The 54,633-nt window shown below is 70.6% G+C and carries 60 protein-coding genes (2 of these 60 cut by a window edge); 27 read left to right on the top strand and 33 right to left on the bottom strand.

The window, feature by feature from the left end; genetic code table 11:
• The 3 genes from MKK53_RS22695 to MKK53_RS22685 form a co-directional block, all read right to left on the bottom strand.
• On the bottom strand, positions 1-1,454 hold the 5' portion of the coding sequence (locus MKK53_RS22695; RefSeq protein WP_243931048.1) for an NAD(P)/FAD-dependent oxidoreductase. Its footprint begins 49 nt before the window's first position; 1,454 of the gene's 1,503 nt are visible here — the first part of the coding sequence; its start codon is at positions 1,452-1,454; its stop codon lies beyond the left edge, outside the window.
• Positions 1,455-1,535: 81 nt separating this feature from the next.
• Positions 1,536-2,567 carry an NAD-dependent epimerase/dehydratase family protein gene (locus tag MKK53_RS22690; protein ID WP_243931046.1) on the bottom strand — a complete coding sequence of 344 codons (1,032 nt, stop codon included), beginning with the start codon at positions 2,565-2,567 and terminating at the stop codon, positions 1,536-1,538.
• 32 nt (positions 2,568-2,599) lie between these two features.
• Positions 2,600-3,796, bottom strand: coding sequence for a glycosyltransferase family 87 protein (locus tag MKK53_RS22685; protein ID WP_243931044.1), 1,197 nt, complete (start codon positions 3,794-3,796; stop codon positions 2,600-2,602).
• A gap of 111 nt (positions 3,797-3,907) precedes the next feature.
• Between MKK53_RS22685 and MKK53_RS22680 the strand changes: the two genes are divergently transcribed.
• Positions 3,908-5,668: a hypothetical protein gene (locus MKK53_RS22680; protein WP_243931042.1), complete on the top strand. Its 1,761-nt coding sequence runs from the start codon at positions 3,908-3,910 to the stop codon at positions 5,666-5,668.
• Between the two features lie 36 nt (positions 5,669-5,704).
• Here the strand turns inward: MKK53_RS22680 and glp are convergent, their stop codons facing one another.
• From glp to MKK53_RS22645, 7 genes are all read right to left on the bottom strand, one after another.
• A complete protein-coding gene (glp, locus tag MKK53_RS22675) occupies positions 5,705-6,934 on the bottom strand; it encodes a gephyrin-like molybdotransferase Glp (protein WP_243931040.1) in 1,230 nt (409 codons plus the stop codon).
• 10 nt (positions 6,935-6,944) lie between these two features.
• Complete coding sequence (gene moaC, locus MKK53_RS22670; protein ID WP_243931038.1) at positions 6,945-7,430, bottom strand: cyclic pyranopterin monophosphate synthase MoaC; 486 nt, start codon at positions 7,428-7,430, stop codon at positions 6,945-6,947.
• Positions 7,427-8,290, bottom strand: a complete 864-nt coding sequence (gene trpC, locus MKK53_RS22665; protein ID WP_243931036.1) for an indole-3-glycerol phosphate synthase TrpC — start codon at positions 8,288-8,290, stop codon at positions 7,427-7,429. The genes moaC and trpC overlap by 4 nt, the downstream gene beginning before the upstream one ends.
• Positions 8,287-9,324, bottom strand: a complete 1,038-nt coding sequence (trpD, locus tag MKK53_RS22660) for an anthranilate phosphoribosyltransferase (protein ID WP_243931033.1) — start codon at positions 9,322-9,324, stop codon at positions 8,287-8,289. The genes trpC and trpD overlap by 4 nt, the downstream gene beginning before the upstream one ends.
• Before the next feature lie 32 nt (positions 9,325-9,356).
• Positions 9,357-9,971, bottom strand: coding sequence for an anthranilate synthase component II (locus tag MKK53_RS22655; protein ID WP_243931031.1), 615 nt, complete (start codon positions 9,969-9,971; stop codon positions 9,357-9,359).
• Between the two features lie 188 nt (positions 9,972-10,159).
• The gene (trpE, locus tag MKK53_RS22650; protein ID WP_243931029.1) at positions 10,160-11,680 is read right to left on the bottom strand and encodes an anthranilate synthase component I; all 1,521 of its coding nucleotides are present in this window, start codon (positions 11,678-11,680) and stop codon (positions 10,160-10,162) included.
• Positions 11,680-13,581, bottom strand: coding sequence for a peptidylprolyl isomerase (locus MKK53_RS22645; protein ID WP_243931027.1), 1,902 nt, complete (start codon positions 13,579-13,581; stop codon positions 11,680-11,682). The genes trpE and MKK53_RS22645 overlap by 1 nt, the downstream gene beginning before the upstream one ends.
• Before the next feature lie 217 nt (positions 13,582-13,798).
• Here MKK53_RS22645 and tpiA point away from each other — a divergent pair, with 217 nt between their 5' ends.
• The 6 genes from tpiA to MKK53_RS22615 all read left to right on the top strand — a co-directional run bounded on the left by tpiA (position 13,799) and on the right by MKK53_RS22615 (position 20,333).
• Positions 13,799-14,560 (top strand): triose-phosphate isomerase, encoded by a 762-nt coding sequence (gene tpiA, locus MKK53_RS22640; RefSeq protein ID WP_243931025.1) that lies wholly within the window; start codon positions 13,799-13,801, stop codon positions 14,558-14,560.
• Between the two features lie 187 nt (positions 14,561-14,747).
• Positions 14,748-15,665, top strand: coding sequence for a polyphosphate kinase 2 (ppk2, locus tag MKK53_RS22635; protein WP_243931023.1), 918 nt, complete (start codon positions 14,748-14,750; stop codon positions 15,663-15,665).
• Positions 15,666-15,808: 143 nt separating this feature from the next.
• Positions 15,809-16,222 (top strand): preprotein translocase subunit SecG, encoded by a 414-nt coding sequence (secG, locus tag MKK53_RS22630; protein WP_243931021.1) that lies wholly within the window; start codon positions 15,809-15,811, stop codon positions 16,220-16,222.
• A gap of 166 nt (positions 16,223-16,388) precedes the next feature.
• On the top strand, positions 16,389-18,017 hold the full coding sequence (locus MKK53_RS22625) for a CTP synthase (protein WP_243931019.1): 1,629 nt from the start codon (positions 16,389-16,391) through the stop codon (positions 18,015-18,017).
• Between the two features lie 301 nt (positions 18,018-18,318).
• Complete coding sequence (locus MKK53_RS22620; RefSeq protein WP_243931017.1) at positions 18,319-18,771, top strand: DNA polymerase III subunit chi; 453 nt, start codon at positions 18,319-18,321, stop codon at positions 18,769-18,771.
• Positions 18,772-18,779: 8 nt separating this feature from the next.
• On the top strand, positions 18,780-20,333 hold the full coding sequence (locus tag MKK53_RS22615) for a S10 family peptidase (protein ID WP_243931015.1): 1,554 nt from the start codon (positions 18,780-18,782) through the stop codon (positions 20,331-20,333).
• 117 nt (positions 20,334-20,450) lie between these two features.
• Here MKK53_RS22615 and MKK53_RS22610 read toward each other — a convergent pair whose 3' ends face one another.
• The 8 genes from MKK53_RS22610 to hemA all read right to left on the bottom strand — a co-directional run bounded on the left by MKK53_RS22610 (position 20,451) and on the right by hemA (position 27,272).
• Positions 20,451-20,828, bottom strand: coding sequence for a DUF423 domain-containing protein (locus MKK53_RS22610; RefSeq protein ID WP_409564419.1), 378 nt, complete (start codon positions 20,826-20,828; stop codon positions 20,451-20,453).
• Entirely contained in the window at positions 20,828-21,484 is a 657-nt protein-coding gene (gene yihA, locus MKK53_RS22605; protein WP_243931014.1) for a ribosome biogenesis GTP-binding protein YihA/YsxC, read from the bottom strand. Before yihA ends, MKK53_RS22610 begins: the two co-directional genes overlap by 1 nt.
• Before the next feature lie 7 nt (positions 21,485-21,491).
• Positions 21,492-23,357, bottom strand: coding sequence for a membrane protein insertase YidC (gene yidC / locus MKK53_RS22600; RefSeq protein WP_243931013.1), 1,866 nt, complete (start codon positions 23,355-23,357; stop codon positions 21,492-21,494).
• The gene (gene rnpA, locus MKK53_RS22595) at positions 23,347-23,817 is read right to left on the bottom strand and encodes a ribonuclease P protein component (protein ID WP_243931012.1); all 471 of its coding nucleotides are present in this window, start codon (positions 23,815-23,817) and stop codon (positions 23,347-23,349) included. The genes yidC and rnpA overlap by 11 nt, the downstream gene beginning before the upstream one ends.
• Before the next feature lie 77 nt (positions 23,818-23,894).
• Positions 23,895-24,029 carry a 50S ribosomal protein L34 gene (rpmH, locus tag MKK53_RS22590; RefSeq protein WP_238205808.1) on the bottom strand — a complete coding sequence of 45 codons (135 nt, stop codon included), beginning with the start codon at positions 24,027-24,029 and terminating at the stop codon, positions 23,895-23,897.
• Between the two features lie 183 nt (positions 24,030-24,212).
• Entirely contained in the window at positions 24,213-24,758 is a 546-nt protein-coding gene (locus MKK53_RS22585; RefSeq protein ID WP_243931011.1) for an adenine phosphoribosyltransferase, read from the bottom strand.
• 80 nt (positions 24,759-24,838) lie between these two features.
• Complete coding sequence (locus MKK53_RS22580; protein WP_243931010.1) at positions 24,839-25,639, bottom strand: inositol monophosphatase family protein; 801 nt, start codon at positions 25,637-25,639, stop codon at positions 24,839-24,841.
• 337 nt (positions 25,640-25,976) lie between these two features.
• Entirely contained in the window at positions 25,977-27,272 is a 1,296-nt protein-coding gene (hemA, locus tag MKK53_RS22575) for a 5-aminolevulinate synthase (RefSeq protein ID WP_243931009.1), read from the bottom strand.
• 152 nt (positions 27,273-27,424) lie between these two features.
• On the opposite strand from hemA, the gene MKK53_RS22570 reads away from it, so the two are divergent.
• The 4 genes from MKK53_RS22570 to MKK53_RS22555 all read left to right on the top strand — a co-directional run bounded on the left by MKK53_RS22570 (position 27,425) and on the right by MKK53_RS22555 (position 29,714).
• Positions 27,425-27,604: a hypothetical protein gene (locus MKK53_RS22570; RefSeq protein WP_243931008.1), complete on the top strand. Its 180-nt coding sequence runs from the start codon at positions 27,425-27,427 to the stop codon at positions 27,602-27,604.
• Between the two features lie 81 nt (positions 27,605-27,685).
• Complete coding sequence (murA, locus tag MKK53_RS22565) at positions 27,686-28,975, top strand: UDP-N-acetylglucosamine 1-carboxyvinyltransferase (protein ID WP_243931007.1); 1,290 nt, start codon at positions 27,686-27,688, stop codon at positions 28,973-28,975.
• 22 nt (positions 28,976-28,997) lie between these two features.
• Positions 28,998-29,327, top strand: coding sequence for a type II toxin-antitoxin system HigB family toxin (locus MKK53_RS25495; RefSeq protein WP_313901579.1), 330 nt, complete (start codon positions 28,998-29,000; stop codon positions 29,325-29,327).
• A gap of 9 nt (positions 29,328-29,336) precedes the next feature.
• A complete protein-coding gene (locus tag MKK53_RS22555; RefSeq protein WP_243931005.1) occupies positions 29,337-29,714 on the top strand; it encodes a type II toxin-antitoxin system HigA family antitoxin in 378 nt (125 codons plus the stop codon).
• A 44-nt stretch (positions 29,715-29,758) separates the two neighbouring features.
• Here MKK53_RS22555 and MKK53_RS22550 read toward each other — a convergent pair whose 3' ends face one another.
• Positions 29,759-30,061, bottom strand: coding sequence for a hypothetical protein (locus tag MKK53_RS22550; protein WP_409564398.1), 303 nt, complete (start codon positions 30,059-30,061; stop codon positions 29,759-29,761).
• Between the two features lie 188 nt (positions 30,062-30,249).
• Between MKK53_RS22550 and MKK53_RS22545 the strand changes: the two genes are divergently transcribed.
• Genes MKK53_RS22545 through MKK53_RS22530 form a run of 4 tightly spaced genes read left to right on the top strand, consistent with a single transcriptional unit; the run spans position 30,250 to position 33,016 of the window.
• The gene (locus tag MKK53_RS22545) at positions 30,250-30,693 is read left to right on the top strand and encodes a DUF2948 family protein (protein WP_243931003.1); all 444 of its coding nucleotides are present in this window, start codon (positions 30,250-30,252) and stop codon (positions 30,691-30,693) included.
• Between the two features lie 17 nt (positions 30,694-30,710).
• Complete coding sequence (gene hisD / locus MKK53_RS22540; RefSeq protein ID WP_243931002.1) at positions 30,711-32,006, top strand: histidinol dehydrogenase; 1,296 nt, start codon at positions 30,711-30,713, stop codon at positions 32,004-32,006.
• Between the two features lie 10 nt (positions 32,007-32,016).
• A complete protein-coding gene (locus tag MKK53_RS22535; RefSeq protein ID WP_243931001.1) occupies positions 32,017-32,511 on the top strand; it encodes a UPF0262 family protein in 495 nt (164 codons plus the stop codon).
• Positions 32,512-32,545: 34 nt separating this feature from the next.
• Complete coding sequence (locus tag MKK53_RS22530; protein ID WP_243931000.1) at positions 32,546-33,016, top strand: low molecular weight phosphatase family protein; 471 nt, start codon at positions 32,546-32,548, stop codon at positions 33,014-33,016.
• 6 nt (positions 33,017-33,022) lie between these two features.
• Here MKK53_RS22530 and MKK53_RS22525 read toward each other — a convergent pair whose 3' ends face one another.
• The 3 genes from MKK53_RS22525 to MKK53_RS22515 all read right to left on the bottom strand — a co-directional run bounded on the left by MKK53_RS22525 (position 33,023) and on the right by MKK53_RS22515 (position 35,179).
• Positions 33,023-33,349, bottom strand: a complete 327-nt coding sequence (locus MKK53_RS22525) for a hypothetical protein (protein ID WP_243930999.1) — start codon at positions 33,347-33,349, stop codon at positions 33,023-33,025.
• 95 nt (positions 33,350-33,444) lie between these two features.
• On the bottom strand, positions 33,445-34,062 hold the full coding sequence (locus MKK53_RS22520) for a YceI family protein (RefSeq protein ID WP_279599216.1): 618 nt from the start codon (positions 34,060-34,062) through the stop codon (positions 33,445-33,447).
• A gap of 91 nt (positions 34,063-34,153) precedes the next feature.
• On the bottom strand, positions 34,154-35,179 hold the full coding sequence (locus MKK53_RS22515) for a polyprenyl synthetase family protein (protein WP_243931826.1): 1,026 nt from the start codon (positions 35,177-35,179) through the stop codon (positions 34,154-34,156).
• Positions 35,180-35,535: 356 nt separating this feature from the next.
• On the opposite strand from MKK53_RS22515, the gene MKK53_RS22510 reads away from it, so the two are divergent.
• The 5 genes from MKK53_RS22510 (at position 35,536) to MKK53_RS22490 (ending at position 38,119) form a co-directional block, all read left to right on the top strand.
• Positions 35,536-35,760 (top strand): DUF2007 domain-containing protein, encoded by a 225-nt coding sequence (locus tag MKK53_RS22510; protein ID WP_243930997.1) that lies wholly within the window; start codon positions 35,536-35,538, stop codon positions 35,758-35,760.
• Positions 35,757-36,485 (top strand): tRNA1(Val) (adenine(37)-N6)-methyltransferase, encoded by a 729-nt coding sequence (locus MKK53_RS22505; protein ID WP_243930996.1) that lies wholly within the window; start codon positions 35,757-35,759, stop codon positions 36,483-36,485. Before MKK53_RS22510 ends, MKK53_RS22505 begins: the two co-directional genes overlap by 4 nt.
• A 78-nt stretch (positions 36,486-36,563) precedes the next feature.
• Positions 36,564-37,364 carry a heme ABC transporter permease gene (locus MKK53_RS22500; RefSeq protein ID WP_243931824.1) on the top strand — a complete coding sequence of 267 codons (801 nt, stop codon included), beginning with the start codon at positions 36,564-36,566 and terminating at the stop codon, positions 37,362-37,364.
• Between the two features lie 9 nt (positions 37,365-37,373).
• A complete protein-coding gene (gene ccmD / locus MKK53_RS22495; RefSeq protein ID WP_243930995.1) occupies positions 37,374-37,517 on the top strand; it encodes a heme exporter protein CcmD in 144 nt (47 codons plus the stop codon).
• Positions 37,514-38,119 (top strand): DsbE family thiol:disulfide interchange protein, encoded by a 606-nt coding sequence (locus tag MKK53_RS22490; RefSeq protein ID WP_243930994.1) that lies wholly within the window; start codon positions 37,514-37,516, stop codon positions 38,117-38,119. The genes ccmD and MKK53_RS22490 overlap by 4 nt, the downstream gene beginning before the upstream one ends.
• A 4-nt stretch (positions 38,120-38,123) precedes the next feature.
• Here MKK53_RS22490 and MKK53_RS22485 read toward each other — a convergent pair whose 3' ends face one another.
• Positions 38,124-38,732, bottom strand: a complete 609-nt coding sequence (locus tag MKK53_RS22485; protein ID WP_243930993.1) for a septation protein A — start codon at positions 38,730-38,732, stop codon at positions 38,124-38,126.
• Positions 38,733-38,761: 29 nt separating this feature from the next.
• The gene (gene ftsY, locus MKK53_RS22480; protein WP_243930992.1) at positions 38,762-40,087 is read right to left on the bottom strand and encodes a signal recognition particle-docking protein FtsY; all 1,326 of its coding nucleotides are present in this window, start codon (positions 40,085-40,087) and stop codon (positions 38,762-38,764) included.
• A gap of 44 nt (positions 40,088-40,131) precedes the next feature.
• On the opposite strand from ftsY, the gene MKK53_RS22475 reads away from it, so the two are divergent.
• Positions 40,132-40,815, top strand: a complete 684-nt coding sequence (locus tag MKK53_RS22475; RefSeq protein ID WP_243930991.1) for an RluA family pseudouridine synthase — start codon at positions 40,132-40,134, stop codon at positions 40,813-40,815.
• A gap of 325 nt (positions 40,816-41,140) precedes the next feature.
• Here the strand turns inward: MKK53_RS22475 and mtaB are convergent, their stop codons facing one another.
• Together mtaB and dapF are read right to left on the bottom strand one after the other, a co-directional pair.
• Positions 41,141-42,379, bottom strand: a complete 1,239-nt coding sequence (mtaB, locus tag MKK53_RS22470; protein ID WP_243930990.1) for a tRNA (N(6)-L-threonylcarbamoyladenosine(37)-C(2))-methylthiotransferase MtaB — start codon at positions 42,377-42,379, stop codon at positions 41,141-41,143.
• Positions 42,379-43,266 carry a diaminopimelate epimerase gene (dapF, locus tag MKK53_RS22465; protein ID WP_243930989.1) on the bottom strand — a complete coding sequence of 296 codons (888 nt, stop codon included), beginning with the start codon at positions 43,264-43,266 and terminating at the stop codon, positions 42,379-42,381. The genes mtaB and dapF overlap by 1 nt, the downstream gene beginning before the upstream one ends.
• 195 nt (positions 43,267-43,461) lie before the next feature.
• Here dapF and MKK53_RS22460 point away from each other — a divergent pair, with 195 nt between their 5' ends.
• From MKK53_RS22460 to tam, 5 genes are all read left to right on the top strand, one after another.
• Positions 43,462-44,223 carry a GyrI-like domain-containing protein gene (locus MKK53_RS22460; protein WP_243930988.1) on the top strand — a complete coding sequence of 254 codons (762 nt, stop codon included), beginning with the start codon at positions 43,462-43,464 and terminating at the stop codon, positions 44,221-44,223.
• Between the two features lie 113 nt (positions 44,224-44,336).
• On the top strand, positions 44,337-45,089 hold the full coding sequence (nth, locus tag MKK53_RS22455) for an endonuclease III domain-containing protein (protein WP_243930987.1): 753 nt from the start codon (positions 44,337-44,339) through the stop codon (positions 45,087-45,089).
• A gap of 602 nt (positions 45,090-45,691) precedes the next feature.
• Positions 45,692-46,741 carry a tryptophan--tRNA ligase gene (gene trpS / locus MKK53_RS22450; RefSeq protein WP_243930986.1) on the top strand — a complete coding sequence of 350 codons (1,050 nt, stop codon included), beginning with the start codon at positions 45,692-45,694 and terminating at the stop codon, positions 46,739-46,741.
• Positions 46,738-47,442, top strand: coding sequence for a haloacid dehalogenase type II (locus tag MKK53_RS22445; RefSeq protein ID WP_243930985.1), 705 nt, complete (start codon positions 46,738-46,740; stop codon positions 47,440-47,442). The genes trpS and MKK53_RS22445 overlap by 4 nt, the downstream gene beginning before the upstream one ends.
• A 20-nt stretch (positions 47,443-47,462) precedes the next feature.
• Entirely contained in the window at positions 47,463-48,245 is a 783-nt protein-coding gene (gene tam, locus MKK53_RS22440) for a trans-aconitate 2-methyltransferase (protein ID WP_243930984.1), read from the top strand.
• Positions 48,246-48,365: 120 nt separating this feature from the next.
• On the opposite strand, the gene MKK53_RS22435 is transcribed toward tam, so the two are convergent.
• The 6 genes from MKK53_RS22435 to ilvN all read right to left on the bottom strand — a co-directional run bounded on the left by MKK53_RS22435 (position 48,366) and on the right by ilvN (position 52,169).
• Positions 48,366-49,019 carry a pyridoxamine 5'-phosphate oxidase family protein gene (locus MKK53_RS22435; RefSeq protein WP_243930983.1) on the bottom strand — a complete coding sequence of 218 codons (654 nt, stop codon included), beginning with the start codon at positions 49,017-49,019 and terminating at the stop codon, positions 48,366-48,368.
• 109 nt (positions 49,020-49,128) lie between these two features.
• Entirely contained in the window at positions 49,129-50,148 is a 1,020-nt protein-coding gene (ilvC, locus tag MKK53_RS22430) for a ketol-acid reductoisomerase (protein ID WP_243930982.1), read from the bottom strand.
• Positions 50,149-50,280: 132 nt separating this feature from the next.
• Complete coding sequence (locus tag MKK53_RS22425) at positions 50,281-50,925, bottom strand: glutathione S-transferase family protein (RefSeq protein ID WP_243930981.1); 645 nt, start codon at positions 50,923-50,925, stop codon at positions 50,281-50,283.
• Positions 50,922-51,296: a type II toxin-antitoxin system PemK/MazF family toxin gene (locus MKK53_RS22420; protein ID WP_243930980.1), complete on the bottom strand. Its 375-nt coding sequence runs from the start codon at positions 51,294-51,296 to the stop codon at positions 50,922-50,924. The genes MKK53_RS22425 and MKK53_RS22420 overlap by 4 nt, the downstream gene beginning before the upstream one ends.
• Positions 51,280-51,573, bottom strand: a complete 294-nt coding sequence (locus MKK53_RS22415) for a MazF family transcriptional regulator (protein ID WP_243930979.1) — start codon at positions 51,571-51,573, stop codon at positions 51,280-51,282. The genes MKK53_RS22420 and MKK53_RS22415 overlap by 17 nt, the downstream gene beginning before the upstream one ends.
• 53 nt (positions 51,574-51,626) lie before the next feature.
• Positions 51,627-52,169 (bottom strand): acetolactate synthase small subunit, encoded by a 543-nt coding sequence (gene ilvN, locus MKK53_RS22410; RefSeq protein ID WP_243930978.1) that lies wholly within the window; start codon positions 52,167-52,169, stop codon positions 51,627-51,629.
• A 110-nt stretch (positions 52,170-52,279) separates the two neighbouring features.
• On the opposite strand from ilvN, the gene MKK53_RS22405 reads away from it, so the two are divergent.
• Positions 52,280-53,215 carry a class I SAM-dependent methyltransferase gene (locus MKK53_RS22405; protein ID WP_243930977.1) on the top strand — a complete coding sequence of 312 codons (936 nt, stop codon included), beginning with the start codon at positions 52,280-52,282 and terminating at the stop codon, positions 53,213-53,215.
• A gap of 16 nt (positions 53,216-53,231) precedes the next feature.
• Here the strand turns inward: MKK53_RS22405 and MKK53_RS22400 are convergent, their stop codons facing one another.
• On the bottom strand, positions 53,232-54,633 hold the 3' portion of the coding sequence (locus MKK53_RS22400; RefSeq protein WP_243930976.1) for an acetolactate synthase 3 large subunit. Its footprint extends 374 nt past the window's final position; only the last 1,402 of its 1,776 coding nucleotides appear in the window; its start codon lies off the right edge, out of view; its stop codon occupies positions 53,232-53,234.

Genomic DNA, 54,633 nt, shown 5'->3' with positions numbered 1-54,633 from the left:
GCCCCCGACACGCCGGCCTCGGTGTATTCGGCATCCTCGTTGACGCGCCAGACGTCGTGGAGGCGGGCGCCGGCACGGATGTTCTCCACCGTCAGCATCGCCGTCATCATGGCGTGGTCCTGGTTGTTGTACTTGTGCATGCCGTTGCGCCCGACGAGGTGCAGGGTCGGGTAGTCCCGCTCCAGCTCCCGGCGCACGGTGGCGACATGGGACGCGTAGTCCTCGTCGTAGACCGGATACGCCTTCGGCTGGCGCACCACGCAGGCATCGACCACGTCCGCCGGGTCGATCAGGCCGATCCGGCCGATCTCCGCCTTGGCGAGGGCGACGAGATCCTCGTCGGGCGATGTCCACAGGCCGTCGCCCTCGAAGCAGAAATACTCGAGGCCGAGGCAGGTATGGGCCTCGTCGGGAATCATCTCCGGAGACCACGACCGGAAGTTCTGCACCCGCCCGACCTTCACCGACGGATCGTGGATGTAGATCCAGTTGTCGGGGAAGGTCTTGTCCGACTTGGCGATGAGCGCCACCGTGATGAAGTCGCGGTAGGCCAGCGCCCGCGCGTTGAACGTGCTGAGCGGGCGCGGGCGGATGGCGTTGACCAGTTCCCGCACCGGGGCCGAGGACACCACGTGCCGGGCCGTGAAGGTCTCGCGGCTGCCATCGCTGCGGTGGGCCGTGACGGTCCAGAGCCCGGTCTTGGCATCGAAGTTCAGGGAATCCACCGTCCGGTCGAGGAGCACGCGGCCGCCCTGGCCTTCGGTCTTCGCGGCGGCGGCCTCCCACATCATGCCGGGGCCGCGGCGGGGGTATCGGAACGATTCGATCAGCGTCTTGATCACAGGGCCGCCGGCCTTCGCGCGCCGACGCAGGCCGAGCGAGCGCTTCACCCCGTCGCGAATCGCCGATCCGAGGTCGAGCCCCTTGATGCGCTGCGCCGCCCAATCCGCGGAGATGGCGTCGCACGACAGGCCCCACACCTTCTCGGTGTAGGTCTTGAAGAAGATCGAGAACAGGCGCTCGCCGAACTGGTTGCGCACCCAGTCATGGAAGTTCTTGGGCTCTTTGACCGGCCGGGCGCGGGCGTAGAGGTAGGAGGCGACGCAGGCCACGCTGGTGGCCACGCCGAGGTTCTTCAGCGCCTCGAACGCCTTGAGCGGATAGGCGTAGTACTTCCCATTGTAGAAGATGCGCGAGAGCCGCGGCCGTTCGATGAAGTCGTTGGGAAGGATCTCGTCCCACAGGTCCACCACGGCCTTCGACTTCGAGAAGAAGCGGTGGCCGCCGATATCGAACAGGTAGCCGTTATGGGAGACGGTGCGGGAGATTCCACCGACCTGCCGGGGATCGCTCTCGAGCACCGTCACCCCGTGACCGTGTTTCGACAGCAGGTAGGCCGCCGTCAAACCGGCGGGTCCAGCTCCGATCACCAGCGTCTCGGTGTGGTGGCTCATCAATCGCTCCGGCCCGAATCGCTCCGGGTTTGCGTGGGATGGACTGATTAATGTCCATGCAGGGTTAAGACTTCACTGCTCCTACGAAACCCACTTCAGCACACGGATCACGCCCATGTTCGCCGCCTGGCGGTGGGCCGACACGTCCCGGCGCGCGGCGATCTCCACTCGGTGGGCGACGTAGTAGCGGTAGGCGGCGAGCAGCATGTCGCCGTTGGTCAGGGTCGGCCGCCAGCGGAGCCCCGCCTTGATCCGGCTCGTGTCGAACACGAAGCTCTCGGCGATCATGCGGTAGTGGTAAGGCCCGAGCGGCGAGACCCTGAGCGCGTGCGCCGCGCGCATGGCGAGCAGGGTCGGCCGGAGGGGCAGATGGGCGGTGCGGGCGCCCGTGCCGGCATGGGCGATGACGTGCTCGAAGGTCTCGCGCATCGAGCCGACATCGTCGGCGCCGATCCCGAACACGCCCGAGGCCGTCCGCTGCCACGCGAGCAGCATCGCCGCGATCAGGTCCTTGGCGTAGATGAACTGGTAGCGGTTGCCCCCCTCGCCGACGAGCCACACCCGCCGCCCCTCGCGGATGAAGTCGAACAGGATGGCGAGCAGGCCGAGCCGTCCCTCGTCGATGATCGTCGGGGAGCGGATGATCGTCGTGGCGAAGTCGCCCGCATGGCCCGCCAGGATGCGCTCGCCTTCGAGTTTGCTGGCGCCGTAGATCTCGCAGGGCGCGGGCGCGTCGTCCTCGCGCACGGGGCGGTCGAAGCCCCGGGCCCAGAGGCAGTTGCTGGAGATGTAGACGAGGCTGCGGATGCCGGCCGCCGCCGTCGCCGCGGCGAGCACCCGGGTGCCCTCGACGTTGCTGGCCCAGAGGTCGCGCGGCTTGATCGTGCCGTGGGCGAGCAGGGCGGCGCAGTGGAAGACCCCCTCGCAGCCGGGCATCAGCCGGTCGAGGAGGGCCCGGTCGCGGATGTCCCCGACGACGGGCGTGAAGCCCGGCGCCGCGAAGGTCGCGGGCAGGAGATCGACGCTCGTGACGGCGTGGCCGTCATCGAGGAGGCGGCGGACGAGGAGCGACCCGAGGAAGCCCGAGCCGCCCGTGACGAGAACGCGTGCCATATTTGCTCGCCGGGTGAGAGGAATCGGTCGTGTCAGGCCGCCGCGTCGAGGGCGGCGGGGCGGGGGGCGGCCAGGCCCTCCGGCCGGAACAGGCGGAGGGCCTGCGCGAACAGGGCGCCGGGCACCAGCACGCCGAGCACGGGGAGGTCGAACACGATGAGGATGCGGGCCATCGGCGTCAGGATCCACGCCGCCACCGTGGCGGGGGCCGCCCCCGGCGCCCGGCCGAGCACCACGAGGGCGAGGGCCGGCGCCGCGATGGCGAGGTCGTAGTGTGAGACGTAAGGTTGCATGACCAGGGCGCTGAGGATCACGACGAGGAGTACGCCGGGCTCCTGCGCCCCCCGCCGCAGGGCGGCGACGCCGAACGCGAGGCAGGCCGCGCTCACCGCCCCTTGCAGCGCCCAGGCCAGGGAGGCCGGCAGGCCGGAATAGCGCGCGGCGAAATAGACCGTGACCGCGGTCTCGATCATCTTCGCGTGGAAATCGGCGACGATGGCGCTCTGCATCGGCATCGTGATCGTCACGAAGCGCTGCCACACCTCGATGCCGAAAAGGCCCACCGACAGCGCGGCGAGGGCCAGCGTCGCCGCGGCCCCCACCGCGAGGCAGCGCCAGTGCCCGGCGAGGACCAGCATGAGCCCGATGGCGCAGGCGAATTGCGGCTTCATCGACAGCAGGGCGACGCATAGCCCGGCGAGCACCGGGCGGCGCCCGGCCTCGACCAGCGCGACGGTGGTGGCCAGGGCGAGCAGGCCGCCGAAATGGCCATACATCATCATCGCCACGGCGGGGGGCGACAGGCAGATGACGAGGATCGGCCAAGCGGCGGGCGCCCCGCGGAGGAGGAGCCGGGTCGCCAGGGCGAGACCCGCGAGGTTCGCCGCGGTCCAGAGCAGCACGGCCGGAAGGAACGGGAGCGCGGCGAAGGGGGCGAACAGCAGCAGGGCGTGCGGCGGGTAGACGAAGAGCAGGCCGGGGTCGCGGGTGATCCCGAAGGTGGCCTTGATCGCCTCGCCATAGGCCGGCAGATCGACCAGCACGGCCCCGAGCCCCGCCATGACGAGGCGCGGCGCCATCCAGAAGTTCACGAAATCGCGGCCCAGCGGCGCGCCGATCATCCAGCCGTGGAAGTTCCACGGGATCATCGCGAGCCAGGAGAGCGCCGACACGGCGCCGCCACAAGCGAGGATCGCAAGCTCCCGTCGCTGGAATGTGGGCATGGGCATCGGGTCGGCTCCAGGTGCGCACAACCCTAGGCAGCATCGGCTGACGATTGGTTAACCGAACGGTGCTTCCTGGGGCGTGACACCGCCCGGCCGAGGGGAGGCCATTCGACCATGCCGGATCAGGCCCTGCCGGCCGCCCGGCCCGCGAGACGGATCCGCCCGGCGACGCTGCTCTGGCTCCTCGCGGGCTTCGGCTTGGCGACCATGAACGCGCCGGCCGACATCCTCGCCACGCTCCAGCACCTGCGGGTGCCGGACCCCGACGATGCCATGCGCCTCGTGGAGGTCCTGGACCTCGTGGACGGCCAGGGCTGGTACGACCTCGTCCAGCACCGGTTCGGACCGCCCGGCGGCATCCTCAGCCATTGGTCCCGCCTCGTGGACGCGCCCCTGGCCGGGCTGATCCTGCTCTTCACGCCGCTGGCGGGGCGAGCCTCCGCCGTCGGCATCGCCGCCTGCCTGTGGCCGACGCTGCTGTTCTGTCTCTACGGGCTCGTGCTGTTCCGTGGCGCGCGGGCGACGTTCGGCGGGCGGGCGGCCATCATCGCCCTGGTCGTGGCGACGCAGACCGTGGGCGTGACGGTGCAATTCGCCGCCGGGCGGGTGGACCACCACGGCCTGCAACTCACCATCGTCCTCGGCCTCGCCCTCGCGATCATCCGCGGCGGCGGAAGGGCCGGTCTCGCGGCCGGCGGTCTGGCGGCGGCGTCCCTCGCGGTGGGGCTCGAAGGGCTGCCCTCCGTGGCGGCCGGCGCCCTGTTCCTCGTCGGCGACTGGGTGTGGCGCGGGCCGCGGGCGTCCTCCACCCTCACCGGCTTCGGCCTCGGCCTGGGGATCACCGCGCCGGTGCTCTTCGCCGCGCAGACCGCCCCGGTCCGCTGGGGCACCACCGCCTGCGATGCCCTCTCGCCGCCCTGGCTCTTCCTGGCCGGCGCGGGCCTGGTCCTGGCCCTCGGCTGCGCCGCCCTCGACGGCCGGCCGACCCGCCCGGCTGCGCGCCTCGCCGCCGTCGCCGGCTTCGGGGCATTGGTCCTGGCGGGGTTCGCCGCGGCGTTCCCGGTCTGCCTCGCCGGGCCGTTCACGGGCATGTCGGATCTGGTCCGGGAGCACTGGCTGCTCAAGGTCAACGAGATGACGAGCGCCCGGACGTTCATCGCCCGCGGGCAGTGGGAGGCGCTGGCCTTCTATCCCGTCCTCGTCGCCGCGACCGTCGTGGCGTCGCGGTTCGCTCCGCGGGGCCGGGCCTGGGCGGTGGCGGCCGTCTTCCTGTGGCCGGGCCTGATCCTCGGGTTGGCGGAATTCCGGGGCCTCTACGTCGCCAGCGGGCTCGTGCCCTTCGTCGCGGGCGCCTACATCGACCGCGTGCTGGGCCGGGGGAGCCGGCGCTGGGGCGAAGCCATGGTCGCGGCCTGCCTCGTCAGCACCGTATGGATCGCGCCCGCCGTCCTGGGTGAGACGCTGCTGCCCTGGACCCGCACGGCCCCCGACCCGCAGGGCGCCACGGCGTGCTTGGGCGAGGAAGCCCTCAGGGGGCTCGCCGCCCTGCCGCCGGGGACGGTGCTGGCCCCCATCTTCATGGGTCCGGCGATCCTGCTTCACACGCCCCATTCGGTCGTGGCGGCGCCCTACCACCGGGCGGTGCCGGAGATCGCCGCGGCGATCGAAGGTTTCGGCGGCACCGAGTCCGACCTTCGCCGGGCGACGGCGGCCCGTGGCGTCGCCTACCTCGTGGCCTGCCCGACCCGCCCGGCGGACGACCTCCAGGCATCGACCGCCTTCGCCACCCGGCTCATCCGCAAAACGGCGCAGGCGACGTGGCTGGAAGCCCTGCCCGTTCCGGGGCCGCTGATGGTTTGGCGGGTGGCGCGCTGAGGGCCGCGCTTCCCTCGGCCGCGTCGCCGGAGCCGGTCAGACCAGCCGCCGGTCGAGCCGGATGATCCGGCAGGGGTCGCCCGCGCGGGCGGCGGGCTCGTGCGGCGCGCGGATGAGCAGGGCCTCCGAGCGGCCGAGGACGGCGAGCATCGAGGAATCCTGCCGGTTCTCCGGGGTGGCCACCGGAAGCCGGCCCGCCTCCCCGGCGAGGCCCGCGCGCATGTAATCCGCCCGCCCGTCATTGGCCGGGAGATCGCGCCCCAGCACCGCCGCCTCGCTCCGATCCGCGCCGGCCTGGGGATCGCCGAGCATGGCCCGGATCGCCGGGACCACGAACAGCAGCCCGCAGACGATGGACGAGACCGGGTTTCCCGGCAGGCCGATCACCAGCATGTCGCCGAGGCGCCCGTGCATCAGCGGCTTGCCCGGCCGCAGGGCAACCCGCCAGAAACCGAGTTCCAGCCCCTCCCGGGCCAGGGCCGCCTGCACGAGGTCGTGGTCGCCCACCGAGGCGCCGCCGAGGGTGATCAGGAGGTCGGCCTTCGCCTCCCGCGCCCGGCGGAAGGCCGCCTCCAGGGCGGCATGATCGTCGGCCGCGATGCCGAGATCGATGGCGTCGGCCCCCGCCTCCTCGACGAGGGCGGCCAGGGCGAGGCTGTTCGAGGCGACGATCTGGTCCCAAGCCGGCGTGGCGCCGGGCTCCACCAGCTCGTCGCCGGTCGCCAGGATCGCGACCCGCGGCCGGCGGCGGACGGACACGGACGGGTGCCCCGCCGCGGCGGCGAGGGCGAGGCGGCGCGCATCGAGGGTCAGGCCCGCGGCGAGCAGGGTCTGGCCCGAGGCGAAGTCCAGCCCCTCCCGGCGGATGAACCGGCCCGGCTCCACCGCTTCGCGGACCCGGACGGTGGCCCCCTCGGCCTCGGCATCCTCCTGGATCAGGATGGCGTCGGCCCCCGCGGGGACGGGGGCGCCGGTGAAGATCCGCACGGCCTCCCCGGGGCCGAGGGTACCGGAGAACCCGTGACCCGCAGCGCTCGTGCCGGCGAGCCTGAGCGTCGCCCCCACGGCTCCCGCGTCGGCCGCCCGCACGGCGTAGCCGTCCATGGCCGAGGCGGGGAACGGTGGCTGCGTCCGGTTCGAGACGACGGGCTCGGCCAGGACGCGCCCGGCGGCGCGGGCCAGCCGCACCGTCTCGGACTCGACGGGCCGGCGGACGCTCGCCAGGATTCGCGCCAGCGCCTCGGCGACGGGGATCAAGCCGCTCATCGGCCCTGCCTCACTGCTGGTCCGCGCGGTAGGCGCCCGACCGCCCGCCATCCTTGGCGAGCAGGCGGATGCCGTCGATCCGCATGCCGCGGTCCACGGCCTTCACCATGTCGTAGACCGTGAGGCAGGCGAGGGAGACCGCCGTCAGCGCCTCCATCTCCACCCCCGTCGGCCCCTGGACGCGCACCTCGGCGGTGATCCGCAGCCCCGGCAGGGAGGCGTCCTCCTCGCACTCCACCCGCACCTTCGACAGCAGCAGAGGATGGCAGAGGGGGATCAGCTCATGGGTGCGCTTGGCCGCCATGATGCCGGCGAGGCGCGCCGTGCCGATCACGTCGCCCTTCTTGGCGTCGCCCTCGCGGATCAGCGCGAGGGTGGCCGGGAGCATCACCACGCAGCCCTCGGCGCGGGCGGTGCGGGTGGTGGCGGGTTTGTCGGTGACGTCGACCATGTTGGCCGCGCCGGCGGCATCCAGGTGGGTGAGGCCGCCGCTCATGCCTTCGCCCGCGCCTTCGCCTTGCCGTCGCCGAAGATCAGCCCCCGGGTCGCCGCCGTCACGTCGTCCTGGCGCATGAGGCTCTCGCCCACCAGCACCGTGCCGAGGCCGTGGGCGGCCAGGCGCTCCACATCCGCATGGCTGCCGATGCCGCTCTCGGCCACGGCGATGCGGTCCTCGGGGATGCCGGGCTTCAGCCGGAGGGCGTTCTCGAAGGACACTTCGAAGGTCTTGAGGTTGCGGTTGTTGACGCCGAGCAGGGCGGTGCCGAGGGGCAGCGCCCGGGTCAGCTCGGCCTCGTCGTGCACTTCGGCCAGCACGTCCATGCCGAGCTCGTGGGCGGTCTCCACCAGCGCGGTGGCCTCGTCGTCATCGAGGCAGGCCATGATGACGAGGATGCAATCGGCCCCCCAGGCCCTGGCTTCGTAGACCTGATAGGGCTCGAACATGAAATCCTTGCGCAGCACGGGAAGGCGGCACGCCTCCCTGGCGGCGACGAGGTATTCGGGCTTGCCCTGGAAGGACGGCTCGTCGGTCAGCACCGACAGGCAGGTGGCGCCGCCCTTCTCGTAGGAGGCCGCGAGCTTGGCCGGATCGAAATCCGCGCGGATCAGGCCCTTGGACGGGGAGGCCTTCTTCACCTCGGCGATGAGGGCGGTGCGCCCCTCGGCCAGATGGGCGCGGATCGCCGCGGCGAAGCCCCGGGGCGGATCGGCCTGCGCGACCTTCTTCTCGAGCTTGGCCAGCGGCACGCGCAGCTTGGCCTCGGCGATCTCCCGCCGCTTATAGGCCTCGATGCGCGCCAGGACGTTCGGCCGTTCGGGCGCCTCGGGAGCAGCCTCATGCGTCTGCGAGGTCATCGGCTCTCCTGCCCGTTCGAGCATGACTGCGAGACGCGGACCAGCCGCGCGAGGGTGGCGCGGCCTGCTCCGGAATCGATGGCATCCTGCGCCCGACCGACCCCTTCCGCCAGGGCCTGCGCGCCTCCCGCGACGACGAGGGCCGCCCCCGCGTTGATGACCGCGATGTCGCGATAGGCGTTCCGCGCGCCCGCGAGCACCGCGTCAAGCGCCTGGGCGTTGTGGGCAGGGTCACCGCCGCGCAGCTCTTCGGGGGCCCACAGCGTCAGGCCGAGATCCCGGGGATCGATGGTGAACCGCTCGATCCGCCCCTCGTCCAGGGCGACGACGCCGGTCGGCCCGGTGACGGTGATCTCATCGAGACCGTCCGAGCCATGCACCGTCCAGACCCGGCGGCTGCCAAGCTCGGCCAGCACGCGGGTCAGGGGCTCGGCACGGGCGCCATCCGCGACGCCGAAGAGCTGGCGCGTGACGCCGGCCGGATTGCACAGGGGGCCGAGCAGGTTGAAGATCGTCCGCACCGGCAGTTCGGCCCGCACGGGCGCGACGTGGCGCATGGCGCCGTGGTGGGTCTGGGCGAAGAGGAAGCACAGGCCGGCCTCGGCGAGGCACCGCTCCTGCCCCGCGGGATCGAGACCCAGGGCGACGCCCAGCGCCGCGAGCACGTCGGCGGCACCGGAGCGCGAGGTGGCGGCGCGGTTGCCGTGCTTGGCCACCGGCACGCCGCAGGCCGCCACGAGGATGGCCGCGAGCGTCGAGACGTTGACGCTGCCGGAATGGTCGCCCCCGGTTCCGACCACGTCCACCGCCCCCTCGGGGGCGCTCACGCGGACCATGCGCGCCCGCATCGCCTCGGCGGCGCCGACGATCTCCTCGATCGCCTCGCCGCGCATCTTCAGGGCGGTGAGGAACGCGGCGGCCTGGACGGGCGTAACATCCCCCGACAGCAACAGGTCGAAGGCCGCGCGCGCCTCGGCACGCCCGAGGGTCTGGCCCCCGGCGACCTTGGCGAGGAGCGGTCTGAAGCTGTCCATCGGGTTCGTCGCGGGAAGCGGGGCCGGCGGCGTCAATGCACGTCGGCGCCCTGCCTGTCACGCCCCGCGTTCCAAGCCTTTGCCAGATCGAGGAAGTTCTTCACGATTTCGGCGCCGTGCTGGGAGCGGATGCTCTCCGGGTGGAACTGCACCCCGTGCACCGGCAGCTCGGTGTGCTGGAGCCCCATGATCAGCCCGTCCGTCTCGGCGGTGACGCTGAGGGCGGCCGGGCAGGTCGCCCGGTCCACGACCAGCGAGTGGTAGCGGGTCGCCTCGAAGCTGTCGTTGATCCCGCGGAACAGGCCGCTCGCCCCGTGGCGGATGGTGGAGACCTTGCCGTGGAGCGGCACGGGCGCCCGCACCACATCGCCGCCGAAGGCCTGCCCGATGGCCTGGAGGCCGAGGCAGACGCCGAAGATCGGGATCTCGCCCGCGAGGTCGCGCACCACGTCGAGGCAGATGCCGGCCTCGTTGGGGCTGCAGGGCCCCGGCGACAGCACCACCGCATCGGGCGCCTTCTCCCGGATGTCGGCGACCGTGAGGGCGTCGTTCCGGGCCACCTCGATGGAATCGCACAGCGGCCCGATCAGGTGGACGAGGTTGAAGGTGAAGCTGTCGTAATTGTCGATGACGAGGACTTTGGGCATCGCGCACTTCCGGAACCTGCCGCGGTGTGGCGGTTCGGGGCGGAGGGGTCAACTGGCGGGGGCAGTGTCGGGTGGCGCGGGGTGATCGCTCGCCACCACGCCTTCCCCCGTCATTCCGTCATCCCGGGGCTCGCCGCAGGCGAGAGCCCGGAATGACGGGCTTAAATGTCGGTGGGGAACAGCGCCCCCTACTGCCCCCGCTTGGCCCGGGATGCGAAGCGCACCGCCTCCTCCGCCGCGCGGAACAGGGCCTTGGCCTTGTTGATGCACTCCTGCTGCTCGGAGGCGGGGTCGGAATCGTAGACGATGCCTGCCCCCGCCTGGACGTGCATCCGCCCGTCCTTCACCACCGCCGTGCGGAGCACGATGCAGGTGTCCATCTCTCCGCCCGCGCCGAAATAGCCGATGCAGCCGGCATAGGGGCCGCGCTTCTGCCCTTCCAGCTCGTCGATGATCTCCATCGCCCGCACCTTCGGTGCCCCGGAGACGGTGCCCGCCGGGAAACCCGCCGCCAGCGCGTCGAGGGGATCGTGCCGGGGGTCGAGGTCGCCCTCGACGTTCGAGACGATGTGCATCACCTGGCTGTAGCGCTCGATGAAGAACTGGTCCGTGACGCGCACGCTGCCGATCCGCGAGACCCGGCCCGCATCGTTGCGGCCGAGGTCGAGGAGCATCAGGTGCTCGGCCCGCTCCTTCGGGTCGGCCAGCAGCTCGTCGGCGAGCGCCCGGTCCTCGGCCGGGGTCGCGCCCCGGCGGCGGGTGCCGGCGATGGGGCGGACGGTCACGACGCCCTCCCGGACCCGCACCAGGATCTCCGGCGAGGAGCAGACGATCTGGAAGTCCTCGAAATCGAGGTAGCACAGGAAGGGTGCCGGGTTGGTCCGCCGCAGGGAGCGGTAGAGGGCGAAGGCCGGCAGGGTGAACGGCGCCTCGAAGCGCTGCGACAGCACCACCTGGAACACGTCCCCGGCGACGATGTACTCCTTCGCCCGGGCGACCATGCCGGCGAATGCCTCCGGCGAGGTGTTGGAGACCGGCTCCGGCGCAGCGACCGTCGAGAGGTCCACCCGGGCCTCGATCGGCAGGGGCTCCTCCAGGGCCGCGGCGACCCCGTCGATCCGCGCGAGGGCCGCCTCGTAGGCCGCCCGCGCCGGGATGCCCCCTTCGGGGCGCACGGGCGTGACGACGGTGATGACGTCGCGGATCGAATCGAACACCACCATCAGCCGGGGGCGCAGGAGGATCGCGTCCGGCACGCCGAGCGGGTCGGGGTTGGGCGCGGGCAGGCGCTCCATGGCCCGGACCATGTCGTAGCCGAGATAGCCGAACAGCCCCGCCGCCATGGGTGGCAGGTCACGCCCGTCATCCGCGCCGATGGCGCTCTGCGCGATCAGCGTCCGCAGGCTCGCCAGTGGGTGCGCCGCATCGGGGGTGAACTGCGTCAAATCGGGCTGGCGGGCGAGGGAGGCCGCGCCGTCCCGGCAGCGCCAGATCAGGTCTGGGTCGAGCCCGATCATCGAGTAGCGCCCACGCACCGCACCGCCCTCGACCGATTCGAGGAGGAAGGCCGGGCCCGGATGCCGGGCGCGCAGCTTCAGGAACGCGGCGACCGGCGTCTCGAGGTCGGCCACGAGGGCGATCTCGAGGAGGCTCGGCCGCCCGGCCTCGTAGGCCGCGCGGAAGGCGTCGAAGTCGGGCAGGTCGGACATCAGTACTCGCCGCCGAAGACCTTGCGCAGCGCCGCCTGGTCGACCTTCACGCCCGCGTTCTTCTGCACCTCGGCGATGTACTGGGTGAGCACGTCGTCGGCGATGGCCGACTGGAAGTTCTGCGTCACCGTCTTGTCGCTGGGGCTGTCGGGCACGAAGGCGGGCACGGTCGCCGCCGTCACCTTGAACACCGCCCGCGAGTCGTTCGAGGCCGCGCTGCCCGCCTTCCCGACCGGCGTCGCGAAGATGAGGTTCACCACGTCGGCGGTGAGCATGTCCTTGGGCTGGTTGCGGCCGAGGTCCGACGTCTCCTGCGGGTTGACGCCGACATCCTTGGCCGCGGCCTCGATGGTCTCGCCCTTGTCGAGCTTCTCCACCAGCTCCCGGCCCTTGGCCTGGAGGCGCTTGGCGGTTTCGGCTGCGGTCCAGCCGGCCTTCACCGCGTCCTTGACCTCCTCGAACGGCTTGTCGTGCGGCGGGTCGATCCTGGCCACGTCGTACCAGATGTAGCCGCCGGACTTGGTCCGCAGGGGCTCGTTGTCGCCACCGACCTCGGCGCGGAACGCGGCCGGCAGGGTGGTGTCCGCATCGGGGATGCCGGCGACGCCGTGGCCGTCGGGCGCCTTGCCCTGGGCATCCACCGCCTGCACCGCCACGAGGGCGAGCTTGCGCTCGGCCGCGATGTCCGCCAGCGGCTTGGCCCCCGCGCGCTGATCCTCGATGGCGTCGCGGATGTCGTCGATCCTGTCGCGCGACCGCTGCAGGGCGAGCGACTTGCGGATCTCCCCGGCGACCTCCTCGAACGGCTTGACCGTGCCGGGGGCGATCTTCGTGACCCGCAGCAGCACCTCGCCGAACTGGCCCTTCACCGGCTCGCTCACCCCGCCCTCCGGAAGGGCGAAGGCGGCATCGGCCACGGCCTTGTCGAACAGCTCGTCGCGGGACAGCGTGCCGAGCGTCAGTTCCTGGCCGCTGGTCCCGCGGGCCTCGGCGATCTGCTCGAAGGATTTCGCCCCGTCCTGGATCTCCTTGCGCGCGGCCGCGGCGGCGGCGGCATCGGGGAAGACGATCTGCTCGATGGTGCGCTTCTCCGGCATCCCGTACCGGGCCTTGTTGAGGTCGTAGGCCTTGCGCGCGTCCTCGTCGCTCACCGTCTCGGACCGCGCGACCGCCTCGGGATCGAGCACGAGGACGTTCACGGCCCGGTATTCCGGGGCGCGAAAACGGTCCTTGTTCGCCTCGTACCACGTCTTCAGCTCATCCTCGGCCGGCTCGGGGATCTGCCCCGCATCGGAGGGGGTGAGGAACAGGTAGGAGACCGCCCGACGCTCCGTCGTGTAGCGGTGGACCGCCTCGCGCAGGGCGACGGGCACCGTGAGGCCGCCGGAGACCGCCTCCGCCAGCTGGATGCGGGCGATCACCGCGCGCTGCTCCTGCACGAAGCGCGACTCGTTGAGGCCGGCACGCTGGAGGGTCTGGTAGAACAGCTGCGGGTCGAAGGCGCCCTGGGCGTTCTGGAACGACTTCTCCTCGTGGATCGCCCGGAGCACGGCGCTGTCCGGCACGGCGAGGCCGAGGTCGCGCGTCTTCTGGTCCAGGGCTGCCTCGGTGATGAGCTGCGACATCACCTGCCGGTCGAGGCCGAGCGCCCGCGCCTGCTCCGGCGACAGGGCGCGCTTCAGCTGCACCTGATAGCGCTCGAGCTGGTTCTGGTAGGCGTGCCGGACCTGCTCGGTCGAGATCTGCGTGCTGCCGACCGTGGCGACCGCGTTGCTCCCCCCGCCGCGGATCAGATCCTCCACGCCGTAGATGCCGATGCCGAACAACAGCAGCGAGAAGATGATCGCCAGAACGATCTTGCCGAGCCAGTGCTCGGAGGCGGCGCGGATGCCCTGCAGCATGGTGTGTCTTGGAAACGCCGATGGGGGAAAAGCTGTGTCGCGCCTCGCGATAGCCCATTCGGGCGAGGAGGCAAAGGCTGGGCGGCCCGGCCCGTGACCCTTGCCCCCCGCGGTTCCGCGGACAGCCGGGCCGAATTGGCACCCGGACGGTTTGCGCGCCCAAGCTTGCTCTGGTACGGCCGCCAGATCACCGAATGTTGACAGAGCGGGGCGTGGGATGACGCAGGGCGGGCGGCGGCCCCTGGTCGCCGGCAACTGGAAGATGAACGGCACGCGGTCTTCGATCGCGGTGGTTGAGCAGATCCGCGACGGCCTGTCGCCCGATCTCTCCGCCCGGATCGATGTGTTGATCTGCCCTCCTTCGACCCTGATCGGGTCCTGCGTCGCGGCGGCCTATGGCTCGTCCATCGCCATCGGTGGGCAGAACCTGCACGCCCGCGCCAACGGCGCCTTCACGGGCTCGATCTCGGCCGAGATGCTGGCCGACCTCGGGGCCAAATACGTGATCGTCGGCCATTCCGAGCGGCGCGCCTACCATCACGAGACCGATGACGGCGTGCACGCCAAGGCGCTGGGCGCCCGGCGGGCGGGCCTGTGCGGCATCATCTGCGTCGGCGAGACCATCGAGGAGCGCGAGCAGGGCCGCGCCCTCGACATCGTCCGCGCGCAGCTCGCCATCGGCCTGCCGAAGGGCGCGACGGCGGCGGATACGGTGATCGCGTACGAGCCGGTCTGGGCCATCGGCAGCGGGCGGACGCCCACGCCGAAGGACATCGCCGAAGTCCACGCCTCGCTGCGCGACATGCTCGACAAGCTGGCCGGCGAGGAAGCGCACAGGATCCGCATCCTCTACGGCGGCTCGGTGAAGCCCGGCAACGCCCGCGAGCTCCTCTCGGTCGAGAACGTCGATGGCGCCCTGGTCGGCGGGGCGAGCCTCGTGGCCGAGGATTTCCTGGGGATCTGCGCGGCCTACGCCTGATTCGCGCAAGGCCCGGGGCGACACGATTCCGGGGTGCGCGACGTGGCGGCGAGGGTCCCACGGCCCCGGTTTCCGCCGCCGCCCTCGCAACGGCGTGGCGGGAACGTCCACGGGCGCCCCCGGCCTTCGCATGGCTGTCACACTCAGTTGGTCTTGAGGCCGGGAGAGTCCCGACCGAAAGAGACACATGTCCGAGGATCTGAGTGCCGCCCCCGCCGCGTTGGTGGAGATGATCCGCCGCGAGATCATGGACAGCTACGACGAGGAGCTGGAACAGGATCTGGAGGATGGCCGGCTCGACTCGATCGAGGGCATCCCCGGCCGCCACAAGGAACTCGACCGGCGGTTCTACTTCCGCGAGCTGCTGCGCCTGCAGCACGAGCTGGTCCGCCTGCAGGACTGGGTGCAGCACCACAAGCTGCGCGTCGTCGTGATCTTCGAGGGCCGTGATTCGGCCGGCAAGGGCGGGGTGATCAAGCGCATCACCCAGCGGCTTAACCCCCGCGTCTGCCGCGTCGCGGCGCTGCCCGCGCCGAGCGAGCGCGAGCGGACGCAATGGTACTTCCAGCGCTACGTCTCGCACCTGCCGGCCGCCGGCGAGATCGTGCTGTTCGACCGCTCCTGGTACAACCGCGCCGGCGTCGAGCGGGTGATGGGCTTCTGCACCGAGGGCGACGTGGAGGAGTTCTTCCGCTCGGTGCCGGAGTTCGAGCGCATGCTGGTGCGCTCGGGCATCGTACTCCTGAAATACTGGTTCTCCATCACCGACGAGGAGCAGGCCCTGCGCTTCAACATGCGGATCATGGACCCGCTGAAGCAGTGGAAGCTCTCGCCGATGGACGTCGAATCGCGGCGGCGCTGGGAGGATTACACCCGCGCCAAGGAGGACATGCTGGCCCGCACCCACATCCCGGAGGCCCCGTGGTGGGTGGTGGAGGCGGTGGACAAGAAGCGGGCGCGGCTGAACTGCATCCGCCACCTGCTGGAGCAGGTCCCCTACGGCGACATCGAGCACGACCCCGTCCACCTGCCCGCACGGGTGCGGCACGCCGACTACATCCGCGCGCCGATCCCGGCGGAGATGCATGTGCCGGACCGCTACTGATCCCGATGGAACGGGCGCGGTTGGCGCATGGCGCCGCATGGTGTATGGCCCGGGGCACCTCGTTGGAGCGGCGCCGGACGCCGCCCGGCGCCCATGCCGAGACCTGACCCGGTCGGCGCGGGCGCGCGAAGACCGGATCCCCGATGCAGACCGTCCTGATCGTCGTTCACCTCCTCATCGTCCTCTCGCTGATCGGCGTCGTGCTGCTCCAGCGCTCTGAAGGCGGCCTCGGCCTCGGCGGTGGAGGCGGCGGCGGCGTCGGCGGGTTCATGACCGGCAGGGGCCAAGCCAATGCCCTGACGCGGGCGACGGCGATCCTCGCCGCCCTGTTCTTCGCCACGAGCTTGACGCTCGCCGTGATGTCGCACCGCTCGGCGGCCCCGAAGTCGATCCTCGACACGGGCGCGGCCGCGCCGGGCAAGCCGGCCGGCAACGCCCCGGCCGGGGCCGACAACCTCCTCGACACGCTGCGCAAGGCGCAGGACCGCACGCCGGAAACGGCGCCGGCCCAGCCCGCCCCCGAGACGGGCGTGCCCTCTGCGCCGCAATCGCGCTGATCCTCACCCGCGGGCCGGCGACGGCCCGCGCCCCGTCTGACTGTCGCACGATCGCGCCCGCGGGTCCCGGACCCGCGGACATTCTGCGTGCCATCCCCAGCCACCGCCGCTTTGCCCGGGCTGACCGTTTGGCAAATGCGGCCGTCTTCTTTATGGATCGAGGCCCATGACGCGGTACGTTTTCATCACCGGCGGCGTGGTCTCCTCCCTGGGCAAGGGGCTCGCCTCGGCGGCCCTCGCAGCGGTGCTCCAGGCCAGGGGCTACCGGGTGCGCATGCGCAAGCTGGACCCCTATCTGAACGTCGATCCGGGCACGATGAGCCCGACGCAGCACGGCGAGGTCTTCGTCACCGACGACGGCGCCGAGACGGACCTCGACCTCGGCCATTACGAGCGGTTCACGGGCGTGCCGGCCTCGCGGGCGGACAACATCACCACCGGCCGCATCTACCAGGACATCATCGCCAAGGAGCGCCGGGGCGACTACCTGGGCGCGACGATCCAGGTGATTCCCCACGTGACCAACGCCATCAAGGACTTCGTCCTCGAGGGGAACGACGCGTTCGATTTCGTGCTGGTCGAGATCGGCGGCACCGTCGGCGACATCGAGGGGCTGCCGTTCTTCGAGGCGATCCGCCAACTCGGCCAGGAGCTGCCCCGCGGCACCACCGCCTTCGTCCACCTGACGCTGCTGCCTTACATTCCGAGCGCCGGGGAGCTGAAGACCAAGCCGACGCAGCACTCCGTGAAGGAGCTGCGCTCCATCGGCATCCAGCCCGACATCCTGCTCTGCCGCTGCGACCGGCCGATCCCCGTGGAGGAGCGGCGCAAGCTCGCCCTGTTCTGCAACGTGCGCGAGACGGCGGTGATCGAGGCCCGGGACGTGGCCTCGATCTACGAGGTGCCGCTCTCCTACCGCACCGCGGGTCTCGACCGGGAGGTGCTCGGCCATTTCGGACTGGAGCACGGCGACGAGCCGGACCTCGCCCGCTGGCGGACCATCGCCGAGCGGGTGCGCAACCCGGAGGGCGAGGTCTCCATCGCCATCGTCGGCAAGTACACGGGCCTCAAGGACGCCTACAAGTCGCTGATCGAGGCCCTGACCCATGGCGGCATCAACCACCGGGTGAAGGTCAACCTCCAGTGGATCGAGGCCGAGGTGTTCGAGCGCGAGGACCCGGCCCCGTTCCTCGAAGGGTTGAACGGCATCCTCGTGCCGGGCGGGTTCGGCCAGCGGGGCGCCGAGGGCAAGATCCGCGCGGCGCGCTACGCCCGTGAGAAGAAGATTCCCTATCTCGGCATCTGCTTCGGCATGCAGATGGCGGTGATCGAGGCGGCGCGCTCCCTGGCGGGCATCGCCGACGCCAACTCCTCCGAGTTCGGCGAGACGGCGGAACCGGTGGTCGGCCTGCTGACCGAATGGCTGCGCGGCAACGAGCTGGAGCGCCGGGCGGCCGCGGGAGACCTCGGCGGCACGATGCGGCTCGGCGCCTACGACGCCCAGCTCGACCCGTCCTCGAAGATCGCGGCCATCTACGGGTCGGACCGGATCTCCGAGCGGCACCGGCACCGCTACGAGGTCAACATGGCCTACCGCGAGCGGCTGGAGGCCAAGGGCCTGCGCTTCTCCGGCCTCTCGCCGGACGGGTTGCTGCCGGAAACGGTGGAGCACGTCGGCCACCCGTGGTTCATCGGCGTGCAGTTCCACCCGGAGTTGAAGTCCCGGCCATTCGATCCGCACCCGCTGTTCAAGGGCTTCGTCGGCGCCGCCATCGAGCAGAGCCGGCTGGTCTGAGGCGCTTCCCTTTTCCAGACCCGTCATTGCGAGGGACGACGCCATCCAGGGGCGGGAGGGCCGCTTCCCAGCGTGGAACGTCCCTGGATCGCTTCGCCCACGCCTGCAAGGACGGCGAAGATGTCAGCGATTCCACTCACCCCCTCATCTTGAGGCAGCTTCGCTGCACCTCAGGATGAGGGGATGAGTGGGGTGGGCCGTCGACACCCGACCTTCGCCACGTTTTCCACAGGGCGGCGGGGCATGCGACAGTGGTGCCGCCCTTCGCGCCGGGGCCCGGAGGCCCTATCTCAGCCCTACTGTGACCGAGATCCTGTTCTACCACCTCCAGCACCAGCCCCTCGAACGGGTCCTGCCGACCCTCGTGGAGCGGTCGCTGGAGCGCGGGTGGCAGGCGGCGATCCAGGCGGCGAGCGAGGAGCGGCTTTCCGCCCTCGACGATCAGCTCTGGACCTATGCCGACGAGAGCTTCCTGCCCCATGGCACGGACCGGGAGCCCGACCCGGCGAGCCAGCCGGTGGTGCTGACGCTGCGGGAGGCGAACCCCAACGGCGCCTCCATCCGCTTCCTCGTGGAGGGCGCCGACCTGCCCGCCGACGCGGAAAGCTACGCCCGAATCTGCATCCTGTTCGACGGGTCCGATCAGGACGCGCTCCTGCGGGCGCGGGAGCAGTGGCGGCAGGCCAAGGAGGCGGGCCACGCGGTCGCCTATTGGCAGCAGGACGAATCCGGCCGCTGGAACAAGAAGGCGTGACGCCCTCCATGACACCGATCAAGTCCGGCCGCCTCGCGACGGCGCTTCTCCTGGCCCTCGCCCTCCCCTGGCCGCTCGCGGCGCAGGAGGGCCACCCCGGCGGGCCGCCGCGTCCGCAGGCCGCGGCCCCCGGCCCGGAGGGGCGCCGCCTCCCCGCCGATTCGATCACCAGCCAGAGCATCGCCCTGCCGGACGGGCGCACGCTCGACTTCACGGCGACGGCCGGCAGCCTGCCCCTGGTGGACGAGGGCGGGAAGCTTCAGGCCGAGATCGCCTACGTCGCCTATACTCGCCCCCCGGAAGGCGGGCGCGAGCGGCCGATCACCTTTGCCCTCAACGGCGGCCCCGGCGCCGCCTCGGCCTATCTCCATATCGGGGCCATCGGCCCCTGGCGGCTGCCCATCGGCAAGGACAGCATCAGCCCCTCCCAGGGCGTCGCCCTGGTGCCCAACGATGGGACGTGGCTCGACTTCACAGACCTCGTCTTCATCGACCCCGTCGGCACCGGCTACAGCCGCGCCGCCGATGGGGACGCCAAGAAATACTGGTCCGTCGAGAGCGACGCCTCGGTCCTGGCCGCGGTCATCGCCCGCTATCTGCGGGTGAACGGCCGGATGGCGAGCCCGAAATTCTACGTCGGCGAGAGCTACGGCGGGTTCCGGGGGCCGCTTATCGCCGAAAAACTGCAGGGGGAGATCGGCGTCGGCCTCTCCGGCATGGTCCTGCTCTCGCCGGTGCTCGATTTCGCCGCCCTCGAACGGCACCGCACCGACCCGTGGGGCTTCGTCCTGCGCCTGCCCTCCCTGGCCGCCACGGGCCTGGAGCGCGGCGGCCAGACGCCGAGCCCCGCGCTCCTCGCCCCGGCCGAGGATTACGCCACGGGGTCCTACCTCGCGGACCTGCTCAAAGGGCCGGGCGACGCCGAGGCCATCAGCCGGATGACCGACAGGCTCGCCGGGCTCACGGGGCTCGACCGGGAGTTCCTCCGGCGGCAGGCGGGCCGGCCCTCCGGACGGGGCGTCCAGCGCGAACTGAACCGGGAGGCCGGCCGCGTGACCAGCCTCTACGACACCGGCATCACCGGTTGGGACCCGGATCCGGATTCGTTGCAGTCCGGCTTCGAGGATCCGCAGCTCACCGCCCTCCAGGCGCCGCTGACCAGCGCGATGCTGGATCTCTACGCCCGCACGCTGAAATGGACGGTGCCGAACCAGCGCTACGAGCTGCTGAACAATGCGGTGAACCGCGGCTGGGGCTGGGGTTCGGGCCGTCAGGCGCCGGAAGTGCTGTCCAACCTGAAGGGCGTCCTGGCGCTCGACGGCAAGCTGAGGGTGCTGGTGGCCCATGGCGCCACCGATCTGGTGACGCCCTATTTCGCGTCGAAGCTCCAGATCGCCCAGGTTCCGCCCTACGGCGGCGGACGGCTGAACCTCGCGGTCTACCCGGGCGGGCACATGTTCTACTTCCGCAGCGCCTCCCGGGCGGCCCTGCACCAGAACGCAGCCGACCTGTTCGCGGCGGCGCTGAAGGACAGGGAGAATGCCGGCGACGGGGGCAAGTAAGCCCCCACCGTGCTCCACGGCGTCATCGCGAGCGGAGCCATCGACGGCCGGGGAACGCGTTCGGACCGGAGCGCATCCTCGGTTCGCATCACGCCGTCCGCGATGACGGAGAGCCTTTTAGCTCCGGGCCGGAACCACCAGCGCCACGATCCCCACGAGCCACCCGCCCATCAGGGCGAAGCCACCGCTCGGGGCGGCCATGGGGAACAACGCCTGGCCCGCGAGGGCGCGGAGGGCGAGGTCGCCGCAGAACAAGCAGAGCCCCACCGCGATCAAGCCGCCGGCAAGGCGCGCGAGCGTCGGCCGGACCAGACCGGCGGCGCCGAGCCCGGTGAGGGCGAGGATCGCGGGCGCGTGGAACAGCAGGAACTGCGCGGCGACCTTCAGCGAATCGGCCCCCGCGATATGAGCCGCCGCCGCGCTCGCCGCCACGCCGAGCAACCCGGCGAGGCAGGCGACGGCGCCAAGGCCGCGTTCGACCGGCGCCAGCCTCATCATACCCCGCGCTCGGCGAGCAGGCGGGCCACCGCAGCGCGCAGGTCGGCCACACCGAGGTCGTCACGGCTCGATGTCAGGATCACCTCGGGGAAGGCGGCCGGACGCTTGGCGAGGGCGGCCTGGATGCCGGCCATCCGCGCCTCCACCTGCGCCTTCTTCAGCGCGTCGCCCTTGGTCAGCACGACCTGATAGCTCACCGCCGCCTTGTCGAGCCCGTCGAGCACGTCCGTATCGATGCTCTTCAGCCCGTGCCGGGCATCGATCAGCACGAAGACCCGGGCGAGGTTGGCGCGCCCCTTGAGGTAGGAGTGGATCAGCTCGGTCCAGGCCTCGACCTTGGCCTTCTCCACCGCGGCGTAGCCGTAGCCCGGCATGTCCACCAGGGACATCCGGTCGGCCACCTTGAAGAAGTTGAGCTGCTGCGTGCGGCCCGGCGTGTGCGACACCCGCGCCAGGGTGTTGCGCCCGGTCAGCGCGTTGATGAGGCTCGACTTGCCGACATTGGAACGCCCGGCGAAGGCGATCTCGATCCCCTCCATCGGCGGCAGCCGGTCGAGGGTTTGCGTGGCGGCGTAGAAGTCGGCGCTGCCCGCGAACAGCAGGCGGCCGGCCTCGACGAGGCCGGCCTTGTCGTCGTCGGTGTCGTCCGTCACGCTCACGTCAGCTCTTGGTCGTCGCCGGCTTGCCAGCCGACTTGGCGCCCCGCCGGAACGTGCCCCGCAGGTTGTCCCACAGCTCCACCTTCACGCCGTTGCGGCGCATGATGACATATTGCTGCAGCACGGACAGGGAGTTGTTCCAGGCCCAGTAGATCACCAACCCGGCCGGGAACGAGCCGAGCATGAAGGTGAAGACGATCGGCATGAAGGTGAAGATCTGCGCCTGGACCGGGTCCGGCGGCGCGGGGTTCATCTTCATCTGCACGAACATCGTGACGCCCATGATCAGCGGCCAGACGCCCAGGTGGACGAAGTCGGGCGCCGGGAAGGGCAGCAGGCCGAACAGGTTGACGATGCTCGTCGGATCGGGCGCGGCGAGGTCGCGGATCCAGCCGAAGAACGGCGCGTGCCGCATCTCGATGGTGATGAACAGGACCTTGTACAGGGCGAAGAAGACCGGGATCTGGATCAGCACGGGCCAGCAGCCCGCCACCGGATTGATCTTCTCCTTCTTGTACAGCTCCATCATCGCCTGTTGCTGCTTGACCTTGTCGTCCTTGAAGCGCTCGCGGATCGAGGTCATCTCCGGCTGGACGGCCTTCATCTTGGCCATCGAGACGTAGGAGCGGTTGGCGATCGGCAGGAACAGCAGCTTCAGGCAGAAGGTCACCACCAGGATCGACACGCCGAAATTGCCGAACAGGTGGTAGATGAAGTCCAGCGCCCGGAACATCGGCTGGGTGATGAACCAGAACCAGCCCCAGTCGATCATCAGGTCGAAGTGCCGGATGCCGAGGTCCTTCTGGTAGGCGTTGATGAGGTTCACTTCCTTGGCGCCCGCGAACAGGCGCTGGGTCGTGGAGGCCGAGGCACCGGCGGCGAGGTTCACCGCCTCGCCCCGGGCGCTCGCTTGGTAGACGTTGGTGGTGCCGTCGGTGCGGTCGGTGAAGGCGCCGGTATAGGGCGCGTTCTGCTCGGGGACGACCGCGGCGGCCCAGTACTTGTCGGTGATGCCGAGGAAGCCACCGGTCACGTTGCTGTAGGCCCGGCCCTTGGTGTTGGCGCCGCCATAGGCGCCCTCCTTGGCCAGCTTGTCGTAGGTGATCTCCTGCAGGCCGTCGTCACCGAGATAGCCGATCATGCCCTCGTGCAGGACGTAGTAGCCCTGGGTGTGCGGCTTACCCCAGCGGGAGACGAGGCTGTAGGGATAGAGCGTGATCGCGTTCGCGCCCTTGTTCTCGACCGAATCACGCACCGAGAACATGTACTTGTCGTCCACGGCGACGACGCGCTTGAAGACGAGGCCTTCGCCGTTGTCCCAGCTGAGGGTCACCGGCATGCCGGGGGCGAGGGTCTTGCCATCCGCGGTCCAGACCGTGTCGCCGTTCGGCAGCTTGCCGGCATTGGCGCCGACCCAGCCGAACTCGGCGTAGTAGGGCGTCTCGGTCCCGGCCGGCGAGAACAGGACGATCTCGGGGCTCTTGGGGTCGATCGTCTCGTGGTAGTTCTTCAGGGCCACGTCGTCGATGCGGCCGCCCTTCAGGTTGATGGAGCCGGACAGCGCCGGCGTCTCGATCTGCACCCGCGGCGCCCGCGCCAGGGCGGCCTCGCGGGAGATCGGGCCGCCCGGGGGCGTCGGCGCGGTGCCCGGTGCCGGGGCGGCCGGGCCGCCCTCCTTCGGCGAGGCCGAGGGCACGCCATCCGGGCTCACGCCCGGGGGTTGCGTCTGGGCCTGGGCCGCCTTGTTCTGGGCTTCGATCTGGCGCTGCTGCTCGAGCCGCGGCCCGGCCACGAAGTACTGCCATCCGAGCAGCACCAGCAGCGACAGGCCGATGGCCACGAACATGTTCGTCTTGTCATTGCCCATCGGGGACACCAACGCACTTGTTCGGGGGAGCGGACGGCGCGGCGACGCGCTTTCCACTTCGGGAGGATGAGGATCGGGATCGGCCGCCGGCCTCGCCCGGGCCCGGCTTGCCGGGGCGGGTCACCGCGGGGATGGCCTGACGGAGGTCGTCCGTGAGCGTCGCGAACGCCGCCGTGAGGGCGGGGCGACGGGCGACGAGGACGATGTCGGCGGTACGGTCCGCGAGGTCGGCGGGCAGGCCGGCGGCGACCTCGGCGACGGCGGCACGGAGCCGGCGCTTGATTCGGTTGCGCTCGGTCGCGTGGCCGACGCGCTTGGTCACGGTGAATCCGAGGCGCAGGCCATCGGCCTCCCCGGCACGCAGGAGACCCTGCGCCGTCATCCGGTCGGTGTGGTAGCGGCGGCCCGCGGCAGCGGCCAGAAAATCGGGCCGCTTCTTGAGCCGTTCGATCGTCGCCATCGACCGTTCGATCCCGGCTTCAAAACCCGCAGAGGGGGCCGCGCCCATGGCGCGGCGGCGGGCGCGACCCGCCGGGCTCAGGCCGACAGGCGCTTGCGCCCGTGGGCGCGGCGACGGGCCAGCACCTTGCGGCCGCCGGCCGTGGCCATCCGGGCGCGGAAGCCGTGGCGACGCTTCCGGACGAGCTTGCTCGGCTGATAGGTTCTCTTCATGACGATTGGCCTTCAAAGGTCGAGGCGCGCTCGCGGGCGGCAATGCCGCTCCCGACCTTCACGCGTCCTGCATGTCTCGCAAACACGAAGGGCGCCCAAGTGGGGCGCCCCGTCGCGGGTGGGCGGCTTATGGCGGATGGGTTGGCACAAGTCAACGTTTTGACGGCCAAAACGCCGCGATCCTCAGTGCCCTTCGAACTCCATGAGAGTCCGCACCTCCACGCCGAGGTCGCGCAGGCGCGCAGCGCCGCCGATCTCCGGCAGGTCGATGACGAAACAGGCCGCCACGACCTCCGCGCCGATCTGCCGGAGCAGGTTGACGGCCGCCATGGCGGTGCCGCCCGTGGCGATCAGGTCGTCCACCAGCAGCACCCGGTCCCCCGGGCCCACCGCATCGACGTGGATCTCGATCTCGTCGGTGCCGTATTCGAGGGCGTAGGCCATGGAGACGGTCTTGTGCGGGAGCTTGCCCTTCTTGCGGATCGGCACGAAGCCGCAGGAGAGCTGGTGGGCGATGGCCCCGCCGAGGATGAAGCCCCGCGCCTCGATTCCCGCCACCTGCTTGATGCCGCCGCCGGCATAGGGGTGGACCAGCGCGTCCACCGCCCGCCGGAACGAACGCGGGTCCGACAGGAGCGTGGTGATGTCGCGGAAGATGATGCCGGGCTTCGGGTAATCGGGAATCGAGCGAATCGATTCCTTGAGCGCGACGTGGCGGCGGGCTTCCATGGGGACGACCTTCCCTGACGAACGGGGGCGCTTAAATCAGATGGGCCGGCCGGAGGCCAGCCGGCCCCCGTGGAGGCGTGTCAGGCTGCGCCCTGCGCCTTCTTGAGGATCGCCAGCAGATCCCGGTGCAGGCTCTCGTTGCCGCACGCCACGGAGCGGGGTCCCAAGGGCTCGGCCGCGCCGTCCGCCGAGGTCACGAAGCCGCCGGCCTCGCGCACCAGGGCGACGCCGCCCGCGAAGTCGTAGGTTTGCAGGTCGCGCTCCCAGTAGGCGTCGAGGCGCCCGCAGGCGACGTAGGCCAAGTCGAGGGCGGCCGAGCCCAGGCGGCGGGTGCCGCCGGAGACGGCCATCACCGCGGAGAGCTCGCGCAGAAGGCGCGGGTGGCTGCCGCGGCCGAGATAGGGCGTGCCGTAGCCCACGAGGGCATCGGCCATGTCGTTGCGGGCGGCGACGCGCAGGCGGCGGTTGTTCAGGTAGGCGCCCTTGCCGCGCTCGGCCACGAAGAGCTCGTCCTTGATCGGATCGAACACCACGCCCGCCACGATCACGCCCTCGCGCTCCAGGCCGATGGAGACCGCGAAATGCGGCACCCCGTGGAGGAAGTTCGAGGTGCCGTCGAGGGGATCGACATGCCACGTGTGGCTCTTGTCGCTGCCCTCGATGATGCCGCCCTCCTCCAGCACCATCCCGTAGCCGGGGCGCGCCTTCAGGAGCGCGTCCCGCACCACCTCCTCGGCCTTGCGGTCGGCGGCGGAGACGAAGTCGCCCGGCCCCTTGCGGGAGACCTGAAGGTTCTCGACCTCACCGAAGTCACGCCGCAGGCTGCGGGCCGCCTTGCGCGCGGCATCGACCATCACGGTCATGAGGGGCGAGGAAATCATAGCGGTACGGGCTCTTGCGTCGCGGGGTCGCGACGGTGGTTACAGGCAGGCGTCGGAAATGACGAGGCCACAGGCGATTTCCCCCGGCCCCGCCGGGGGGAACATCGGTTCCACCCCCACCCGGGATCGGTTCACCACCCGTCCCACCCTCACCTTCATCCCGAGGTGCCCGCCTTGAGCGGGCCTCGAAGGAAGGCTCCAGGGATCGCAGAGCCACCTGGAGGGCTCCTGCGAGGCCGCCGCTGCGCGTCGGCACCTCGGGACGAGGCGTGAGGATGGGATCCCCGATCGGGGATGGTGTCCGCAACCATCCCCCACGGGGAGGGTCGAAGGCAGGCTACTCCGCCGCCTCGACGAACACCGTGCCGGCCCGCGGCAGGCCGAGGGTCGCCCAGGTCTCGCGCAGCGCCTCGGTGAGGCGGGCGATCTGGCCCGAGTCGTGGAACGGTGACGGCGTGATCCGCAGGCGCTCCGTCCCCCGCGGGACGGTGGGGTAGTTGATCGGCTGGATGTAGATCCGATGCCGCTCGAGGAGGTGGTCGGCCGCCGCCTTGCACAGCTCGGCGTCACCCACCATCACCGGGACGATATGGGTCTCGGTCGAGAGGAGCGGCAGCCCGGCCGCGTCCAGGGCGACCTTCGTCGCGGCGACCTGCCGCTGGTGGGCGGCCCGCTCGGTGCCGGAACGCTTCAGGTAGCGCACCGAGGCGGTCGCCGCCGCCGCCACGGCCGGCGGCAGGGCGGTGGTGAAGATGAAGCCCGGGGCGAAGCTGCGCACGGCGTCGCAGATCGCCGCCGAGCCGGTGATGTAGCCGCCGACGCAGCCGAAGCCCTTGGCCAGCGTGCCTTCGATCACGTCGATCCGGTGCATCACGCCGTCGCGCTCGGCGATACCCGCGCCGCGCTCGCCGTAGAGGCCCACCGCGTGGACCTCGTCGAGGTAGGTCATGGCGCCGTAGCGTTCGGCGAGGTCGCAGAACGCCGCGATCGGCGCGACGTCGCCATCCATCGAGTAGACCGACTCGAACGCGATCAGCTTCGGCCGATCACCCGCCGCCTGAAGCAGCTCTTCGAGGTGCCCGGCGTCATTGTGGCGGAAGATCTGCTTCTCGCAGCCCGAATGGCGCACGCCCTCGATCATCGAGTTGTGGTTCAGGGCGTCGGACAGGATCGAACAGTTCGGGATCAGCTTCGCGATCGTCGCGATGCCGGCCTGGTTCGAGACGTAGCCCGAGGTGAAGACGAGGCCCGCCTCCTTCCCGTGCAGGTCGGCGAGTTCGCGCTCCAGATCGACCAGGGGCGAGCTGTTGCCGGCGATGTTCCGGGTGCCCCCGGCGCCGACGCCGCAGCGCGCCGCCGTCTCGGTCATGGCGCCCACGACCTCCGGGTGCAGGCCCATGCCGAGGTAGTCGTTGGAGCACCACACGGTGATCTCGGTGACCGAGCCGTCCGACCGGCGCCACTTCGCCGCCGGGAAGCGGCCTGAGATGCGCTCGATGTCGGCGAAGACGCGATAGCGCCGCTCGCTGTGCAGCTCCTCCAGGGCGCCGCGGAAGTAGCGATCGTACCCGGCACCCGCACGCGCCTCCGCCACGGGGGGGAGCGTCTTGCCGGGATTCCGGAGTGCGGGCATGGAGCGTCCTTCAGGGGGGAGTCGCCGCCGGTGGGCTGCTGGAATGACGCGCGTTGTATACAGCCTCGGCGCCGATCTGGAACCGCTTCAAGTCGAAGGTCCGCCCGTCGTGCCCTGCAATGCTCGCGACGGTGCCAGGGAGTCCGCCGCCGATGTCCGAGGACAAGCCCGATGCCCGCGCCGAGCGCCTGAAGGCGGCGCTCAGGGCCAACCTGCGCCGCCGCAAGGCGCAGGAGCGGGGCCGCGCGGCACCGGAGAACCCCCAGGCCGGGGCGATCGACGCGCGGCCCCCGGCGGGCGACGGTCCCGATTCCGACAAATCCGGTCTATAGCAGCTGCCGGCTAAACCTGGGTGCCCGTGCGCCCGCGACGGAATTCGGCCCCGCCGTCAGCAGGGGCCCAGGACGGACTCGATGGATCGCATCCACATCATCGGCGGCGCGCCGCTCCACGGCGTGATCCCGATCTCGGGCGCCAAGAACGCGGCGCTGCCGCTGATGATCGCCAGCCTGATGACCGGCGAGACGCTCGAACTCATCAACGTGCCCCGGCTCGCCGACATCAACGCCCTGCTGCGCATCCTCGGCAATCACGGGGTCGATCACATGGTGGTCGGCAAGCGGCCGGGGCAGACCTCCGAGACCGGCCAGACCATCCGGCTCACCGCCTCCAACGTCATCGACACCACGGCGCCCTACGACCTCGTCTCGACCATGCGGGCGAGCTTCTGGGTGATCGCGCCGCTGCTGGCCCGGTTCGGCGAGGCGAAGGTCTCCCTCCCCGGCGGCTGCGCCATCGGGACGCGGCCCGTCGACCTGCTGATCATGGCACTGGAGCGCCTCGGCGCGCAGACCGAGATCGACGGCGGCTACATCATCGCCAAGACGAAGAACGGCCTGCGCGGGGGGGAGATCTCCTTCCCCAAGGTCACGGTCGGCGGGACGCATGTGGCGCTGATGGCCGCCGCCCTCGCCTACGGGACGACCTTGATCGAGAACGCCGCCCGCGAGCCGGAGGTGGTCGACCTCGCCGACTGCCTCAACAAGATGGGCGCGCGGATCAAGGGCGCCGGCACGCCCCGCATCGAGATCGAGGGCGTCGCCCGGCTCGGGGGCGCCCGGCACGAGGTGCTGCCGGACCGGATCGAGACCGGCACCTACGCCATGGCCGTGGCGATGGCCGGCGGCGACGTCGTCCTGCAGGACACCCGCGCCGACCTGCTCCACTCCGCCCTCGACGTGCTGGCGACCACCGGCGCCGAGATCAGCCAGGTGCCGGGCGGCATCCGCGTCCGCCGCAACGGCGGCGGCATCGCCGCGGTGGACGTGACCACCGATCCGTTCCCCGGCTTCCCCACGGACCTGCAGGCGCAGTTCATGGCGCTGATGACCCTGGCGAAGGGCCAGTCGCACATCCGCGAGACGATCTTCGAGAACCGGTTCATGCACGTGCAGGAGCTCGCCCGCCTCGGGGCGAAGATCCGGCTCGACGGCGACATGGCGATCGTGGAGGGCGTCGAGCGCCTGCGGGGCGCCCCGGTGATGGCCACCGACCTGCGCGCCTCGGTCTCCCTGGTCATCGCCGGCCTCGCCGCCGAGGGCGAGACGCAGATCAACCGCGTCTACCACCTCGACCGGGGCTTCGAGGCCCTTGAGGCGAAGCTTGGACGCTGCGGCGCGCAGATCGAGCGCGTGCGGGGATAAGGCGGGGGATGCGCTTGTTTCCATGACGGGAACAAGTTATTTTTATTCGATGCGGGTCATCGCTTTCAGTTCACTTCGTGCTTTTGCAGGGAAGTATCCGAAGGCGAGGCCGGCTCTCGAACGCTGGCATCGGTCCGCCAAGTTGATGATCCCTGAGTCCATGTCGGACATCCAGGCGACCTTCCCGAAGGCGAAGGTTCTGAACGGAGACCGGGTCAGGTTCGAGATTGCTGGCGGGCAGTTCCGCCTGATCGTGGCGTTCGACCTCGAGAAGCAGATTGCGTTCGTCAAGTTCCTGGGGACGCACGCCGAATACGACGATGTCGACGCGCTGACGGTCTCGCAATTCTAGGGGCATGCCATGGAGATCAAGCCGATCCGGAACGACGAGGACCACAAGGCTGCGCTGAAGGAGATCGAGCGGCTGTGGGGTGCCTCCCGCGGTACCCCCGAGGGCGACAAGGTGGATGTGCTGGCAACCCTCGTGGAAGCCTACGAGAACGAGCACTACCCGGTCGGCCCGGCCGATCCGGTGGACATGCTGCATTTCGCCATCGAGGACATGGGCCGCTCGCAGGCGGAGCTGGCGCAGCTTCTCGGATCGCGGGCGCGGGCTTCGGAGATCCTGAACCGCAAGCGGTATCTCACGCTGGCGCAGATCCGGGCCATCAGCGAGGCGTGGCACCTGCCGATCGAGGTGCTGGCGGCGCCCTATCGCCTGGACCGGGACGCGGCCTGACCGGGCTGCGGCGGGCAGCCATCGCCGCCCGCCGCCCAGGACGCTCAGCCGCCGATGGCGCCGCGCTTGAAGCCGAAGCCGGGAATTTCGCAGCCGCAGGGGGCGTTGAACGGACCCGGCCGGGTCGGGCAGTTGCCGCGGGCGGTCACGCAGATCCGGCCGAAACGCCGCGGGCCGTAGTCGTAATCGTCGCGGAAACGCCGGGGACGGTCCTCGTAGTAATCCGGCGGCGGGGGCCGGCGCGGCCTGTAGTCGTACTCGTCGCGGTAATATTGCGCGCTCGCCGGCGTCCCCAGCGCCGGGGCGAGCGCGAGGGCGGTCAGCACCGCCAGCGTGATGCGCTTCACCGTCATCGTCCTGCCTTGTCGTCAGGCCGCATTCCGGCGGCCACGGTCGCCCACAACTTAGCGGTGCGATCATGAACGGCGAATGAGGCGGACCGATCCGACCACGGCGGCGTTGCCCGCACAAGCCGGCGCCGCTACTGACGCCATGCCGCCCCGCAAGGGCCTCCCTCACCCGACCGGACCCTCCGATGGAGCTTCTGAAGCTCGCTGCCCTGGACGCCGAGGATCTCACCGTGATCTCGGCCCATCTGCAGGATGCGATCCTGCCGCCGGAGGATCTCAGCTATCTCGCGGGCGAGAAACGCTTCGCCATGGCGCTGCGCCGGTTCGACTGGTCGGCCGGGCCTGACGCGCCGCCCCGGCGGCGGCTGACCGGCCTGCATTTCGAGCGGGTGCTGTCCGTGCGGACCCGCGGCCTGCGGCGGGGCACGGACGCAATGCCCCTCAGCCTTCTGGCCATCACCTTCCTGCCGGGCGACCCACCCTCGGGGCATATCGAGATCCTGTTCTCCGGCGATGCGACGATCCGGATCGAGGTCGAATGCGTCGAGGTCCGGATGAAGGACCTCGGGCCGGTCTGGGAGGCGGGGGCACGGCCGGGCCACGACGACGTGCCCGAGACCGCAGCCTGAGACGGAAAGAGACGATTATGGTCCGTATCGACAGCCGGGACCCGGATTTCGCGGAGTCCTTCGCGCGCCTCCTCACCCTCAAGCGCGAGATCGCCGAGGATGTGGACGACGCCGTGCGCCGCATCATCGCCGACGTGGTGCAGACGGGGGACGACGCCCTGGTGGACTACACCCGCCGCTTCGACCGGCTCGGGGCCGACTTCACGGCGGATGGCCTGCGCATCGGCGCCGACGAGGTCGCCGCCGCCGTCGAGGCCTGTCCCGCCGAGGCCCTCGACGCCCTGCGCCTCGCCGCGGAGCGCATCGAGACCTTCCACCGGGCGCAGAAGCCGGCCGACCACAGGGCCACCGACGCCCTGGGAGTCACCGCCGGATGGCGGTGGACCGCCCTCGAATCGGTCGGCCTCTACGTCCCGGGCGGGACGGCGAGCTACCCCTCCTCGGTGCTGATGAACGCCGTTCCGGCACGGGTGGCCGGGGTGCCGCGCATCGTCATGGTGGTGCCGACCCCGGACGGCATCCTCAACCCCCTGGTGCTCGCCGCGGCGCATTTGGCGGGCGTGGACGAGATCTATCGGGTCGGCGGCGCCCAGGCCGTCGCTGCCCTGGCCTACGGCACCGGGACCATCGCCCCGGTGGCCAAGATCGTCGGCCCCGGCAACGCCTGGGTCGCGGCGGCCAAGCGCCGGGTGTTCGGGCAGGTGGGCATCGACATGATCGCCGGCCCCTCCGAAGTATTGATCCTCGCCGACGGCGAGGCGAACCCCGACTGGGTGGCCGCAGACCTGCTGGCCCAGGCCGAGCACGACACCGCCGCCCAATCCGTGCTGATCACCGACAGCGCCGACCTCGCCGAGGCCGTGGAGGCGGCGGTGGAGCGCGCCCTGACCACCCTCCCCCGCGCCGAGATCGCCCGGGCGAGCTGGCGCGACTACGGCGCCATCGTCCGCGTCCGCGACTTCGAGGAAGCCGTTCCCCTCGTGGACAGGATCGCCCCGGAGCACCTCGAGATCGAGACGAAGGACGCCGAAGCCCTGTCCCTCAAGATCCGCAATGCCGGCGCGATCTTCCTCGGTGCGCACACGCCGGAGGCGATCGGCGACTACGTGGGCGGGCCGAACCATGTCCTGCCCACCGCCCGGTCCGCGCGTTTCTCGTCGGGCCTCGGGGTCCTCGACTTCATGAAACGCACGACGATCCTCGCCTGCACGCCGGAGAGCTTGCGGGCGCTCGGGCCCGCGGCGATAACGCTTGGCCGGTCGGAGGGGCTGGAAGGCCATGCCCGCTCCGTGGCGATCCGGCTGAACCTGTGAGGCGGTGGGGATGTCGGACAAAGAGCGGGGGGCGGACAAGGGCCCCAATCGCCTCGTCTCGGTGACCCTGGACGAAGCGTCCATCGCCCGCGGCAACCCCGACCAGGAGCACGAGCGCGCCATCGCGCTCTACGACATCCTGGAGGGCAACAGCTTCTCGGTTCCCGGCCGCGAGGGGCCGTTCCGGCTTCTCCTCGGCCTCGTGGAGAACAAGCTCTCCTTCGCCATCAGCACGGTGGAGGGCGAGCCGGTGATGACGCATCTCCTGTCCCTGACGCCGTTCCGCCGGGTGATCCGCGATTACGAGATGATCTGCGAGAGCTACTACAACGCCATCCGCACCGCCTCGCCGAGCCAGATCGAGGCGATCGACATGGGCCGGCGCGGCCTCCACAACGAAGCTTCGGAGACCCTCAAGCAGCGGCTCGAAGGCAAGGTCGACCTCGACCACGACACGGCCAGGCGTCTGTTCACCCTGATCTTCGCCCTCCACTGGAAGGGCTGAATCAGTGGCGGCCCCCCGTCCGGCCTGAGCCGCCATGGCCGAGCCGCCACCCGATCCGGCCCCGCGGAAGCGGCGGGTGCAATCCGTGCTGTTCATGTGCAACTACAACGCGGTGCGCTCACCCGCGGCGGAGGCCATCGCCCGGCACTATTTCGGCAAGTCGATCTACGTGCAGTCGGCGGGCGTCCGGCAGGGTGAGCCCATCGACCCGTTCATGGTCGCCGCCCTCGACGAGATCGGCATCGACGCGCACCGCCACCGTCCCCGCACCATCGAGCAGCTGGAGGACTGGGAGGGGCTGAACTTCGACCTGATCATCACCCTGGCGCCCGAGGCCCACCACAAGGCCATCGCGCTCACCCATACGCTCGCGGCCGACGTCGAGTATTGGCCGACCCCCGATCCGACCCTGGTGCAGGACGCCTCCCGCGAGCAGCGGCTGGACGCCTACCGGGACGTGCGGGACGGGCTGGCGGCGAAGATCAAGCAGCGGCTGAAGTCGTAGGCGCCCTCAGCGCAGGACCGAACGCGGTCCGGTGGTCAGTGCGGCCCGCGCCCGCGCCACGAGCTCCGGCCGCGCCTGGGCGATGTCGTCCCCGTCGAGGAGCGGCGAGGCCGAGAGGGCGGAGAGGTAGGCCGTCTCCTCCCCCCTGCAGGCGCGCAGGGCCGCCGCCGCGGCGAGGTCCTGCCCGGTGACGGCCGCCCGGCTCACATAGGCGTGGTCCAGGCAGCTTTTCCACGAGGAATGCGCCGCGGCGGCGTCGCCCGCCAGCGCGGCGGCCGGCGCCAGGAGGGCGGCGGCGGTCAGGGCGAGGGCGGAGAAGCGAAGGACGGCCACGGGTCGATCCTGCCGGTGGAAAGCACCTGTTAGCCTTCACCGGGAGGATAAAGGATCGGTTAACGTGGCCGTCTGGCTTGTCGATAACTCTGCCGTCAGTCCTGCTTCTCGAAGGCGCCGGCGATGGTGAGGTGCAGGTCGTCGCCGATGAGCGGCAGATAGGTCTTCACGCCGAACTCCGAGCGCTTCACCACGCCGGTTGCCTCGAAGCCGACGGTCATCTTCTTGTCGAGGGGGTTCACGCCGGCGCCGACAAGGGTGACGTCGAGGGTCACGGGCTTGGTCACGCCGTGCAGGGTCAGCTCCCCGGTCACCTTCGCATGGTCCTTGCCGGCGGGCGTGACCTTGCTGGAGACGAAGGTCATCTCAGGGTACTTGCCGCCGTCGAGCCACTGGTCGCCCTTCAGCTCGCCCGTGAGCTTGTCGCTCGTGGTCGTCACCGAGGCCACCGGGATCTTGATGGTGAGCTTCGAGGCGGAGGGGTCCTTCGGCTGCAGTTGCAGCGTGCCCGTCACGTCCGAGAAGCCGCCCGCGTAGTTCGAGAAGCCCATATGCGACACGCGCCAGCCGACCTGCGTGTGGTTCGGGTCGACGGCGTAGGTGCCTGCCGGGATCTGGGCCGGATCGCGGGTCGGCGGCGTCTGCGCCTGGGCGGTGGCGACGCCGGCCAGGATCAGGGTAAGGGCAAGGGTGGACTTCACCGGTCTCTCCATCGTGAGGAACCGCCCGCGTAAGCCCCTTCGCCGCCGCCGTTAAGCCTGAGGCAAGCTCGGCCGTGCTGCAGCGCACAAGCCGGACGGGGCCTCAGTGCGCCCGCGCCACGCAGAATTCCACCGCATCGAGCAGCGCGGACCGCACAGGGCCCTCCGGGAAGATGGACAGGGCGGCCTCGGCCTTCTCGCCGTAATGGCGGGCGCGGGCGACCGTCTCCTCCAGGGTGCCGTGGCGCCGGAGGATGGCGAGCGCCGTGGCGAGGTCGTCGTCGCGGATCTCGCCGCGGGTCAGGGTCCGCCGCCAGAAGGCGCGCTCCTCCTCGCTGCCCCGGCGGTAGGCCAGAACGATCGGCAAGGTGATCTTGCCCTCGCGGAAATCGTCGCCGACGTTCTTGCCGAGGTCGGAGGCGGTGCCGCCGTAATCGAGGGCGTCGTCGATGAGCTGGAAGGCGATGCCGAGGTTCATCCCGTAGGCCCGCGCCGCCGCCTGCTCGGCCTCGCTGCGCTTGGCGATCACCGGCCCGACCTCGCAGGCGGCGGCGAAGAGTTCGGCGGTCTTGCCGCGGATCACGGCGAGGTAGGCCTCCTCGCTGGTCTCCAGGTTCTTGGCGGCGGCGAGCTGCATCACCTCGCCCTCCGCGATGACCGTGGCGGCGGCGGAGAGGATGTCGAGGGCCCGGAGGGAGCCGACCTCGACCATCATGCGAAAGGCCTGCCCGAGGAGGAAATCGCCGACGAGCACGCTCGCCTCGTTGCCCCACTTGATCCGTGCGGCCACGCGGCCCCGGCGCATGTCGCTCTCGTCCACCACGTCGTCGTGGAGGAGCGTGGCCGTGTGCATGAACTCGACGCTGGCGGCGAGCTTCACGTCGCCGTCCTTGCCGGCCTCATCGACGTATCCGCAGAGCTGCGCGCAGGCCAGCGTCAGGATCGGCCGCAGGCGCTTGCCCCCGGAGGCGATGAGGTGGTTCGCCACCTCCGGGATCATGGCCACGTCGGAACCCGTCCGGGACAGAATGGTGGTGTTGACCCGCTTCATCCCGTCGGCCACCAGCGCGACGAGGTCGTTCAACCCGGCATCGACGGGCTTCGTCGGGTTCTCGATCGTGGCGGCGATACCCAAGATCCGTGACTCCCAAGCCGGGCCGTGCGGGAAACGTCCGCACGGAAAGCATCGGCGCCGTCCAATCGCATGGCGCCTGCGGCGTCGCAACATTGCGGGATATGGGCCAGACGGCCCCCGCACTCCACGCGGCGAATGCGCCAACCCTCCGAGGCGATCCCGCGATACCCGTGGCCGCCGCGCTTTCCTGCTACAAGCCGTGTTGTCTTTGCGAGCGCCGCCACGCAATCCGGGGCGGCGGGCCGTGCCGGGACCCGGCGCGCCACCCGAGCACGGCGCCCCGGATGGCTGCACCGGCCGCGCGATGACGATGGTGTGAGCGCGGCGCGCCGCGCGACGGGGGGACAGGGGTGATCGAGCTGATCCGCGCGAACGACATCGTTCTCATCGGCTTCGCGCGCTCGTTGCTGGAGGATGCCGGCATCCCCGTCCTCGTGGCCGACGAGCATATGAGCGCCATGGAAGGCTCCATCGGCATGTTCGGCCGGCGGCTCCTCGTGCCCACGGACCATGCCGCCCAGGCGCGGCGGATCCTGAAGGATGCCGGCCTCGCGCACGAGTTGCGGACGCCGTGACCGCGCCGCCCGACGCCTTCCTCGGGGGGCGCCTCCACCTCCACCAGCCGCCCCGGGGGGCGCACCGGGCGGGCACGGACGCGATCCTGCTCGCGCACCTGCTGTCGCCCCGGCCGGGGGAGAGCCTGTGCGATCTCGGCTCCGGGCCGGGGATCGCCGGCCTCGCCTGCGCGACTTTGCGGCCGGGCCTGTCGGTGACGCTGGTCGAGCGGGATCCGGACCTCGCCGCTTTGGCCCGGGCCAACGCCAGCCTCAACGCGCTGCCGGCCGAGGTGATCGAGGCGGACGTACTCGCCCCCGGCCGGGTCCGCGCCGCCGCCGGCCTCCATCCGGATTCGTTCGACTGCGTGCTGACAAACCCGCCCTACTTCGAGGCCGGGCGCTACCGCCCCTCCCCCGACCCCGCCAAGGCGAGCGCCCACGGCTTCGCCGCAGGGGGGCTGGAGGGGTGGGTCCGGACCTGCGCCGGCATCCTGCGCCCCGGCGGCCGCCTCGGAATGATCCACAGGGCCGATGCCCTGCCCGGATGCCTCGCCGTCCTGGCCGGACGGTTCGGCGGGATCGCCGTGCGGCCGGTCCACCCGCGGGCGGACGACCCGGCGATCCGAATCCTCGTCACCGCCGTGAAGGGGAGCCGGGCGGGCTTCTCGCTGCAACCGCCGCTGGTGCTGCACCGGGCGGACGGGCGCTTCACGCCGGAGGCCGAGGCCCTTCACCGCGGGTGAGACCCGCGCCCGATGCCCGCATTGTTGCTGCACCGCACCTTGGGTTAGGAGCGCAGGACCATGTCCGAGACCGCGACGATGACGCCTTCCCTCTGGACCCGGCTGTCCAACCCCAGCCACTTCATGCGCTGGTCCGCGACGCTCGTGCCATGGCTGACGGCCGTGTCCGTGGCGGCCCTGGCCGTGGGCCTGTACCTGACCTTCTTCGTCGTGCCCGCCGACTACCAGCAGGGCGAGACGGTGCGGATCATGTACGTCCACGTGCCGGCGGCGTGGCTCGGCGTGTTCTTCTACGGCGCGATGAGCCTGTCGGCGATCGGCACCCTGGTGTGGCGCCACCCCCTCGCCGACGTGTCCCAACGGGCCGCGGCGCCCATCGGGGCGGCCTTCACCCTGGTTTGCCTCGTCACCGGCTCCCTGTGGGGCAAGCCGATGTGGGGCACCTACTGGGTGTGGGACGCCCGGCTCACCTCGATGCTCGTGCTGTTCCTGATCTATTGCGGCCTCATCGCCCTGTGGCGGACCATCGAGGATCCGAACCGGGCGGCCCGCGCGGTGGCGATCCTCACGCTGGTCGGCGCGGTGAACCTGCCGATCATCAAGTTCTCGGTGAACTGGTGGTCCACCCTGCACCAGCCGGCCTCGATCCTGCGGATGGGCGGCTCGACCATCGACCCCTCGATGCTCTACCCGCTGCTCCTGATGATCGGCGCGGCGACGCTCGGCGGATCGACCCTCCATCTCTACGCCATGCGCACCGAGATCATGCGCCGCCGGGTGCGGACCCTGACCATCCGCGAGGCCGAGCGCCTGGATGCCGGCGCCCGGCGGATCGTCCCCGGCCCGGCCGGGGCGAGCCCGCTCCCTCAAGCCCTGTAGGCCCCCGTGATGGACCTGGGATCGCATGGCGGCTTCATCGCCGCCGCCTACGCCTTCACGGCGCTGATCATGCTCGGCCTCGTCGTCAACGCCGTCCGGGACCGGTCGGCGCAGCGGCGGGCGCTCCGTCGCTTCGGGGAGGACAGGCGGTGAACACCCTCGACGACGGCACTCCCCCGCCCGCCCGGCGGTCCCTCCTCGTCATCCTGCCCGTCCTGGTTTTCGCCGTGCTGGCGGGGGTGATGTTCCTGCGGCTGCGGTCGGGGGCCGACCCTTCGGCGCTCCCCTCGGCGATGATCGGCAAGCCGGCGCCGGGCTTCACCCTGCCGGCCGTGCCGGGCCTCGCCAAGGACGGCGCCCCGGTGCCGGGCCTGTCGAGCGCCGAGTTGAAGGGCGCGATCACGGTGCTCAACGTCTTCGCCTCGTGGTGCGCCCCCTGCCAGGTGGAGCACCCGATGCTGATGCGGCTCGCCCGCGAGCCCGGGATCCGCCTCGTCGGGATCGACTACAAGGAGCCCGACCCCGCCGCCGGCCGCAAGTTCCTCGACCGGCACGGCGTCCCCTTCGCCGCCGTGGGGGCGGATGCGGACGGACGGGCCGCCATCGATTTCGGCGTCTACGGCGTGCCCGAGACCTTCATCATCGGCCCGGACGGGGTGATCCGCGACAAGATCGTCGGCATCCTCACCCCGGAGAACTTCGCGTCCGTGCTCGCGCGCATCCGGGCCGCCGGCAAGGTCGCGGAGGCGCGGTGAGCGCCTACCCCTCCGGCTGCTTCTGCTCGTAACGCATCAGCAGGGGGGTCTGGGCGAGGGCGAAGAGCACGGTGATCGGCATGATGCCGAACACCTTGAACTTCACCCAGAACTCGTAATCCTGGGTCCGCCAGACGACCTCGTTGAGGACCGCTAGGGCCAGGAAGAACAGCCCCCAGCGGAAGGTCAGCCGGCGCCAGCCCTCGTCGGTCAGCGAGAACACGCTGTCGAGCACCACCGAGAGCAGCGGCTTCCCGAACAGCAGGCCCCCGAGCAGGATGAAGCCGAACAGGCTGTTCACGATGGTCGGCTTGATGACGAAGAACGTCTTGTCCCGGAGCGCCAGGGCGAGGCCGCCGAAGACCAGAACCACCACCCCCGACACCAGGGGCATGATCGGGATGCGGCGCAGGAGCACGAAGTGGATGGCGAGCGACACGATCGTCGCCCCCACGAACAGGCCGATGGCGGCGTAGGTCGTCTGGTCGCCGACGAGGCCGAGCCTCTCGCCGAAGGCGTTGGCGAAGAAGAACAGGACCAGCGGCCCCATCTCCAGGACGAGCTTGGCGAGCGGCGGAAGGTGCCGGCGCGGGGGGATGGCTTCGATCTGCATCGTCATCGTCTCTACCGGGCTTCGCCCGCTCAGTCCCGTTCCAGGCCGGCGACGGCCCTGGCGAAATCCCGGGCCGCGAAGGGCTCCAGATCCTCCACGCCCTCGCCGACGCCGATGAAGTGCACCGGCAGGCCGAACTTGGCCGCCAGCGCCACGAGGATGCCGCCCCGCGCCGTCCCGTCGAGCTTCGTCATCACCAAGCCGGTGATCGGCGCGGCCTGGGAGAACAGCTCCACCTGCGACAGGGCGTTCTGGCCCACGGTGGCGTCGAGCACCAGAAGCGTCGCGTGCGGCGCGTCCGGGTCCTGCTTGCGCAGGACGCGGACGATCTTCTCCAGCTCGGCCATGAGGCCGGTCTTGTTCTGGAGGCGGCCCGCCGTGTCGATGAGGAGGATGTCCGTCCCCGCCGCCTGTGCCTGCTTCAGCGCATCGAAGGCGAGGCCCGCCGCATCCGCCCCCTGGGCGCCGCTGATGACCGGCGTGCCGGTGCGGGCGCCCCAGACGTTGAGCTGTTCGATGGCCGCCGCGCGGAACGTGTCGCCCGCCGCCAGCATCACCGAGCGGCCCTCGGCCCGGAACTTCGAGGCGAGCTTGCCGAGCGTCGTCGTCTTGCCGGCGCCGTTGACCCCGACCGTGAGAATCACGAACGGCTTCCTCGCGAAGTCGATCTCGAGCGGCACCGCCACGGGGTCGAGGGCGCGCTCGACCTCGGTGGCGAGGATCGTGCGGACCTCGTCCGGCGAAATGCCCTTCTCGTAGCGGCCCTTGCCGACCGCCTCGGAAATCCGCATCGCCGTCTCCAGGCCGAAATCGGCCTGGATCAGGGCATCCTCCAGATCCTCCAGGGTGGTGGCGTCGAGCTTGCGCTTGGTGAACAGCCCCGTGACCCGGTCCGACAGGGCCGAGGAGGTGCGCTTCATCCCCGAAGTGAGGCGGCTCCACCAGCCCTTCGCCTCCGGCTCCCGGTCCGGCCCGACCCCGGCATCGTAGGCCAGGGCGGCGGCGGAATCGGTCGGCTGGATGTCGGGATCGAGGGCGACCTGCGGTTCGCGGTTCACCGTGCCGGTATCGACCGGGTCCGCCCCGTGCTCCGGCGGGTCGCCCGCGGTGCCGGCGGGGGGCTTCTCCGGCTCGCCCTCGACGGGCAGCAGGTCGGCGCCCTCGGTGGCGTCGATGGCACCCCCGTCCTCGGGCAGCGGGATGTGGGCCACGTCCTCCGCGCCGGTGGCGAAGTCGGGCTCCCCCTCGGAGGGCGAGGCAGGTGATTCGGGGGCCGGCGTCTCGGTAACCTGGCCCTCGTCCTTCTTCCGCCCGAACAGGCGTCCGAACCAGCCGGGCTTGTCCTCGCTCGTCATAAACCCTCGCATTCCCGTCGAATCAGGCGCATGTGCCCGAACCGATGCTCCACGTCCCCGACATAGGCGCGCGCCTCCTCTACCGCGATGCCCTGCTGCTCGTCATCGACAAGCCGGCGGGACTTCCGGTCCATCCCGGCCCCCGCGGCGGCGAGACGCTCACCGACCACCTCGACGCCCTCCGTTTCGGCCTGCCCCGGCGGCCGGAGGCGGCGCACCGCCTCGACCGGGACACGTCGGGATGTCTCGCCCTCGGCCGCCATGCCAAGGCGCTGGCCCGGCTCGGCAAGCTGTTTTCCGGCAATTCCGTGCAGAAGACCTACTGGGCCGTCGTCTCCGGCGGCCCGGCCGGGGAGGCCGGCACCATCGACATGGCCCTCGGGCGGCGCTCGCCGGACCCGCGCTCGTGGTGGATGAAGGCCGACCCGGACGGCGACCCCGCCCTCACCCATTGGCGCGTCCTCGGCCGCGGCGGGGGCCTCGCGTGGCTCGAACTGAAACCCGTCACCGGGCGGACGCACCAATTGCGCGTCCACTGCGCCGAATCGGGCTGGCCGATCCTCGGAGACCCGATCTACGGCGGCGCCCCCCGGGGCAGCGACCTGCACCTCCACGCCCGTGCCCTGTCGATCCCGCTCTACCCGAAGCGCGACGCGATCTCCGTCGAAGCCCCCGCGCCGGGGCATGTTGCAGATAAGATCAAAACGTTCGCAACGCCGGACATCTGACCGCAACCTGCCTGCCTGGGGCCGATCCCGCCTGTTTCCTCCCGCAAGGCGCGCCGAAGCGCGTCTCTCAGAGGCTGACCGAGAAGGCGGCGACTTCCAGACTCGCCCTCATCCTGAAGCGCCAGAGCGACGCGGAGGCCCCGAAGGAGGCTCCAGGGATCGCACAGCCTTTTGGAGCCCACCTTCGAGGCGGCTGACGCCGCACCTCAGGTTGAAGAGGAACCGGCCCTCCGGGCAAGCTCTCAGGTCGGTGTGGGCGTGTTCATAGACGCGATGGCTCCCAAGGGGCAGTGACACGGCCACCCTCCCCCTGACCGCTCGGTATTCACCCCGCCACCAACCGCGTCCCGTCATGGCCGACGATGCGGACCTCGAGGAGCGTGCCCGGCGCCGGGCCCTCGCCCAGGAGCACGGTGGAGAAATCCTCCGCCCGGCCGGTGCCCCCGCGCTCGGCCAGAACCGTGACCCGACGCCCCACCTGCGCCGCGAGGTGGCGGAGGCGGGCCGCCTCGCCCGAAGCCCGAAGCCGCGCCGCCCTGTCCCGGATCGCCTCCGGCGCCACCGGCGGCATCCGGGAAGCCGGCGTCCCCGGCCGGGGCGAATAGGGGAAGACGTGCAGGTGCGTCAGCCCGCATTCCTCGACCAGGGCGAGGCTGCGGGCGAACTGGGCCTCGGTCTCGGTGGGAAACCCCGCGATCAGGTCGGCCCCGAAGACGACCCCTGGCCGGGCGGCGCGGAGGTCGTCGCAGAATCGGATCGCGTCGGCCCGCGTGTGGCGGCGCTTCATCCGCTTGAGGATCAGGTCGTCGCCGGCTTGGAGCGAGAGGTGCAGGTGCGGCATCAGCCGGTCCTGCCCGGCGATGGCGTCGAGCAGGGCCTCGTCCACCTCGACCGAATCGATGGAGGACAGGCGCAGCCGCGCGAGCCCGGGCACCTCCGCCAGGATCCGCAGGACGAGGCCGCCCAGGGAGATCCCCTCGCCGAGGTCGCGGCCATAGGCGGTGAGATCGACGCCGGTCAGCACCACCTCGCGCCCGCCGGCCTCGACGGTGCGGGCCACCTCGTCGATCACGGTCCCCGCGGGCACGGAGCGCGAGCGCCCCCGGCCGAACGGGATGACGCAGAAGGTGCAGCGGTGGTCGCAGCCGTTCTGCACGGGGATGAAGGTGCGGGTGTGCTCCGCCATGCCGGTCACGCCGGCCGCCTCGGCGGTCCGCGCGTCCATCACCACCCCCGGCCCCCGGGCCGCGCCGGCCCAGGCGGATGGGTTCAGCTTCTCGGCGTTGCCGATGAGGCGGCCGACCTCGGGCATGTCCCGGTAGGCCTGCGTCTCCACCTCGGCCCCGCAGCCGGTGACGACGATTTCTGCCTCCGGCCGGCCGCGGGCCGCCCGCCGGATCGCCTTGCGGGCCTGCCGCCCGGCCTCCTGCGTGACCGCGCAGGTGTTCACCACGATCCGCGCCCGCCCGTCCGCCTCGGCGAGGCGGCGCATCGCCTCCGTCTCGACGGTGTTGAGGCGGCAGCCGAACGACAGGGTCTCGACGCGGCTCGGCCGATCCCGCATCAGCCGATTCCGGCGAACAGCTCCGGCGCGAACGTGCCCTCGGCGACGCGGGCGACGGGGCCGGTCATCAGGACGTGGTCGTCCGCCCGCCACTCCACGAACAACTCGCCGCCGGGCAGGGCGACCTGGGCCTGCCGGCCGATCATCCGCAGGCGCGAAGCCGCGACCACGGTGGCGCAGGCGGCGGTGCCGCAGGCCAGCGTGAGGCCGGCACCGCGCTCCCAGACCCGAAGCTTGATCGCCTCCCGGCCGAGCACCTGCGCCACCGAGATGTTGGCGCGCTCGGGGAAGACCGGATGGTTTTCGAGGAGCGGTCCGATCCGGCCGAGGTCGTAGCTCTCCGGGTCGGCGTCCACGAAGAACACCGCATGGGGGTTGCCCATGTTCACGACGCCCGGCGAATGCAGCACGGGCGCATCGATGGGCCCGATCTGCAGCTCGATGCGCCGGGTGTCCGGAAACGGCTCGGCCAGGGGGATCTCGTCCCAGGCGAGGCGGGGCTTGCCCATATCGACCGTGAAGGACCGCTCGGAGTTCCGGCGCACGCCGACACGCCCGACGCTGGTCTCCAGCAGGAGGCGGCTTCCCTCGGCGGGGCGGGCCATGGCCGGGTCGTCCAGCATGGCGTAGGCGACGCAGCGGGTGCCGTTGCCGCAGGCGCCGGATTCCGTGCCGTCGGTGTTGTAGATCCGCATGAACGCGTCGGTCCCCGGGCTTACGGGATCGTGCAACACCATCAATTGATCGAAGGACGAGCCGGGATCGGCCGCGATGGCGCGCGCCTCGGCCGGGGAGACCAGCAGGCCGGTGCCGCGCAGGTCGAGCACCACGATGGCGTTGCCGGCGCCGTGCATCTTCAGGAAACGTCGATGGGCGAGTGCGCTCATACGCTGCGATCTGTCGGAGAGGTCCGCGGCGCTTATGGCAAACCCCGCGCCTCAGCGCGAGTGCGCCGCAGCGTTGCAGATCCGCCGCACCGGCCGGAGCTGTCGCGGGTGGCCTCGCCGGGCCGTCGGAACGCGACTACCTTGTCGCCAGGCCGCAGCGAACCCCGAGTCGCCGCCGCCGATGGGAGCCCCCGCGTGACCCGTTGCCGCCTCGTCCCCGCGCTCTGCGCCCTCGCCGCCGGGCTGGTCTCGGCCTGGCCGCTGGCCGCGCAGCAACCGCCCCCCTCCACGGCGCCCTCGCCGGCCCAGACCAACCCGCTGCCAACGACCACCGCCCCGAACCCGCCCAAGGACCCGAACCGCAGCGCTGCCCCCGCGCCTGAGCAGGCGGTGACGCCGCCCCCCGCTGGGCAGGCCGCGACCGGCACGGCCCCGGCCGGCCAAGTGATCGACCCCGCCCGTCCGCCCCTGGTCATGAAGCCCGCCGAGCCCGGCGACGTGGACGAGGTGACGCTGCCGGCCAAGCCCGCGGCGATCCTGTCCGGGAAGGCCAAGTGGGAGGAGGCGGTGCAGGGCCTGCAGAAGGCCTTCGCGCAGATCGAGGCCGACCTCGCCAAGGCTGGCATCAAGCCGGCCGGGCGGCCGCTGGCGGTGTTCACGAAGACGGAGGATGACGGCTTCGAATTCGAGGCGATGATCCCCGTCGCCTCGTCCCCCGCCCCCGCCCCGGCGATGGAGGACGGCCTGCGCTTCGGCACGACCCCCTCGGGCAAGGCCCTGCGCTTCGCGCACAGGGGCTCCTACGAATCGATCGACAGCACCTACGAGACGCTGACCGCCTATCTCGATGCCAAGGACATCGTGGTGCAGGACCGCTTCGTGGAAGAGTACGTGACCGACCTGAAGGACGGCACGGACGACGCCCTCGACGTCAACATCTACGCCCTCACCAAATGATCTCCGGCGATGGCGGGGGGCCGGCGCACCTGACCCGGCCGCGCGGCGATGGACATTTTGCCGCCTCCGCGACCCTCCGGGAACGCCGCGAAGCTGCGCGGGATTTGCCCGCCATGTTAGCAGCGGACGACCAGTCGCCCCCCAAGGCTGCGCAGGCGGGGGATGGGGGGCGGGGACCGGCGGGCTCCGACCTCGCGCTCGCCGTGCATGCCCGGCTCAGCGCCGTCTACAATTGTCCCATCCCGTATTTCAGCGCGATGGATCCCCTGTCGGAGCTGATCTCGGCGCTGCTCTCGCACCGGACGCGCAACGCGGCCTCCGGACAGGCGTTCGCCGCCCTGCGCCAGCGCTTCCCGACATGGGATGAGGTGATGCGGGCCGACACGTCCGAGATCGAGGCGGCGATCCAGGGGGTGACGTGGCCGGAGATGAAGGCGCCGCGGATCCGCACGATCCTGTCCGCCATCGAGGCCCGGGCGGGCAGCCTGAGCCTCGCCTTCCTCGCCGACCTCGCGCCGGACGAGGCGCGGACGTGGCTGGAGGCGTTCCCCGGCATCGGTCCCAAGACCAGCGCCGCGGTGCTGGCCTTCTCGTCCCTGCGGATGCGGGCCCTGCCGGTCGACAGCCACCACCACCGGGTCGCGCAGCGGCTCGGCCTCATCGGCAAGCGGGTCGGGCTCGTCCCGGCCCATGTGATCCTGGCGGCACAGCTTCCCGCCGCCTGGAGCGCGCAGGATGTCTATGACAACCACGAGATCCTGATGATGCACGGCCAGAAGGTCTGCCACTTCCGCCGCCCCGCCTGCGGACGCTGCGCCCTGGTCGACCTCTGCCCCAGCGCCCTCACCGAGGTGCGCGAGCCGTAGGGCGCGGCGCCGTGTCGTCCCGCCGTCACCGGGGATGCGGTGACGGGACCGGAGGCGGCGGGACGCCTCCGAACGGAGCGGTTCCCTGGATCGCTTCGCTCCGCTCGCAAAGACGGCGAGGTTTTCAAATTCCCGCTCCGTCATCGCGAACGCAGTGAAGCGACCCAGGGCAGCGGGACGCCTCCGCACGGGGCGGCTCCCTGGATTGCTTCGCTCCGCTCGCAAAGATGGTGTGGCTTTCGAATTCCCGCTCCGTCATCGCGAACGCAGTGAAGCGACCCAGGGCAGCGTGACGCCTCCGCACGGGGCGGTTCCCTGGATTGCTTCGCTCCGCTCGCAAAGACGGTGTGGCTTTCGAATTCCCGCTCCGTCATCGCGAACGCAGTGAAGCGACCTAGGGCGGCGGGACGTTCACGAACGTGGCTGTTCCCTGGAGTGCCCCCCCTCGCTGAGACGCCGGATCAGGGTGAGGCGACGGGGCTCCGCCCGCGTCCGATGCAACAGCCTTGACCCTCCGATGGCGGGGGTGCCACTAACCGCCGCCCGGCTGGCGAGACGTGACCCTACGACACCCCGGCCCCTCTCTTTCAGGATCGGCGCCGATGGCCGCGTTCAAGGAACTGGTGTTCTCGGGGGTCCAGCCGACCGGAAACCTTCACCTCGGCAACTATCTCGGTGCCATCCGCCGCTTCGTGGAGATGCAGGAGCGCGCCGCGCAGTGCCTCTACTGCGTCGTGGACCTTCACGCGATCACCGTGTGGCAGGACCCCGAGGCCCTGCGCGGCCAGATCAGGGAGGTGACCGCCGCCTTCCTCGCCGCCGGCATCGATCCGGCGCGGTCCATCGTCTTCAACCAGAGCCAGGTGCCGCAGCACGCCGAACTCGCCTGGGTGTTCAACTGCGTCGCCCGCCTCGGCTGGCTGAACCGCATGACCCAGTTCAAGGAGAAGGCCGGGAAGGACCGGGAGAACGCCTCCATCGGCCTCTACGACTATCCCGTGCTCATGGCCGCCGACATCCTCGCCTATCGCGCCACCCATGTGCCGGTGGGCGAAGACCAGAAGCAGCACCTGGAACTGACCCGCGACATCGCGCAGAAGTTCAACACCGACTTCGCCGGCTCCATCGCCAACCAGGGGCACGAAGGCGGCTTCTTCCCGATCACCGAACCGCTCATCGGCGGACCGGCGGCGCGGGTGATGTCCCTGCGGGACGGCACGAAGAAGATGTCGAAATCCGATCCCTCGGACAATTCCCGCATCAACCTCACCGACGAGTCGGATGCTATCGCCCAGAAGATCCGCCGGGCGAAGACCGACCCCGAGGCCCTGCCCTCCGAAGTGGCAGGGCTGAAGGACCGGCCCGAGGCGGACAACCTCGTGGGCATCTACGCGGCCCTCGCCGGCCAGACGCGGGAGGACGTGCTGCGCGACTTCGGCGGGGCGCAGTTCTCGACCTTCAAGCCGGCGCTGGCCGACCTCGCGGTGTCCAGCCTCGCCCCCATCGCCGCCGAGATGCGCCGGCTCTCGGCCGATCCCGGCCATATCGATGCGGTGCTGGCCGACGGGGCCGCCCGGGCGGAGGCCATCGCGCAGGACACCCTCGACGCCGTGAAGGATATCGTCGGGTTCGTGCGGAGGAAGCGGGCATGACCGTCAGGGCGCTGGTCTTCGACGTCTTCGGGACGCTGGTCGACTGGCGCTCCGGCGTCGCGCGGGAGGCGCGGCGCCTCCTCTCGGCTCAGGCCCCAAACCTCGATGCCGGCGCCTTCGCCGATGCGTGGCGGGGGCGCTACCAGCCCTCTCTGGAAACCGTCCGCTCCGGCGCCCGCCCCTTCGTGGATCTCGATACGCTGCACGCCGAATCGCTGGCCGACGTGCTGGCGCAGTTCGGCATCGCGGACGTCTCCGATGCGGTGCAGGCCGAACTGGTTCAGGCGTGGCACCGCCTCGACGCGTGGCCGGAGGTGCCGGCCGCCCTCGCCCGGCTCCGGGACACCTTCATGCTCGCGCCGAACTCGAATGGCCCCGTGCGGCTGATGGTGGACCTCGCCCGCCGCAACGGCCTCGTGTTCGATGCGGTGCTCGGCGCAGGCTATTCCCGCGACTACAAGCCGAAGCCGGCCCTCTACCGCGACGCGGTGGCCGCCTTCGGCTTCGCGCCGCACGAGACGATGATGGTCGCCGCCCATTCGAGCGACCTCGCGGCGGCGGCGAGCCATGGACTCTCCACCGCGCACATCGCCCGACCCTCGGAACACGGGCCGGCGGGCGGCGAGATGGGGCCGAGCGTGCCCGTGACCTACGCGGCGTCCGATCTGGCGGACTTCGCCGACCAACTCGGCTGCCGCTGACGCGCGAGAGGGGAGCCCCCATGGCCGATTGGAACCCTGCCCTCTACACCCGCTTCGAGGACGAGCGGACCCGCCCCGCCGCGGAGCTGCTGGCCCGGGTGCCCCTCGACGGGCCGGCGCTCGCCATTGACCTCGGCTGCGGGCCGGGCAACTCGACGGCCCTCATCGCCGCCCGATACCCGGAGGCCGAGATCGTCGGGCTCGACACCTCCCCCGCCATGCTCGACAGCGCGCGGGCGCGCCTGCCGACACTGCGCTTCAACCTCGCCGACGCGGCGACCTGGGCGCCGGAGCGGGCGCTGGACCTGATCTACGCCAGTGCCGTGCTGCAATGGCTCCCCGACCACCCGACCCTGCTGCCGCGCCTGTTCGGCCTGCTGGCGCCGGGCGGGGTGCTAGCGGTGCAGATGCCCGACAACCTCGCCGAGCCGACCCACCGGCTCATGCGCGAGGTGGCGGCCTCCGGCCCCTGGGCCAAGGCGATCGGAGACCCGGCCGTGGCGGGCCGCCTCGGCCGGATGCTGGAGCCCGCCGGCTACTACGATCTGCTCGCGCCGCTGGCCGCCGAGGTCGAAGTCTGGCGCACCGCCTATCACCACCGCATGGCCGATGCGGCGGCGATCGTTTCCTGGGTGAGAGCCACGGGGCTCCGCCCCTTCCTCGATCCCCTGGACGCGGACCAGCGCGCCGGCTTCCTGGCGGCTTACGAGGCGAAAATCGATGCGGCCTATGACCCGCGGGCGGACGGCAGACGTCTCCTTGCCTTCCCGCGAGTCTTCATCGTGGCGCGCAAAGCCTCCTGACACCCTCCGGTCATTGCGAGCGTAGCGAAGCAATCCAGGTAGGCGCCACATTCGGAAGCGTCCCGCTGCCCTGGTTTGCTTCACTTCGTTCGCAATGACGTCGGTGGGTGAACTGTGAGATCAGCCTTGCCCGCGCGCGACGAGTTCGCCGTAGGCCCCGAGATCGAGCTCACCCTCGGCGGCGACCCTTGCCCGATCCTCGTCCGCGATGACCGGCTGCACGAAGTCCAGGCGCTTCCACTGCGCCAGTGGCGTCTCCTTGCCGTCCTTCGGCACGTAGCGGCTCTGCTCGACCTTCGTGTAGCGGTGGATGTAGCGGGGGCAGTTCACCCACAGCGTCTCGACCTCGACGCGCACCATGTACTGCGCCTCCGGGTAGCTCGCCGTCAGCGGGTCGTCCCTCACGATCCGCGCGGTGCCCTGGACGCGCAGGCGATGCGGCGTCTCGAAATCGATGAACAGCAGGCCGACCTTTCCTTGGCCGACGATGTTGCCCATCGACAGGAACATGCCGTTCCCGTCGTAGCCGGGGAAGGCGAGCGTCGTGTCGCCGACCACGCTGACAACGCCGGTCGGGCCGCCCTTGTAGGAGACGGTCGGGTTGCCGTCCTCGTCCACGGTCGAGAGAAAGAACATGTCCCGCGATTCGATGAAGGCGCGGTCCTGCTCGTCGATGGCGCGGTGGACGTGGTGCTTGTCGAGGAAGTCGGCGAGCTTGGTCGTGCCGAAATCGTCCTGAAGGGCGCGGTGCGCCTCACCGTACAGCGTGTCCAAAGGCTCCTCCCATACTTCTGGTTGGAGCCGTTCATTCCAGAGGCGGCGCGCAAAGAAAAGGGCCGGCCCCATCGCTGGAGCCGGCCCCGTTGCCTCACGGCAAGGGAGATCAGTTGCGCGACTTGTCGACCAGGGCCTTCTCGGAGATCCACGGCATCATGCCGCGCAGCTTGGCGCCGACTTCCTCGATCGGGTGGGCGGCGAGCTTGGCGCGGGTCGCCTTGAACGAGGTCTGGTTGACCTTGTTCTCCAGCATCCAGTTGCGGGTGAAGGTGCCCGACTGGATGTCGTTCAGCACGCGCTTCATCTCGGCCTTGGTCTCGGGCGTGATGATCCGCGGGCCGGTGACGTACTCACCGTACTCGGCCGTGTTGGAGATCGAGTAGTTCATGTTGGCGATGCCGCCCTCGTAGATGAGGTCGACGATCAGCTTCACCTCGTGCAGGCACTCGAAATAGGCCATCTCGGGGGCGTAGCCCGCCTCGACGAGGGTCTCGAAGCCGGCCTTGATCAGGTCCACGAGGCCGCCGCAGAGCACGGCCTGCTCGCCGAACAGATCGGTCTCGCACTCTTCCTTGAACGTGGTCTCGATGATGCCGGCGCGGCCGCCGCCGTTGGCGGAGGCGTAGGACAGGCCGAGGTCGTGGGCGTTCCCGCTCGCGTCCTGGGCGATGGCGATCAGCGTCGGCACGCCGCCGCCGCGCAGGTACTCGGAGCGCACGGTATGGCCCGGGCCCTTCGGGGCGACCATCAGCACGTCGAGGTCCGCGCGCGGCTCGATCAGGTTGAAGTGGACGTTCAGACCGTGGGCGAACAGGAGCGCGGCGCCCTGCTTCATGTTGCCGGCCAGCGACTCGCGGTAGATGTCGCCCTGCAACTCGTCCGGGGTGAGCATCATCACCACGTCGGCCCACTTGGCCGCCTCGGCGACCGAGAGGACCTTGAAGCCCTCGTGCTCGGCCTTCTTGGCGGTGGCGGAGCCCTCGCGAAGCGCGATGACGATGTCCTTCACGCCCGAATCGCGCAGGTTGAGCGCGTGGGCGTGGCCCTGGCTGCCGTAGCCGACGATGGCGACCTTCTTGCCCTTGATCAGGTTCAGGTCTGCGTCGCGATCGTAATACACCCGCATGGCGGCTTCTTCCTCTGATGATGACGGTGAGCGCGCGCGGGCGCTCCTGTGGTGTGCGGCCGTGCGATGCGCGGGCTTTTAGCCGCGTAAGACCCTGAACGGAAGGCCAAACCGTACAGGGCTGGTCCGCCGTCAGGCCGGAAGTGCCAGCCCCTCGCGGGCAAACACCGCCTGCACCGCCGGCCGGGCGCAGACGCGCCGCGCATGGGCGGTCCAGGCCGGGAAGCGTCCGGCCATGTCGAACTTCAGGGACGGGCCACGTCCCCAGACCCAGAAGACCATGAGGTACGCGTCGGCGACGCCGAACCGGTCACCCACCGCCCAGCCGCCGTGGGAGAGGCGCACTTCGGTCATGGTGCAGAGGTCGCCGTAGGTGTCGGCCGCCTTGGCGCGGATGCCGTCGAAGGCCTCCTCGTCCCCGGTGTACCGTTCCGGGCGGCGCACGTGGGCGTAGGTGACGTGATGGTTGCAGGCGAGCCAGCCGAGCCATTCGTCGGCGATGGCCATCTCGCGCAGGTCCGTCGGCCACAGGCCCTTCTCCGGCACCTGCCGGGCGACGTGCCGGATGATGGCCGCGCATTCGGTGAGCACCCACCCATCCTCGACCAGCGCCGGCACGCGGCCCCGATCGTTGATGGCGAGGTATTGCCCGGAGCGCTGGTCGCCCCTGGCGAGGTCCAGAGCGTTCCCCTCGTAGGGCAGGCCGGATTCCTCGAGGACGATATGCGCGGCCAGCGAGCAGGCGCCGGTGGCGTAGTAGAGGGTGCGGGCGGTCATTGCTGTCCAGTATTGATGGGGGCTTCGATGCCGATCAACGTCGCGACTTGATGGCGGACCTTGTTCAGGATCGGCGTCGGCACAAAACCAAGACGTCTCAGAATACGGGTGCGTTGATCGATGGAACGGATCTGATCGGTTAGGACCGCCCCCGTCGTACCCAGTCCCGGCCGCAGCATCACTTTGGTCGGCCAGGGTTCGACGTTGTTCGTGATCGGACAAACGATTACGCGACGCGTCGCGGCATTCATCAGGGCTTCCGAGATGATGAGTGCCGGACGGCGCCCATCCTGCTCCGTCCCGCGAACCGGGCCGAACTCGACGAGTATCAGGTCGCCGGCCTGGAGCGTCGTTTCACCGGGAATAGTCATCGTCGATGACCTCGGAACCGCGGTCCGGCCCCCACTCTACGGTCGGCGGCTCGAAGTCCGGACCGAGGCGGCGCATCTCCTCGACCATTTCTTCGAGTGTACAGACCGGTGATCCATCGGCGTAGCGGCGACCTGCCCACGGCCGACGCTCCGAATCCCGTTCCCGCTTCGCGACGATCTCCACAGTCTCGCCTTCCCGGACGCCGAGTTCCTCAGCCTCCGAGTCGGTCAATCTGACGACGAGATCGTCACCCCAGCGGACGACCTTGGCTTCCATGGCTCGCGACTCCCACGGCAAGGGCGCATCCTAGCAGACGCGCCGACGCCGTCCTAAAGCGGCTCGGCGCCCCGGCTCATCGCGGCGATGCCGGTGCGGCAGATCTCCACGAGGCCGATGACACTCATCAGCCGCACGAAACGGTCGACCTCCTCGGTGGCGCCGGTGAGCTCGAAGACGAAGGAATTGAGCGTCGCGTCCAGGGTCTTGGCGCCGAAGGCCGCCGCCAGCCGCAGGGCCTCGCTCCGGTGCTCGCCCTCGCCCCGCACCTTCACGAGGCAGATCTCCCGCTCCAGGGTGTTACCCTGGAGGGTCAGGTCCACCACCCGGTGCACCGGCACCAGCCGGTCGAGCTGCGCCTTGATCTGTTCGATCACCGCGTTCGTGCCGGTGGTCACGATCGTGATGCGCGAGAGGTGGCGGGCCTCCTCCGTCTCGGAGACGGTGAGGCTCTCGATGTTGTAGCCCCGGCCCGAGAACATCCCCGAGATCCGCGCCAGGACACCCGGCTCGTTGTCGACCACCACCGCGAGGGTGTGCCGGTTGACCGGCTCGACCCGGACCGGATCCGGGTAATGGGTGTTCATCGCGTTCATCCCTGTAGTCCCAACCTGTCGTTGCAGCCCTGGGCGGGCCGATGGGAGCGAAGTCCGGCTCCGGGTCCTTGCCTGGACGCTCCCGGAGACGCGTGATAACGGCGCGGCCGATGACACCTCGACAGCGCGCCCTCGATGCCGTGAGTCCCGGAGGACGCCTCGGCGTCGAACTCGGCCCCCTGAACCGGCCGCTGATCCGGCGCGGGGACGGCGACATCCTCTATGCCGACCACCGCAGCACGGACGACCTCCGCGCCAAGTATGCCGGCCACGATTCGGTGGACGGGCCGGGGGCGCAGTCCATCGTCGAGGTCGATCTCGTCCTCGAACACCAGAGCCTCGCCGAGGCCCTCGGCGCGCGGGCGCCCGTGGACTACATCGTGGCGAGCCACGTCCTGGAGCACATCCCGGACCCGCTGGGCTGGCTCAACGAGCTCGCCGCCGTCCTGCGGGAGGACGGGGTGATCTTTCTGGCGGTGCCCGACAAGCGGTTCACCTTCGATTTCCACCGCAGGCCCTCCACGACCGGCGACCTCGTCGGCCATCATATCGCGGGGGCGAAGATCGCGAGCCCCACCCAGGTGTTCGACTACGTGTCCCGCGTCGCCAAGGTCGATCCCCGCGCGGTCTGGGCCGGCACGGAACGCGACCCGGGGCCGATCTTCGAAGGCCAGCTCCCCCGGGCGCTGGAGGACGCGCGCAACGTCGCCGCGCACGGCAGCTATTACGACGCCCACTGCACAGTCTACACGCCGGTGAGCTTCCTCGCCGTGTTCCGCGAGGTGATCGAGCTCGGGCTCATCCCCTTCGAGATCGCCCGGATCGACCCGACGGCGCGCAACACCATCGAGTTCTTCGTCACCCTGCGCAAACGTGCGGATGCAAGCCCGGCCGCCCGTGCCGCGGCGACCCCCCGCCTCGACCCGCGCCAGCACGGCGAGCTGCCGGAGGTGCCGGTGCGCGGCATCGGGCGGCGCCTCGCCCTGGCGCTGCGGATGCTGCGCACCGGCAGCATCCGCAGGTATGAGACCGGCCAGCACGGCTGAACCTTCGGCGAAGGAATCAGACCAGCATCTTGCCTTCCTCGGAGATCACGTCGCCCAGCTCGACGCCGGTCTCGCCGAGGTAATCGGAGAGCAGCATCTCGTTGTGCGCCTTGCCCGAAGGGATCATCGGGAAGCAGTTCTCGGTCTTGTCGACCACGCAGTCGAACAGGACCGGGCCGTCGTAGTCGAGCATCTCGGCGATGGCCGCGTCGAGGTCGCCCGGCTTCTCGCAGCGCATGCCCTTCGCGCCGTAGGCCTCCGCGAGCTTCACGAAATCCGGCAGGCTCTCGGAATAGCTCTGCGAGTAGCGCGAGCCGTGCAGCAGCTCCTGCCACTGGCGGACCATGCCCATGTACTCGTTGTTCAGGATGAAGACCTTCACCGGCAGGCGATACTGGATCGCCGTCGACAGCTCCTGGATGTTCATGAGGATCGACGCCTCGCCCGCGATGTCGATCACGAGCCCGTCCGGGTTGGCGAGCTGTGTGCCGATGGCCGCCGGCAGGCCGTAACCCATCGTCCCGAGGCCGCCGGAGGTCATCCAGCGGTTCGGCTCCTCGAACTTGAAGTACTGCGCCGCCCACATCTGGTGCTGGCCGACCTCGGTGGTGATGAAGGTCTTGCGGTTCTTGCACGCCTCGTAGAGCCGCTGGACCGCGTATTGCGGCTTGATGATCGTGCCCGACGGCCAGTAGGCGAGGCAGTCGCGCGCCTTCCACGCCCGGATCTTCTGGAACCAGCCGTCGAGGTTCGACTTCTGCGGCTTGTCCGCCAGGGCGCGCCACGCCTCCAGCATCTCGGCCAAGACGTAGGCGCAATCGCCGACGATGCCGACATCCACCTTCACGACCTTGTTGATCGAGGAGGCATCGACGTCGATGTGGATCTTCTTCGAGAACGGCGAGAAGGCATCGAGGCGGCCGGTGATCCGGTCGTCGAAGCGCGCGCCGATGCAGACCATCACGTCGCATTCGTGCATCGCGAGGTTGGCCTCGTAGGTCCCATGCATGCCGAGCATGCCCAGGAACTTCTCGTCCGAACCCGGATACGCCCCCAGCCCCATCAGGGTCGAGGTGATCGGGAAGCCGGTCTCGGCGACCAGCTCACGCAGCAGGCGGGACGCCTCCGGGCCGGCATTGATCACGCCGCCGCCGGTGTAGAGCACCGGCCGGCGCGCGCCCGCCATCAGCTCCACGGCCGCGCGGATCCGCTCGGGATCGCCCTTCACCGCGGGCTTGTAGGTCTTGTGCCGCATGGTGGTGGGGCGCTCGTAGAGGCCCGAGGCGAACTGGATGTCCTTCGGCAGATCGATGACGACGGGGCCGGGGCGGCCGTTCTTCGCGACGTAGAACGCCTCGTGCAGGATGCGCGGCAGGTCCTCGATCGATTTGACGAGGTAATTGTGCTTCGTGCAGTGC

The organism is Methylobacterium sp. J-076, assembly GCF_022829405.1.
GTDB lineage: Bacteria > Pseudomonadota > Alphaproteobacteria > Rhizobiales > Beijerinckiaceae > Methylobacterium.
The sequence above is the reverse complement of the archived record's forward strand: the minus strand, read 5'-3'. Positions and strand labels throughout refer to the sequence as shown.

Coding starts and splice junctions, on each gene's coding strand:
- MKK53_RS22685 (WP_243931044.1), bottom strand. CDS start 3,796: ATGCCCATGCCCACATTCCAGCGACGGGAGCTTGCGATCCTCGCTTGT.
- MKK53_RS22615 (WP_243931015.1), top strand. CDS start 18,780: ATGACACCGATCAAGTCCGGCCGCCTCGCGACGGCGCTTCTCCTGGCC.
- MKK53_RS22485 (WP_243930993.1), bottom strand. CDS start 38,732: ATGCAGATCGAAGCCATCCCCCCGCGCCGGCACCTTCCGCCGCTCGCC.
- MKK53_RS22645 (WP_243931027.1), bottom strand. CDS start 13,581: ATGCTGCAGGGCATCCGCGCCGCCTCCGAGCACTGGCTCGGCAAGATC.
- hisD (WP_243931002.1), top strand. CDS start 30,711: ATGGTCCGTATCGACAGCCGGGACCCGGATTTCGCGGAGTCCTTCGCG.
- nth (WP_243930987.1), top strand. CDS start 44,337: ATGTTAGCAGCGGACGACCAGTCGCCCCCCAAGGCTGCGCAGGCGGGG.
- mtaB (WP_243930990.1), bottom strand. CDS start 42,379: ATGCGGGATCGGCCGAGCCGCGTCGAGACCCTGTCGTTCGGCTGCCGC.
- MKK53_RS22415 (WP_243930979.1), bottom strand. CDS start 51,573: ATGGAAGCCAAGGTCGTCCGCTGGGGTGACGATCTCGTCGTCAGATTG.
- trpS (WP_243930986.1), top strand. CDS start 45,692: ATGGCCGCGTTCAAGGAACTGGTGTTCTCGGGGGTCCAGCCGACCGGA.
- MKK53_RS22545 (WP_243931003.1), top strand. CDS start 30,250: ATGGAGCTTCTGAAGCTCGCTGCCCTGGACGCCGAGGATCTCACCGTG.
- glp (WP_243931040.1), bottom strand. CDS start 6,934: ATGAGCGGCTTGATCCCCGTCGCCGAGGCGCTGGCGCGAATCCTGGCG.
- MKK53_RS22500 (WP_243931824.1), top strand. CDS start 36,564: ATGACGCCTTCCCTCTGGACCCGGCTGTCCAACCCCAGCCACTTCATG.
- rpmH (WP_238205808.1), bottom strand. CDS start 24,029: ATGAAGAGAACCTATCAGCCGAGCAAGCTCGTCCGGAAGCGTCGCCAC.
- MKK53_RS22655 (WP_243931031.1), bottom strand. CDS start 9,971: ATGCCCAAAGTCCTCGTCATCGACAATTACGACAGCTTCACCTTCAAC.
- MKK53_RS22405 (WP_243930977.1), top strand. CDS start 52,280: ATGACACCTCGACAGCGCGCCCTCGATGCCGTGAGTCCCGGAGGACGC.
- MKK53_RS22580 (WP_243931010.1), bottom strand. CDS start 25,639: ATGATTTCCTCGCCCCTCATGACCGTGATGGTCGATGCCGCGCGCAAG.
- ftsY (WP_243930992.1), bottom strand. CDS start 40,087: ATGACGAGCGAGGACAAGCCCGGCTGGTTCGGACGCCTGTTCGGGCGG.
- MKK53_RS22610 (WP_409564419.1), bottom strand. CDS start 20,828: ATGAGGCTGGCGCCGGTCGAACGCGGCCTTGGCGCCGTCGCCTGCCTC.
- tpiA (WP_243931025.1), top strand. CDS start 13,799: ATGACGCAGGGCGGGCGGCGGCCCCTGGTCGCCGGCAACTGGAAGATG.
- MKK53_RS22690 (WP_243931046.1), bottom strand. CDS start 2,567: ATGGCACGCGTTCTCGTCACGGGCGGCTCGGGCTTCCTCGGGTCGCTC.
- trpD (WP_243931033.1), bottom strand. CDS start 9,324: ATGGACAGCTTCAGACCGCTCCTCGCCAAGGTCGCCGGGGGCCAGACC.
- moaC (WP_243931038.1), bottom strand. CDS start 7,430: ATGAGCGGCGGCCTCACCCACCTGGATGCCGCCGGCGCGGCCAACATG.
- MKK53_RS22625 (WP_243931019.1), top strand. CDS start 16,389: ATGACGCGGTACGTTTTCATCACCGGCGGCGTGGTCTCCTCCCTGGGC.
- ccmD (WP_243930995.1), top strand. CDS start 37,374: ATGGACCTGGGATCGCATGGCGGCTTCATCGCCGCCGCCTACGCCTTC.
- MKK53_RS22570 (WP_243931008.1), top strand. CDS start 27,425: ATGTCCGAGGACAAGCCCGATGCCCGCGCCGAGCGCCTGAAGGCGGCG.
- rnpA (WP_243931012.1), bottom strand. CDS start 23,817: ATGGCGACGATCGAACGGCTCAAGAAGCGGCCCGATTTTCTGGCCGCT.
- trpC (WP_243931036.1), bottom strand. CDS start 8,290: ATGACCTCGCAGACGCATGAGGCTGCTCCCGAGGCGCCCGAACGGCCG.
- dapF (WP_243930989.1), bottom strand. CDS start 43,266: ATGAGCGCACTCGCCCATCGACGTTTCCTGAAGATGCACGGCGCCGGC.
- MKK53_RS22425 (WP_243930981.1), bottom strand. CDS start 50,925: ATGACCGCCCGCACCCTCTACTACGCCACCGGCGCCTGCTCGCTGGCC.
- MKK53_RS22420 (WP_243930980.1), bottom strand. CDS start 51,296: ATGACTATTCCCGGTGAAACGACGCTCCAGGCCGGCGACCTGATACTC.
- hemA (WP_243931009.1), bottom strand. CDS start 27,272: ATGCCCGCACTCCGGAATCCCGGCAAGACGCTCCCCCCCGTGGCGGAG.
- MKK53_RS22530 (WP_243931000.1), top strand. CDS start 32,546: ATGGCCGAGCCGCCACCCGATCCGGCCCCGCGGAAGCGGCGGGTGCAA.
- ppk2 (WP_243931023.1), top strand. CDS start 14,748: ATGTCCGAGGATCTGAGTGCCGCCCCCGCCGCGTTGGTGGAGATGATC.
- tam (WP_243930984.1), top strand. CDS start 47,463: ATGGCCGATTGGAACCCTGCCCTCTACACCCGCTTCGAGGACGAGCGG.
- murA (WP_243931007.1), top strand. CDS start 27,686: ATGGATCGCATCCACATCATCGGCGGCGCGCCGCTCCACGGCGTGATC.
- MKK53_RS22555 (WP_243931005.1), top strand. CDS start 29,337: ATGGAGATCAAGCCGATCCGGAACGACGAGGACCACAAGGCTGCGCTG.
- MKK53_RS22680 (WP_243931042.1), top strand. CDS start 3,908: ATGCCGGATCAGGCCCTGCCGGCCGCCCGGCCCGCGAGACGGATCCGC.
- MKK53_RS22475 (WP_243930991.1), top strand. CDS start 40,132: ATGCTCCACGTCCCCGACATAGGCGCGCGCCTCCTCTACCGCGATGCC.
- ilvN (WP_243930978.1), bottom strand. CDS start 52,169: ATGAACGCGATGAACACCCATTACCCGGATCCGGTCCGGGTCGAGCCG.
- trpE (WP_243931029.1), bottom strand. CDS start 11,680: ATGTCCGACCTGCCCGACTTCGACGCCTTCCGCGCGGCCTACGAGGCC.
- MKK53_RS22585 (WP_243931011.1), bottom strand. CDS start 24,758: ATGGAAGCCCGCCGCCACGTCGCGCTCAAGGAATCGATTCGCTCGATT.
- MKK53_RS22535 (WP_243931001.1), top strand. CDS start 32,017: ATGTCGGACAAAGAGCGGGGGGCGGACAAGGGCCCCAATCGCCTCGTC.
- MKK53_RS22445 (WP_243930985.1), top strand. CDS start 46,738: ATGACCGTCAGGGCGCTGGTCTTCGACGTCTTCGGGACGCTGGTCGAC.
- MKK53_RS22520 (WP_279599216.1), bottom strand. CDS start 34,062: ATGGAGAGACCGGTGAAGTCCACCCTTGCCCTTACCCTGATCCTGGCC.
- yidC (WP_243931013.1), bottom strand. CDS start 23,357: ATGGGCAATGACAAGACGAACATGTTCGTGGCCATCGGCCTGTCGCTG.
- MKK53_RS25495 (WP_313901579.1), top strand. CDS start 28,998: ATGACGGGAACAAGTTATTTTTATTCGATGCGGGTCATCGCTTTCAGT.
- secG (WP_243931021.1), top strand. CDS start 15,809: ATGCAGACCGTCCTGATCGTCGTTCACCTCCTCATCGTCCTCTCGCTG.
- ilvC (WP_243930982.1), bottom strand. CDS start 50,148: ATGCGGGTGTATTACGATCGCGACGCAGACCTGAACCTGATCAAGGGC.